Raw genomic sequence first — 55,097 nt, 5'->3', positions numbered from 1 at the left:
GTGAAAGCCCTGGCCGAAAGCCCGTGGGGCGTGTTCACCGTCTGCTCCACCGTGCCAATTGCGCTGTTCATGGGGATCTACATGCGATTCCTGCGTCCGGGCCGCGTGGGCGAAGTGTCGGTGATCGGTATCGTGCTGCTGGTGGCGTCTATTTACTTCGGCGGCGTGATTGCGCACGACCCGTACTGGGGCCCGGCGCTGACCTTCAAAGACACCACCATCACCTTCGTGCTGGTTGGCTATGCCTTTGTCTCTGCCCTGCTGCCGGTATGGCTGATTCTGGCGCCGCGTGACTACCTCGCGACCTTCCTGAAAATCGGCGTGATCGTCGGGCTGGCGATCGGCATCGTGATCATCAACCCTGAGCTGAAAATGCCTGCGGTGACCCAGTACATTGACGGTACCGGTCCACTGTGGAAAGGCGCCCTGTTCCCGTTCCTGTTTATTACTATCGCCTGTGGCGCGGTCTCTGGCTTCCATGCCCTGATTGCCTCCGGCACCACGCCGAAGCTGCTGGCGAACGAAAACGACGCCCGCCTGATCGGTTACGGCGCGATGCTGATGGAGTCCTTCGTGGCGGTCATGGCCCTGGTGGCGGCGTCCATCATCGAGCCAGGTCTCTACTTCGCGATGAACACCCCGCCTGCGGGCCTGGGCATTACCATGCCAAACCTGCATGAGATGGGCGGTGACAACGCGGCGCTGATCATGGCGCAGCTGAAAGACGTGAGCGCCCACGCGGCGGCAACCGTCAGCTCCTGGGGCTTCGTGATCTCGCCTGAGCAGATCATGCAGACCGCGAAAGACATCGGTGAACCTTCGGTGCTGAACCGTGCCGGTGGCGCGCCAACCCTGGCAGTGGGTATCGCCCACGTGTTCCACAAAGTGCTGCCGTGGGCGGACATGGGCTTCTGGTACCACTTCGGTATTCTGTTCGAAGCGCTGTTCATCCTGACCGCGCTGGATGCAGGTACCCGTGCAGGCCGCTTTATGCTGCAGGACCTGCTGGGTAACTTCGTGCCGTTCCTGAAGAAAACCGACTCGCTGGTGGCCGGCATTCTGGGTACTGCGGGCTGCGTCGGCCTGTGGGGCTACCTGCTGTATCAGGGCGTTGTCGACCCGCTGGGCGGCGTGAAGAGCCTGTGGCCGCTGTTCGGGATCTCTAACCAGATGCTGGCGGCCGTTGCCCTGGTGCTCGGCACCGTGGTGCTGGTGAAGATGAAGCGCACCAAATACATCTGGGTGACCGTGGTGCCTGCCCTGTGGTTGCTGCTCTGCACCACCTGGGCGCTGGGTCTGAAACTGTTCAGCACCAACCCGCAGCTGGAAGGCTTCTTCTTTATGGCTAACCAGTACAAAGAGAAGATTGCGGCAGGCGATGAGCTGACTGCCCAACAGATTGCCAACATGAACCATATCGTGGTGAACAACTACACCAACGCAGGTCTGAGCATTCTGTTCCTAGTGGTGGTCTACAGCATCATCTTCTACGGTATCAAAACCTGGATGAAAGTGCGTAACGCCGACGGTCGTACGGATAAAGAGACCCCGTATGTACCGGTACCGGAAGGCGGCGTGAAGACCTCTTCACACCATTAATCCACTCTCCTCTCCCTTTGGGAGAGGATTGGAATATTCACAGGCCCGGCAAGCGTAGCGCCGCCGGGCTTTTTCTATCTGGATGGCACAATGTTTGGTAACTTAGGCGAAGCTAAAAAATACCTCGGTCAGGCGGCGAAAATGCTGATTGGCATCCCGGACTATGACAACTACGTTGAACATATGAAGACCAACCATCCGGATAAGCCGTACATGACCTACAACGAATTCTTCCGCGAGCGTCAGGAAGCGCGCTACGGCGGAGGAGGAGAAGGCGGCGTACGCTGCTGCTAAAGGAGAGACCATGACACCGATTGCCGTTACCCTACTCACCGGCTTTCTCGGCGCGGGCAAAACCACCCTGCTGCGCCACATCCTGAATGAACAACACGGCTTTAAAATCGCGGTCATCGAAAACGAGTTCGGGGAAGTCTCGGTTGACGACCAGCTGATTGGCGATCGCGCCACCCAGATCAAAACCCTGACCAACGGCTGCATCTGCTGCACCCGCTCGAATGAGCTGGAAGATGCCCTGCTCGACCTGCTCGACAGCCGCGATCGCGGCGAGATCGACTTCGACCGCCTGGTGATTGAGTGCACCGGCATGGCCGACCCCGGCCCGATTATTCAGACCTTCTTCTCCCACGAGATCCTCTGCCAGCGCTACCTGCTGGACGGCGTGATCGCCCTGGTGGACGCGGTCCATGCCGACGACCAGATGAACCAGTTCACCATCGCCCAGTCGCAGGTGGGCTACGCCGACCGCATCCTGCTGACCAAAACCGACGTGGCGGGCGAGAGCGAAAAGCTGCGCGAGCGCCTGACGCGCATTAACGCCCGCGCGCCCATCTTTACCGTTACCCATGGCGATATCGATCTCGCCCAGCTGTTCAATACCAACGGCTTTATGCTGGAAGAGAAGGTGACCTCGAAGCCGCGTTTCCACTTTATGGCCGACAAGCAGAATGATGTCTCCTCTATCGTGGTTGAACTGGATTACCCGGTGGATATCAGCGAAGTCTCCCGGGTGATGGAGAACCTGCTGCTCTCCTTTGCTGATAAACTGCTGCGCTACAAAGGCATGCTGTGGATCGACGGCGAGCCGAACCGCCTGCTGTTCCAGGGCGTCCAGCGCCTCTACAGCGCCGACTGGGACCGCCCGTGGGGCGAGGAAGCGCCGCACAGCGTGATGGTGTTTATCGGGATTGAACTGCCGGAAGAAGAGATCCGCGCGGGGTTTGCCGGATTGAAAAAATAACATCTGCACTCCCTTTTCTCCAAAAGGGAGTGGCTTCTTTGCGGCGCAGATAACGATGAATCAATGTAAATAAAGGTTATAAACTGTAAAGCTGAAAATGGATTACGTAATGATAATAATCACCATTATTTCGTTGCTCACTATTTTCTATGCTCTATTCAGCGTCTGTTTAGGGAATAAACTAAATCGATCTTAAACACCTTGAGATCAATGATTGACCCCGCAACAAAGTCACCATTTCGCAACAATAACACTGAAATAAATTCACACAATCAGCATAAAAATCCGACCCTGATCACATTTGCAGTCATAAACGTCGCTTGTTAAGGTGCCCTCAGATTAATTTGATGACGAGGCATAAAACATGAAAAAGCTTAATATCCTTCTCCTTTCCGCGCTGACTGCGGTATCAGGTTCTGCCCTGGCCATGGGCGGCAGCATTGAACAGGGTAAAAACTTCACCAACCTGAATGTGGAAATGGGTAAATCCTCATCCGGTCTGTATACCGAAGGCCACTGGCTCAAAAATACCGATGACGGCACCCAGACCGGTGGCGTTGGCGCAGGCTACAACTTTGAAGTCGGCCCGGTGATGCTTAATGCGGGTGCGAAAGCCATCTACGTTGGCCCGAAAAAAGGCGATAACGGCGTGGCATTCCCGGTCGGCGGCGGCGTGAACGTGGCGCTGACAGACAGCATTAACCTGTTCGGTGAAGGTTACGTTGCCCCGGACGGCCTGAACAACAGCGTTAAAAACTACGTTGAAGCAAACGGCGGCGTCAGCTGGACGCCGGTCAAACCGGTTACGCTGAAAGTGGGTTACCGCCACGTAAGCGTTGATGGCAAAGACAATCGTCCAAACCACACTCTGATTGACGGCGCCTACGTTGGCGGCGGCGTGAGCTTCTAACCCAACAAACTGCCGGGTGGCGCTGCGCTTACCCGGCCTACAAAACCGTAGGCCCGTGCAAGCGCAGCGCCGCCGGGCGAAACGGCACTCACTCTTACCGCTGTACCTGCAAAATCTCCTGCGACTCCTGATGCGCCGCCACCTCCTGCGGGGTTAACCACAGCGGTTTACGCCCGAAGGTTTCATACAGTTTTTGCTGATCGCGATAGTGCTTATCCGGCGTACCGTCCGGGGCGATAAAGCCGCTCTGTCCGGGTGCCATCACGTCCCATGCCAGAACCGGTGCTTCCTGCGAAGTCGGCGAGAAGACAATCATGTCGTTTTCCGTGCCGCGATTCTGATACTCCGCCTGATGGACGGCCTCTTCCGGAGCCGCCTGCGGAACGCCGAAGAAGTTACTGGCGCGGAAGGTCAACGCCATCGCCGGGGTTTTCCACTGCGTAATATCGTTGCCGTACTGTTGCGACAGCGTCTGCCAGGCTTCCTGCAGGGCAGCAAGGATCACCTCCTGCTGCGGCTTGCCGCCGAACAGATCCACCGCCTGTGGGATCGCAGATTTTTCCCCCTGCAACGCTTCATACAGCACTTTCGCCCCCACGCTGATATTCAGCGATCCGGTCGGCCCGTCCTGCGTGGTTTCGTAGCCGCTGGCGCTATACCATTTGTTGAACGGCTCCGGCACCGCCGCCGCGACGGTCTGTTTCAACATGCTGCTCAGCCAGACGTTTAAAATCGCCGAGCCCGGCTGTTGCAACGTTTTGCCATCCTCATTGAGAAGGTTCACCCCATCCCAGTCGCTTAACCGTTTTACCAGCTGCTGGCGCGGATCGTCACCCGGCAACTGTGCCGTGGCGTTTTGCAGAGCGGGTAAAAACAGCCGACGGGTCAGATCCTGACGGCTGGTTTGCCGGATCAGATCCCAGGCCTGCTCGTAAGTAAAGGTGGGTTGTTTATCGATAAGCTGGCTAATCTCGGTAACGCGATCCGCGCTCCCCCATAAGAAGGCAAACAGATCCGAGGCCGGATAGCCCTGCTGGGGTGAGTTGTTCCAGTTGGCGATATAGCCCGACTTAGGGTTATAGACCTTAGGATTAAGATCGAACGGCAGCAGCCCCTGCCAGTCCCACTTGCCGGTGCCTGGCACCGGCAGACGCGGATCGTGCCCTGGCTGACGCTGCGGATAAGCCCCGCCATGCACGTAGCCAATGTTGCCGTCGATATCGGCGTAATACCAGTTGATGGTCAGGGCCTGCTTCGCCGCCTGCTGCGTCCACTCCTGCCAGTTTTTCGCCTTCATCTGATGGGTCCAGGCCAGCAGGGAGGCCACCTCTTTGCCGTCCCAGGCACGCGCTTTGGCATACGCCGTTTGCGTGGCCGGGTCGATTTTTATCACGTTGCCATGTAGGGTGCGATAGACGGTAAAGGTCTCTGGCTGCCCGTCTTTAACGGCGATTTTCTCTTCGCGGCTGAGCATCTTGATCCACTCGCCGTTATGCAGGTACTGCCCTGGCTTTTGATCGGAAAGTTGTTCCGCAAAAATGTCGACATCATCGCCAAATCCGGCGGTAGATCCCCATGAAATGGTGCCATTATGGCCAAACACCAGCCCCGGATAGGCAAAGGGCGTGTTGCCCGTGACATCATAGCCCGCGCCGTGCAACCCAATACCGTAGGTATACGCCGGCGCATACCAGCCGAACTGCGGCCCATTGACCATGATCGCTTTGGCATCCTGGGTTTTGCCCTTACCCAGCACCCACATGTTGCTGGTGGTGGGATAGCCCGCCAGGCCGTTGGCTCCGCCGTGAACAAACTGCGCCATGATCGTCTCGCGGTTCTGCGCCGGGGTCAGCGCCAGCAGGCCACCATCATCACCTTTGGCCGGTCGATCCAGCATCGGCGGCGACATATCGTAACGCGGCAACAGGGCGGCGGTTTGCGTGGTGTTGAGATCGAACTTAACCGGATACTGACTCTCCTGCGGAGCGATGGTGGTCGGCGCCGCCGGATTCACCAGCCATTTCAGCTGGTTGAAAACCGCCATTCCCTTGTCGCCATACTTATCTTTTAACGCCGTCAGCAGAGCGAGGTTGTCGATCTCGCTGGTGGCATCAGAAAAACGGTTCGCCATGGTCCCGACAAAGACCATTGCCACATCAAAAGGCTCCCAGCGTTATGGCGTAAAGCCGAAGGTGGAGAATTGTTTTGGCAACAGTTTGCCGGGATCGCCGTTCACCCGGTCGATCCAGGCGTTCATCCCATCGGCATAGCCCTGCAGAATGGCTTTATCATCCGCACTGAGCGCAGCGATTTGCGCGCGGATCGAATCCGGCCAGTAGTTCTGGCGGATGTCCTTATCGAATTTAACAAAAGTACTGCCGAGGACTTCGGCAACCTGTCCCTGGGTGCTGCGACGCGCCATCTCCATCTGGAACAGGCGGTCCTGCGCCACCACGTAGCCGTAGCCATAGAACAGACGGTAGGTGTCATCGGCGTAGATGTGCGGCATGCCGTATTGATCGCGCACGATTTTGACTTCGGTTGCGGGATGTTCAGCTCGCGCTGTCAGGGTCCATGTACAGGCCAGGGAAGCCACAATACCGTTCACGATCATACGATTTCTGTTTATCATTGTATCCTCTTGCAGGTGTATGATTAGCGAATTCATACTAGCAACGGACCAATGGTTATCCAGAATGGCGGGATGGTTTCTCTGCGAACTGTGAGGGCGCTAGCTAATTTGCGACACACAAATAATTCTATGTCACATTTATGCGAATCACTTAACGAGCCTATGGACTGCGGGTTGGTTCCCTCTCCCCTTTGGGGAGAGGGTCAGGATGAGGGGAAAATACCTACCGGCGGATGACCACCAGCTTCTGGTTCACAAACTCTTTAATCCCCAGATCCGACAGCTCGCGACCGTAGCCGGAGCGCTTCACGCCGCCAAACGGCAGCTCGGCGGCGGTATCGGTGAGCCAGTTGATCCACACCATCCCGGTCTCGATTTTCGAGGCCATCTTTTTAGCGCGATCGATATCCTTACTGAACACCGCACCGCCCAGGCCGTAGTGCGAGTCGTTGGCCAGCTTCACCGCCTCGTCATCGTTTTTCACCACGTAGACCTGCGCTACCGGGCCGAAAAACTCTTCAAAATACGCCGGGTTATCGCGGGTAATGTTGGTCAGAATGGTCGGTTCAAAGAAGCTGCCTTCACGCTGGACCGGTTTGCCGCCGAAATGCAGCGTCGCGCCATTTTTCACCGCCTCGTCCACCTGTTTCGTCAGGGTCTCCAGCGCCTCTTTCGATGACAGCGGCCCCAGTCGGGTGCTCTCGTCGAGCGGATCGCCTATTTTGATGTTGCGGAATGCCTCGGTGTATTTCGTCAGGAACTGCTCGGCCACCTTCTCGTGCACGATAAAGCGCTTGGCGGCAGTACAGACCTGCCCGGCATTGGCAAGGCGGGCGTTGACGCCGATCTTCACCGCTTTCTCCAGATCCGCATCGTCCAGCACCACGAACACGTCATTACCGCCCAGTTCGAGGGTCGATTTCTTGATGTGCTTCGCCGCCTGGGCGGCCACCACGCTACCGGCCTTCTCGGACCCGGTCAGGGCCGCGCCCTGCACGCGATCGTCGGCGATAATATTCGCCACCTGATCGGAAGAGATAAACAGGTTAGTCCATGCTCCGTCCGGTGCACCGGCTTCGCGCACCAGATGGGCGAAGGCCTCCGCACAGTGCGGAACGATGCTGGCATGTTTGGCAATCACCGGGTTACCCGCCGCCAGGTTCGGGGCCAGCACGCGCATCAGCTGGTAGTAAGGGAAGTTCCACGGCTCCACGGCCATCACCACGCCGATCGGATGGTGCTCCACCCACGCCTCGCCCATCTCAGAGGGGTATTTCACCGGGGCGAGAAATTGTTTGGCATTATCCGCGTAGTAGCGGGCAATCTGCGCGCAGAGCTTCACCTCGCCGCGGCTCTGGGCAATGAGTTTACCCATCTCCTCGCTGGCAATTTTTGCCAGCTCTTCGCTACGGGAATCAATCAGATCCGCCAGCTTGTGCAGCACCGCCAGGCGCTTGTCGATGCTGCCTTTTGACCAGTCGGAATGGTAGAGCGCGTCGGCGGTACTCAGCGCCGCCTCGACATCAGCATCGGTATGAGAAGGATATTCTTTGATGAGTTTGTTGTTGGCAGGATTCACTGTCTTATAGGCCATTGTTGCCTCCTTTTTTACCGCGTTGGGTATTAAGGGTAGTCAAAATGGCTGAGTTCGCAGGTAAAGTTAGGTATATAGGTAACGCCACCGGGAGGGTGGCGTTAGAGATTAAAGCCTTAGAACACAGCCATCTATGCGACGCAGCGTTCGTTCCAGCTGTCTTTAAAGACAATATTTCCGTCAACATACTTCCACTGAATAGACTCGTAGCGAAGCTCAATATTTTCTAAATGAGTTCCTGTACCAGAGCCGGGATGAAGACTGGGTGTAATACCCGTGATTTTTACATTTTCCATATAGATATTAAAATATTCAACTTCTCTTCCCGAGTCCACTATTTGGTACATTTTAATTTCAGCGGATTTAAGGAGGTAGCCCCGACTAATAGCGCGATATAAAAGTGGTGTTACACGGTCAAACTCTTTTTGTATTAATATTGGCGTATGGATTCGTGTACCGGTTAATTTCCCCGTATTAGAATCTGTCGGGATAGTCATGTGATGTGACAATGATTTTATCTCGATGGATCCCACACGGCCCAACACGCAACAACCTCCCGCGACAGGAGATCCATTTTCATCTGTTAACCATAAATAAGCTGGATTAGACATATTATTTCCCTATTATCTATTTTTGTTTCTATCACGGTAGTTTTCTAAAAAACTAACAACTTTTGAACATATGTAGAATACTATCAACCATAAAACGGCATAAATGAACTTCATGGGCCACACGACAGGTAATATAAGGCAAACTATAAAACCACCTACAAACAGTACAGATTCGAAGAAACCCCAGGTGTGAACCATCATTAATATTAACGCATTTAAAACATGCTTATACATAAAAGAGAGAGGACTGTTATTCGGCATTTAATTTACTCTCAACGATTTCTATTATTTTATTAAAATAAGGCTGCCCAAGTTGGTTTGCTATATGAACGGCTTCCACAAAGGGTTTTACAGCAGGTTCAAAAAGAAAATATGTCAGATCATAATCATGCGGACGAAGTAGCTCATATATTTCAGGAGCCTTGATAGCAAGCTCTTCAGAAATGCTAATGGAACGCTCAGCCATCCCGCCAACAAGCAACACCATAGTGACTCTGCCGATCCAGTTGTTCGCTGTCTTTGCACCAATGAAGGATACACGTGTGAGGGCAGCCGCCCCTATTGTTGAAATGATTTTAGCGGTAATTAAGCGACCAGCAATGGATGAAACAACACCGCGATAAACATTATCTTGATGGCTTACAGTGAGGTATTTGTTGAATTTTTCAAATATTTTTTCAATTGCATTTGTGATGTGATCATAATTTAAAATATCGTTATGAATTGCCTCTGCTATGCGGATTCGCTGAGTTTGACGAGAAAAACGCGAATCCGTATCGAAATAGCCTATAGCAAGATACCCTAAATCAAGTGGAACGGTAAGCCCCCCATTTATTAACCCAGGAATGATCCCGGGTGATACGATTATATCATAAATCCTGTTAGCAACCTTTTTTACATCATCCGTAGCTATATTTCCCACAAAAATAGCGGTGTCGACCATGATATCCCTCTCCTGTTTCTTACTCCTTATACTTTATATCACCCCAGTGGTGATGTGGATATAGTTATTAAATTGCGAAAACACACATTCAGTAAAGTTATTACTGTTACGCTTTGTATAAATATCTTGAGTGAGATAGTATATATTGAGCTTTTATTGACAACGGTTATTAATTAAAAGGGTTTATTTCCTCCATTTTTTATAGGAAGAGTATTTTAGTGCGCCACCTACAGGATGGCGCCGGTTATTTTAAATCACTAAAATTTGCCGCGAACCGCGTCATTCCACTGTTCTTCGGTAGTTTCAGGGATATCACTATAATCGATTGCATTATCAGTCTTTTCTGCCAATGCCAGTAGTTCATTTGTATGCAATGTTCTGCATGATGGCATCTCATCGCGTCTGAACCTCATCACTTCTTGCGTCTTCATATGCATATTAATTAGCGTACTCCTATTGCAGTAAGATTTATCACCGGGATAACCAGATTTTCCTGAGCGTAGAACATCGTCAGATTACTGAAAGAATAAATACGCCCTGATAACTTAACATTGACGGTATTACCGTAGCCGCTAATTATCGCATTACCATCATCTGAAACGAGAAAAGGCTCGCTTTTCCTGAGATGCGCTATCGTCTGATTTTTATCATCCAGGTAATAGCGATAAATATCAGGTACGGTTGCCCCACCCCCATACTGCGTGACGTAAAGCGTCACGTTTTCTGTCACCTCTTTTTTTATCACTAAACGATCGTCGCTTCGGCTCTTCATAAAGTATTCATAAGAAAAATATCCTGCAACGATAATAAGTAACAGGATGGTGGTCAGCCGATGCAACCCTTTAATAGCCGTGCTGACGTGCATAGTTTATTCCCTTAATAATTATCCCTGATATTCCTGTGATGCCGTTGCGGTATTTTATGTACCACTATTCCTGTCACATAGCGACCTCTTCCCAAATTATCACAGGCGACACTCTTCTCCGCTCATGCTATAACCACTTAAACGCCTCCGGTAGCCACTATGACCCACACCCGTCACGTCAATCAGACCTTCCGCCGTCAGCCCGGCGTTGAACTGCGCAGCACCTGGCAAAGCACCCAGGCCTACAAGCTTCACAGCCATGGGCAGCTGTCCATTGGCGCTATCCTGGAGGGGCAAACCTGTTGCACCTGCAACGGCGAGCCGTTCACCCTTTATCCTGGCGATCTGATCGTCATCCCCGCGCACATGCCGCACAGCTGTAATCCGCTGGCAGGTCAGCCGCGCAGCTACCATATGCTGTATCTGGAGACCGACCTTCAGCCCGCCATGCAGGTGATCCGCAATGAGGCGCTGTTCCGCCAGTATCTGAGGGTCGTTGAGACGCTCTCGGCGACGGCCATCGACACGCTTCTCTCCCGGCTTGCCGCCGGGCCAACGCCGCCCGCCTCCCTTCGCCCCACCAGCCTTGCGCTTCAGCAGACGCTCCGCCATAGCCTGCACAAGCCGCCTTCTCTGGACGCCTTAGCCCGACGCTTCTCGCTGCGCAAAGAGACGCTTATCAGAACCTTTAAGCAGGACACTGGCCTGACGCCCGGCACTTTCCTGAACATTTCCCGGATAGAGTTCGCCAAAGCGCGCCTGCGCGCCGGGGATGACATTGCCGACGTCAGCTACCAGAGCGGCTTCGCCGATCAGAGCCACTTCCATAAAACCTTTGTCAGCTACACGGCCGCTACGCCACGCCAGTACGCCACCGGGCGATCAATATCCGACAATAATTAGCGCTTACGCCAGCGTAGCCTGACCTCAGTTTTGCTGATGAGGTCACTATGGAACTGCTTACCCCACTCTTTCCGCCCGCTTTTTTGGCCCTCGCGCTGGCGCATTTTGTTGCCCTGCTCAGCCCCGGACCGGATTTCTTTTTGCTGATGGGTTTCGCCGCCCGCCATCGCCTGCGCGGCAGCGCCGGGCTGTGCGTGGGGATCGCCGCGGGCAACGGACTCTATATTCTGCTGGTGATCCTTGGCTCAAGCGCGCTGCGCCAGTTCACGCTGCTTTTTAGCGCCATCGAACTCCTGGGCGCACTCTATCTGCTGTGGATCGGCTGGCATCTGGTGCAAAGCCGCGCCCGCACGCTGGCGCTGGATTACGCGGAGCCAGAATGTCCCTCCTGGCGCAGGCAACTCCTGCTCGGGCTGGGATCGGCGGTGTTAAATCCGAAAAACGCCCTCTTTTATCTGGCGCTGATGACCGCGCTGCTGGGTCCGAACGTTACTCTGCAGCAGCAGTCGATCAGCGGTATCTGGATGGTCACGGTCGTGCTGGTGTGGGATCTGGCGGTGGTGTCATTTATCGCCCTGCCCGGCTTACAGCGGCGGTTGAGCAACAATATCTGGAAAATCGAGCGCGTGGCGGGAGGGGTGCTGATGGTGTTTGGCGCAGGGATCCTGTGGCGATTGTTACCGCTTATCCTTGAATCCCTGTAAACACGCGGAACATGGCTTGTAGTGCCGGTAAACGCCTCTATTCAAAAAGCTCTGCGTGGGTGCCCAGGTCGGTAAACACGACCAGATGCTTTTTATCATCGATCCGATAAACCAACAGATAGTCACCGCCAATATGCAGCTCGCGGAAGCCTTGCATATCGCCTGTCAGGGGATGATCGCTGTACTCAGAAGGGATGGGATTACCGGAGAGCACCAGCGACATAATCTCCGCCGTGGCATGCATATCTCTCCGGCCTGCTTTGTTGTAGCGCTCCCAGGCTTTAACAAAGGTTTTAGTGTAATCAGAACGGTACGGAAGTGGCGCGCGTTTACTCTTTCCCATCGTTTAAGCTCTCCATGAGCTGGTCAACACCATCAAAGCGTCCGTTCTGGTGGGTGGAAATATCTTCGGCTTCGCGCATCGCATTGCGTAACCGTGCGGTGGGTTTGCGGGTCACCTCGAACGGGATCCCTTCGTTTTTGACAATCTGCTCGGCGAACAGGCGTATCGCCGTGCTCCAGGTTAAGCCACAGCTCTCAAGGACAGAACCCGCCTGAGCTTTGAGCTCGCTGTCGATACGCGATCGGATTACGGAATCCATAGTGCCTCCTTATGGTTTGTAGCTACATTGTAGCCACAAAAAGACTGTCTTGCACCTCCTTCAGGGCTATCTGGAAAAACGCCTGGTGGCGCTGCGCTTATCAGGCCTACAAAACCAGACCATCGCACTCCTCGTAGCCCCGGTAAGCGCAGCGCCACTGGGGAAAATACCTGCTCCCTTGCCCCTTCGCCTTTTCTCCCTCTATCCTTAACCCTATGGAAAAACTCGCTGAACTCAAACGCGCCAAGCTCCTGGCGCTGTCGCTGCTGCTGATTGCTGCCGCGACCTTTATCGCCACCCTCTTCCTGCCACAGACTTTCTGGGTGCGGGGGGTGAAAGCTATTGCCGAAGCGGCGATGGTCGGCGCCCTGGCCGACTGGTTTGCCGTGGTGGCCCTGTTCCGCCGGGTGCCGATCCCCTTTATCTCGCGTCATACGGCAATTATCCCTCGCAACAAGGACAGGATTGGTGACAATCTTGGCCAGTTCGTGCAGGAGAAATTCCTCGATACCCAGTCGCTGGTGGCGCTGATCCGCCAGCATGAACCGGCTCTGCTTATCGGTAACTGGTTCAGCAAGCCGGATAACGCCCAGCGCGTCGGGCAGCATATCATGCAGGTGATGAGCGGTTTCCTTGAGCTGACCGACGACGGGCGCATCCAGCGGATGCTTAAGCGGGCGGTGCATAAGGCGCTGGATAAGGTCGATTTCAGCGAAACCAGCGCCGCGATGCTGGAGAGCATGACCAAAAACAGCCGCCATCAGGTACTGCTGGATGCGGTGATTAACCGCCTGATTACGCTCCTGCAACGCGACAGCACCCGCGACTTTATCGCCGCGCAAATCGTTCACTGGCTGAAGACCGAGCACCCGCGCAAGGCGATGATCCTGCCCACCGAGTGGCTGGGGGATCAGAGCGCCGAGCTGGTCTCCAATGCGGTGAATGCCATCCTGGATGACGTCAGCCACGACCGCACCCATCAGATCCGTCAGGCCTTCGATCGCGCGGTGCTTAAGCTGGTGGATAATCTGAAAAACGATCCTGAAACCGCGGCCAAAGCTGAGAACATCAAAGAATATCTGAAGAACGACGAGGCCTTTAACCGCTATCTTGGGGAGATGTGGGCCGACCTGCGCCAGTGGCTGAAAGCCGACATGCAGAGCGACGACTCCCGCGTGAAGCAGCGCCTCGCCAACGCTGGCCTGTGGTTCGGTGAAACCCTGGTGGCGGACACCAACCTGCGCGCCTCCCTGAACGAGCATCTGGAGCAGGCCGCCCATCGCGTGGCGCCGGATTTTGCCCGCTTCCTCACCCGCCATATCAGCGACACGGTCAAAGGCTGGGATGCCAAAGATATGTCCCGGCAGATTGAGCTCAACATCGGCAAGGATCTGCAGTTTATCCGGGTCAACGGCACCCTGGTGGGCGGCACCATCGGGCTGATCCTGTTCCTGCTGTCGCAACTGCCCGAAGTGCTGCCCCTGCTCACCCGGTAAGGGCTACGGATTACGGATCACGTAGCGCGTCGGGGCAAAGCAGTTAAGGATCAGATGCATCAGGAACACCAGGGTCAGGGTTGCCACCAGCGCCACCGTCACCGAGACGATACGGTAGAGATCGCTGAACACCAGGTCGCCGTCAGGGTGCATGTTCTGGCCGAACATAATCCCGATAGTGGTGATGCTGGCAAAACCGACCCCGGCCCCGACCTTCTCCATCACGTGCAGGCGGGCGCCAAACGCCAGCCCGAGGCCGATCAGCGGCATCATCAGCAGCATGTGGCTGCTGTGATCGTACAGCACCAGCTGCACCACCAGAATGTACAGGCAGCCGAGCACCACCCCGACCACGCGCCACAGGGAGCTCATCACCGCCCCGCGGTAGTGCATCGGGAAGAGGATCAGGACCCCGGCCATCAGCGCCGACAGCGAATCGCTGAGATCGCTTATCTGGAACACTACAAAAATCAGCGTCGCCACGGTGCCGGAGAGCAGCGACTCATGGCGCACCCGGGCGGCATCTTTCTCCAGACGCGGCGGCGGCGTACGCGGTTCGACATCCGGCAGCAGATAGTGCATCAGCGCGCTCAGGCACACCGCCATCACGCTGGCTTCGAGATTGGAGAACAGCAGCGTGTGCCAGTTAGTGGTGGGGTAGCTCATAAAGTTGAGCATGGTGCTCTGGCACACCACCCCCATCGAGCCAAACAGAAACAGCGGCCCCTGGCTCATAAAACGAAAACGCATCACGTAGAGGCCAAACACCACCAGGGTCATGACGACCGGCCACTGCGCCAGATAGCCAATAATAAACACCATTTCGAGGCAGTTCAGCGCGGAACTGAACACAAACTGTTTTGCGACGTGGCGGTTAAACACCGGCACCAGCGACAGGAGCATAATCGGGTAGATCACGAAGAAGACCCCGTAGCTGGTGTTGTAAAAGCTCGACACGCTCAGGGCAATCATCCCGGCAAACACGATCCGCAGCGTCTGACGAAAGTCGTTGGCGGTGTAGACGATGTTGCCGTGCGGGGTAAAGACCCGCGCCAGGGTATTAATAGACATAATGATCAGTAGACATAGTGCAGCAGGCTGACGAGGTGGATCTGCATCCCGGAGAAGAAGCGGGCAAACGGACCTTCGCTGTTATAGAGCTGCACGGTGGCGCGCGCCCCGGTCGGCAGGTGCTTCGGCAGGGCTTCGTCCAGCGCCACGTGGATGCGCATGCGCTGGGCATCACGCACCCAGCGGTTGGAGGTCTCGGGCTCCGACAGTTGGCCATTGACCGCCTCCTGTCCCGCTAAAATACCGGCGTCGCTGCTGGTGACGTGAGCGCGGAATACGCGGCCCGGGAAGGCGTCAAATACCACCGCGGCATCGGTGTCCTGGTGGGTATGGCGCAGGCTCTTTTCGCGGAAATCGGCGACGATATCGCTCTGGTTGTTCACCAGCGCCAGCGCCGCCGAGCCGGAGGCGGCATAAAAGCCGGGGCTCAGCTGGACGTTGCTGACCGTGCCGTCAGCTTCGGCGTAGATCTTCGTCCAGCCGAGGTTGAGTTCGGCCTCGTCCAGCGCGTTGCGGTATTTTTGCAGGGTCACGTTACGGCTTTCGTCACGCTCGCCGCGCTCAATGCGCAGCTGATGAATGCTGGCGTCCAGATTGGCAACGGCCTGCTCGCTGCTCTGCCACGTAGTGCGGACTTTATCCAGATCCGCCTGGGAGACGTTCTGCAGGGTGCTGAGTTTCTGATAGCGATCAAAGGTCACTTTATCGTTGCGGGCGGTGAGCTGGGCGGTTTTCAGGCTGGCCTGGGCCGCCACGATTTGCGCATCCAGCTGCTGGTTGGCGAGACGCGCCTGCTGCAGAGCAATCTCGGCGGCCTCGACCTTATTGCGGAACGGGGTCGGGTCGAGCTCAAACAGCAGATCGCCCTTCTTCACCTGGCTGTTGTTGTGCACGTGCACCGCCGCCACATAGCCGGAGACGCGCGCCGATACCGGCGTCACCACGCGCATCACGGTGGCGTCCGGCGTCAGCGGGATCCAGATATCCGCGACAATAAAATAGACAAACATCAGCAGGAAAGAGGCAATACTCACCCTTACCCAGCGGGCAAACTTTTGTTCAGGGGTCATGATTATTCGGTCTTGTTATCTTCTTCGCGGATTGTCCGCAAATTGCAGGCGATTTGATTGAGTGTGGCGCTAAAAATGTCGAGATGCTCCGGGGCGATATTCTGCGATACCCGCGTCTGGAACGTTTCGATTACCTGGGTCAGCGTTTTCAGCACCGCGTTCCCCTCGGGCGTGAGCGTCAGCAGCCGGATGCGCTTGTCATAAGGCGATGTGGTGCGCAGCAGGTAGCCCTGCTTTTCCAGCTGTGAAAGGGTGCGCATCAGCGGCGGCAGTTCAATACCCTGCACTTCCGCCAGTTCGCTCACCGAGACGTTATCCCCCAGCTGCTTCAGCTGCATCATCACCGTCCAGCTCGACTGGGTTAACCCGGTCTCAAGAATGGCGTCGTCAATCACCGCGCGCCACTGACGCACAATCATTGCCATCCGCATGCCCATTGGCCTGCGGCAGAACAGATCTTCTTCACGCATGGGGAAACCTCGCTTCACACGCTGAGAAGATAATAGTTATCAGGGTAAGTATCAAGAAACGAGAATCTAAACAGCAGGATTTGCGAAAGCGGGCCCTGCCTGCGCACGATCGATCTTATCTGGAGGAAACATGCCTCTTGCGGAGATACGCTTCAACAGATAACCACTCGGTCAGGCGCTTATAAAGCAGAAGAATGGCCATCGGTAGCAGGGCGTTGATCCCCTGGCTGGTATCAGGGCCGGCAGGCGACATTTTTCCGGCGCTGTTAAACGGCACGTTGGCCAGTCTTAACAGACTAAAATAGTCCATGCGTAACAGATGCGGGAGGCTCTCCTGAGTAAACTTGCACAGGCATTCATGATAAATACGCCACTGTTTCTCTTCGCTATCGGCAGTTTCGATCAGGATCAACAACGCTTTTTCCAGACTTTTTTGTGCAGTAATCATTCTTTCCATACAGGTCCCTTACACCATCAAACACGTTCATCAAATTTCTTATACAACCCGGTCAGACTGGTCACGGCAAACTTACGATAAATATTGCGTCGATGATGGCTGACGGTTTTTCCGGTCACATCCAGGTAGCGCGTAATCTCTTTATTCTTTTTTCCCGACACAATATAAGGCAGCAGCATCGTCTCCATTTTGGTTAAAGGTTGTTGTTTTTCAAGATGATGCCAGCGAACATTTTTAAAAATAGTCACCGGCTGATCTTCCAGCGCAAAGTGTGCAAGGCAGGCGCGTAGCTGGCGTACAGCACTTTTACAGTCGATGGTGTAATCAGCGATGGTGTTAATTAAAATATTATCAATCGTGCTTTCGTAGCAGACATCGCGGGTGATAAAAATAAAATAGCTCTGCTGATAACGATTTTTGACCTCCAGCAGGGCATTCAGAACGTTAATGTCGGATTGACCATAATCCACCACAATGGCTTTTGTCCGGACCAGATCGTCTTTTGTCGCGTCGTTAATATCATCCAGATAAAGCACCCGTTGAAACGACGGTGAGTCGTTCATAAGCTGATCGGCCAGCATGGCAAAGCCCTGCTGAAAATATCTACAGGATGTTAATACTATAATCATCGTCTATATCCCTGGCATCACTGTGGATTAATTCATAATCATCGAGAATGTAATAATTTTCAATTAACACTTTTCCCGATGATTATAGGAATAGTCTTAAGCGCTTCGCGGCAATTCGTGCCTTCCCTTACAAAAAAGCCTATTTCTGGGGAATGTTATGCTGGAATTACAGAGGGCTATCTTCCTGTTAAGACTTTTCCAATAAAAAAGAGAGCCGCATACCCGGGTATGCAGCTCTTTTTTATAGAGGAAAGAATATTAATTGATCACGCTATGCGAAGGATTCTGAGTTCCATTATTCGCGTCAGAAAATAAGAGAAACTGTGACGCCGAAATGTACTGTTCAACCGCATTCCAGGCCACCACGTCGGTATACAGCTCCGTAATCTGAGTCAACAGACACTGATGCCCGTTCACGCCTGGCGCATAAGCGATTGTATTACCGCTACTTGTTTCGATAAGCACAGCCAGAAGGGCTTTAACATCCTTAAGCGCCTTGCGCAGCGTAAGGGGGACATCGTTATGGCCGAGACGTGAAATATAATTTTCTGACAGACAGGCAAGGCTGCCGGGTGTACAGGCCGTATTCGATAATGAAATAATACTCTGGAACAATACGCTTTCGGCGTAACTTTTTATTTTAGACACAATATATTCCCTTCCCTGTTAATAAATTACATCTTATAAGCATTCGAATGGTGAGCTGATAACAGCATCGGCTAATTTTTCATGCTGCGCTATTTTTGGCAAGCGCAAAAATTATAAACTTTGACATGAGACAATTCTCAAGCTTTGCGTATTTAGATAAGAAATGATTTTTATTTTATATATAGTTCAGATGAATAAATAACCGTAGAAATGGTTGATGTTTTCTTACCTGGGCTGCGGGTCGTGCGGTCGGTGTTTTTGCAGGCCCGGCAAGCTTGCGCCGCCGGGCGTTTCCTCAGCGGCTAAAATGCCGATCGATGGCACGCTGGCCGGACGGGGTTACGCTCACTTCGCGAAACCCCGCTACCCGCTGGATCCAGCCTTTGGTGTCCATATGAACCAGCAGCGCCGCGCCCGCCTCACCGCCCAGATGGAAGCGGCGCTCGCTCCAGTCCAGACAGGCGCAGCAGGCTTTACGCCGGGATCTGGCGTTTAAGGCGATCCCCAGGGACAGAAACGCCTCGCGCCCGACAGGGGTAAGAGCCGATCCATCCGCCGTCAGCCAGCCTGCCGCCTGCATAAAATCATATATCTGCACCGCCACCGTGCCCGCCAGATGGTCGTAGCAGGTGCGGGCGTGACGCATCGATTCCGGTGCCGTCGTCTCCGGCGGCGTGATCCGCCCCCAGGACAGCCCCATCATCTGCTCCACCAGCGCCGCAACGTCATGCCCCGCCAGCCGGTAGTAGCGATGCCGCCCCTGAGAAAGACAGGTTATCAGCCTCCCCTCCAGTAGACGGGTGAGATGCCCGCTGGCGGTAGAAGGCGCCACATCCGCCACGGCGCTGAGTTCGGTGGCGGTCCACGCCCGTCCGTCCATCAGGGCGCAGAGCATTTTTACCCGTGACGGGTCGGCCATCGCCGCGGCGACCGCAGCCACGGCCAGCTCCAGCGTGGCGCTGTTATCAGGAGGTAAACTGGTCTTTAGCATTGGCAACCCACGGCCCGGTGATCTCTGCGGCCAGCTTATCATTATCCGTCAGCAGAATAAGGTGGTTCGCATGATCGCTGTACTGGGTCAGGATGGACACCCCCTGCGCTGCCAGCGCGGCGGCAATCTCTCCCAGCTCGCCGGGACGCTCCTGTTTCAGCTTTCGGATCAGCGGCTTTCGCACCGCCTGCACGTTAAAACCGCCGTCGAGCAGCACGCGCCGGGCTTTTTCGCCCTCCTCCACCAGAAAATGCGCCTCCACGCCAAAGACGCCCCCGCCCTCGAGCCCTACGCCGTTGCGCCCCAGCAGCTGACCAAAGCGCGCCAGTTCGCCCGGCACAGTGTTGAAAATCACATGAACGTCATACATCGGCATGTCCTCCGGTCTCTGAGGCGTATTCCCGCACCACCTGCGCCACGCGAATCCGGTAACAGGCAAAGATCGACGCCCGCCCTTCGGCCTGCGCGGCCTGGTGAAAGACGTTTTGCTTCCACTTCAGGATCGCTTCCTCATCCCGCCACCAGGAGAGGGAGAGGATTTTTCCGTCGTTGGTCAGGCTCTGGAAACGTTCGATATCGATAAAGCCGTCGATATCCGCCAGCAGCGGTTTTAGCCCGGCGGCCAGCTGCAGGTAACGCGCCTGATGCGCGGGTTGCGCTCTGGCTTCAAACAGGACTGCAATCATGAGGATCTCTCCGTTGTGGGGTTAAGGAGAGGATGCAGGAAAGAAAAACGTGATGCTTCGGTGAGGAGCGAAATGTTATCGCCCGGATTGAAAAAAATCCTGTTCAGTTTTATAGTTCTTGTACGGAATCTATCCGTACATAAAGATAACCCCGGAGTAAAAATGCCAGCACTGAAAAAACAGCGCATCGACCTCAGGTTAACTGACGAAGACAAAGATCTGATCGAAGAAGCTGCGGCGATGACTAACCAGACAATCACCCAGTTTATGGTTAACAGTGCCTCGGAACGGGCTGCCGAAGTCATTGAGCAGCATCGCCGCCTGATCCTTAATGAAGATTCGTGGAAACGCGTTATGGATGCACTCGACAACCCGCCAGAGCCCAATGAGAGGCTGAAACGCGCAGCAAGACGTCTGCAAAACATGGAGTAAGACGTGGCTAATCTGACGATAAGGATGTTTTCGCAAACGACTCACTGTGATTTAACAGGCTTCAACTGCGGGGAAGATACCCTCAACCGTTTTCTGTGTGAGCATCTTGCACGCCAGCACGTTGGGCGCTTGTTACGCGCTTATCTTCTCGTCACCGATGACCCTACGCCTAAAGTGCTGGGCTACTATACGTTGTCCGGCAGTTGCTTTGAGAAAGAGACCCTGCCATCAAAAACGCAGCAGCGCAAAGTGCCCTATGTCAATGTACCCAGCGTCACGTTAGGGCGCCTCGCAATACACCAGGATCTGCAGGGTCAGGGCTGGGGGATGACGCTGGTGACACATGCCATGAAAGTGGTCTGGCTGGCGTCGCAGGCTGTGGGCATTCACGGCATGTTTGTGGATGCGCTCAACGATAAGGCGAAAGATTTTTATCTGACGCTCGGCTTTATTCCTTTAACGGGTAGCAACGCCGATGCTCTTTTTTATCCCACAAAATCCATTGAAAAGCTGTTTGCCGAATAAACCGCGAATTGCCGGGTGGCGCTGCGCTTACCCGGCCAACAAAGGCACTAACTGTAGGCCCGGCAAGCCTGCGCCGCCGGGCGATGTTTTAGCCGAGGATCGACTTCGGTTCCATAAACGCGCTGATCCCCCATGTACCCATCTCGCGCCCCACGCCGGAGTGTTTGAACCCACCAAAGGGCGCTTGAGGCTCATGGGCGAGGGTATTCACCAGCACGCGACCGGACTGGATCTGCGCCGCCACACGGCGGGCACGAGCCACATCGCCGCCCAGCACCAGCGCGCTCAGGCCGTAGTCGGTGTCGTTGGCAATGGCGATGGCTTCGGCCTCGTCGCGATAAGCAATCACACACAGCACCGGACCAAAAATCTCTTCGCGGGCGATGGTCATCTGGTTGTGGACATCGGTAAACAGCGTCGGGCGGACAAACCAGCCGTCCCGGGTGCCTTCCGGTCGCCCTTCTCCGCCCGCCAGCAGGCGCGCCCCCTCTGCTAGCCCTCGCTGGATATACCCCTGCACCCGCTGCCACTGTTTCTCGCTCACCATCGGGCCGACCCCGGTGGCGCTGTCGCGCGGATCGCCGGACTTCACCGCTGCGATGGCCTGAGCCAGCGCCTGCTCGAATTCCGCTTTCCGCGACTGCGGCACCAGAATGCGCGTACCGGCCACACACGCCTGCCCGCTGTTCATCAGACCGGCCTGCACCGCCAGCGGAACGGCCTGTTTGATATCGGCATCGTCGAGGATCAGGGTCGGGGATTTGCCGCCCAGCTCCAGGGTGACGCGGGTAAAGTTCTCCGCCGCGTTACGCAGGATCGCTTTGCCGGTCTGCGTTGAACCGGTAAACGAGATTTTCGCAACAAGAGGGTGACGGCTGATTGTCTCCCCCACCGTGTCGCCGCGCCCGGTGACGATGTTAAACACCCCCGGCGGCAGGTCGGCGGCGTGCAACGCCTCGGTCACGATCTGCGTCTGCAGGGCGCTCATCTCGCTGGCCTTGATCACCGCCGTGCAGCCTGCGGCCAGCGCTGCCGCCAGTTTGCCGCAGATAAAGCCCGCATCGCTGTTCCACGGGGTGATGAGCCCGGCGACGCCGAGCGGCGTCATCTCTACCCGGGCCGCCCCAGCCGTCATCACGAATTCAAACGCCTCCAGCGCCGCGATGGCCTGGCCGATCGCCTCCGCCGGATAGCTCGCCATCCACGCCGAGCGCGACGCGGGGGCACCATACTCCTCAATCACCGCCTCCAGCAGATCGTCGTGCCGGGCCGCCACGGCAGCCTGCATCCGCTGTAGCGCGGCAATGCGTTCCTGTTTGCGGGTTTGCGACCACGCCGGAAAAGCGGCTTTTGCGGCGGCAATAGCGCGTTCGGCATCCACTGCATCGGCCAGACGCACCTGGCCCATCACCCGGGCCGTCGCCGGGTTAAAGAGATCAAAACGTTCGGTGCCGTGTGGGGTAACAAATTCGCCGTTGATATAAATCTGTTCGATGTGATGCATATAAACCTCCTCAGGCTGGATGCACCCAGTCTGGCACGCCTTCTCCGTTACGATAATCCACGCTATGCTGCAAAGGTTGTTTCGATTTTCAGGATAATCTATGCACCGTTCAGGACTGACCGAGCTGGAAGTGGTGATGGCCGTGGTGCGTCGCGGCAGCTTTCGCGCCGCCGCCCAGGAGCTGGGAATGTCGGCCACCGCCGTGAGCAACGCCGTTGCCGGGCTGGAATCCCGCCTGCAAACGCGCCTGTTTAACCGCACCACCCGCAGCGTGGGGCTCACCGACGCCGGGCAGCGCTATGTGGCACGCATCGGCCCGGCGTTGCAGGAAATTCGACAGGCAGACGAAGAGATCCACAGCGAGACCGACGAGCCTGCCGGCACCCTGCGCCTGAACGTTCCCAATAACGTCGGCACGCTGTTCCTGGATGCACTGCTGATCGACTACATGATCCGCTACCCGAAAATGCGCGTCGAGACGGTGAGTGAAGCGCGGATGATCGATATCGTGGCGGAAGGTTACGACGCCGGGGTGCGCCTTGCGGAGTCGGTGCCGCAGGACATGATCTCCGTGCCGCTCACCCCCGACATTCGTCAGCTCGTCACCGCCACGCCGGACTATTTTGCCCGCTACGGCACCCCGCAAACCCCGGACGATCTGCTGCATCACCAGGGGATCGGCATGCGGATGGCCCACGGGGGGATCTATCGCTGGGAGCTGGCGCGACGCGGGGAGCAGATCGCCCTGGCGGTGCCGCCGCGTTTTGCCACCTCGGATCTCTTTGCCTCGATCCGGGCGGTGAAAGCGGGGTTGGGGGTCGGATTTTTGCCGGAACTCTATATTCAGCAGGAGCTGCAAAGCGGGGAGCTGGTGAGCGTGCTGGACGAGTGGTCGCAGCCCTTTGCCGGGCTGCGCCTCTACTACCCCGGCCATCGCCACGTCCCGCCGGGGCTGCGGGCGCTGGTGGCGATGATCCGTGAGCGCGGTCTTACTCAAGGTTAGCTTTGTTCAGGCCGTAGGCGCCATCCAGCGCGCCGGGTTCCATACGGGAAGTGATCCCCAGACGGTTCCAGGCGTTGATCGCCACGATCGCAAAGTTCAGCTCGGAGATCTCAATCTCCGAATAGTGTTCCGCCACGCTGCGGTACAGCACGTCGCTGACGCCGTGCGGGCCGATCTGGGTCAGGGCTTCGGTGAAGGCCAGGGCCGCTTTTTCACGGGCGCTGAACAGGGGTGACTCGCGCCATGCGGTCAGATGGTACAGGCGCAGCTCGCGCTCGCCGGCAATTTTGGCCTCTTTCGAATGCATATCCAGACAGAAGGTGCAGCCGTTGAGCTGGGAGACGCGGATGTCGATCAGGTGCTTCAGCGCCGGGTCGATGGAGGTCTGGCTCACCGCCATGCTCAGGTCGGACAGCGCTTTAGCGAGGGCAGGTGTGGCTTTATGGTGGTTAACGCGAGTGCTCATTGTCTTTCTCCGGGTGTGCGGCATAGGAAATGCGATGGGGCAAATTTACGCCGTTCATGACATAGTAAAAAGATACAAAAAGCGCGAAACGAGGTAGGACATGAAGCCGGGCTATCATGAAATTTATACCCGCTATCGGGACAACATCACCCGCGGCGTCCTCAAGCCCGGCGACAAGGTGCCCGCCATCCGCGTGCTGGCGGAAGAGCTGAAGGTGGCACGCAAAACGGTTGAAACCGCCTACGCCATTCTGACCGGCGAGGGCTATCTGGTGAGCCAGGGCGCGCGCGGCACGCGGGTGAACCCGGATCTCACGCTTCCCGTCACGCCCCCGCCGCCCGACGATCCGCTTACCGGCCAGCTGCCGGAATCGCTGGTCAGCCAGCGGGAACGGGCGGGCTTTTTGCGCCCCGGCATCCCGGCGCTGGACAGCTTCCCGTATAAGAAATGGCTGCTGCTGGCGGGCCATGCGGTGCGCGCCATGCGTCAGGAGGAGATGCTCAACCCGCCGGTGATGGGCTGGTCTCCCCTGCGCCAGGCGATCGCCAGCTACCTCAACATTTCGCGCGGCTTGTCCTGCACGCCAGAGCAGGTGCTGATCACCAGCGGCTACAGCGGCAGCCTGCGGCTGATCCTCGATACCCTCGCCAGCCGTAACGATAAGGTGGTATTTGAAGATCCGGGCTATTTTATGGGCCAGCAGCTGCTCCGGCGGATCGTGCCGCGCCTGCACACCGTGCCGGTGGATCGTTCAGGCATGGACACCGGGTATCTGCTGCGCCACCACCCCGACGCCCGGTTCGTTATCGTCACCCCGTCGCACCAGAGCCCGCTGGCGGTCACGCTGTCGCTGCCCCGTAGACAGCAGCTGCTCGACTGGGCCGGGCAGAACGATGCCTGGATCATTGAAGATGACTACGACGGCGAGTTTCACTACACCCGCAAGGTACTGCCGTCACTGAAAAGCCTCGATCGTCAGGATCGGGTGATCTACATGGGCACCTTCAGCAAAACCGTGATGCCGTCCCTGCGCCTCGGCTACGTGGTGATGCCCGCCAGCACGGTATCGGCCTTCAACGATTGCGCCGATCTGCTTGCCAGCGGCCAGCCGGTGCTGACGCAAAAGATCCTCACCGCCTTCCTCAACGAGGGCCACTTCTTCCGCCATCTGAAAAAGATGCGCGCCCTCTATCAGCAGCGCCGCGACTGGATGATTGCCGCCCTGCACGAGGTCTACGGGGATCGATTCTTCACCGAGCAGAACGACGGCGGGATGCATATCGTGGCGTTTCTAACCAAAGGCAGCTGCGACCAGGCGATCGCCCACTGCTGGCAACAGCAGCAGTTGCAGGTGAATGCCCTGTCGGCGTGGTACAGCGGGTCGGATAAACGTTACGGGCTGGTGATGGGGTATAACAACGTGCGCAGCTATGAAGAGGCCGTTGCGCTACTCACGCGGCCAAAAAGCCAAACCTGCGATCTTCTGAAATAACAACTCCCTGATTTTGCACCACAAAAAGCCGTTTCCGGATAATCATTCAGGTATGAATTACCGCCACTGCCTTTATAATCAACGCGCAAAATAACACTTCTAAGGACAAGAAAAATGAAATCACTACTGGGATTCGACTATCTGTTAACGCCGCGCGTGCTGGTCTTTTTCTACTGGATCGCCATGCTGTTTATCCTCATCGGCGGGCTCTACTCCATGTTTACCGAGCATCTGTTCGCCGGATTTTTCGGCATGGTGTTCAGCCTGATCGGCACCCGCGTGATGTTCGAGCTGATCATGGTAGCGTTTAAAAATAACGAATATCTGCGCCGTATCGCAGAGAACACCGGGAAATCCACCGTAGAGTGAGGCCTTTATGCCGGGTGGCGGCTTCGCCTTACCCGGCCTACGGTTCGTGCCCTTCCAGGCCCGGTAAGCGCAGCGCCACCGGCCAATACCCTACATATCAAATCGCGACAGCCCCACATCCTTTAGCTGCTCATCGCTCATCTGGCTCAGAATGCGGCGCGTGCGGTTAACGCGATACCACTTTTTCACTGCCCGCCCGATCCAGATAAACACCGCAAACGGCCGTTTGGCCCGGTTTTCGTAAAATTCCATGATGCGCTCCTCATCGTGTCTGTGGAGTTATCATCACGGAAATCGGGGCCTGCAATACAGATTCAAAAACAACTTTTGTTTAACATACAGATCCGCTAAAACAGTATCTGAATGCCGTTTTTCACGGCAATCTGTACTGGTTTTTAGATCTGTATGGTGACAACCAAGGATACAGCATGACGCGCTACCAACATCTGGCCAATCTCCTGGCGCAACGCATTGAACACGGGCTGTATCGCAGCGGGGAGCGTTTACCCTCAGTGCGCGCGCTGAGCCAGGAGCACGGCGTCAGCATCAGCACCATCCAGCAGGCCTATCAGATCCTCGAAAATTTACAGCTGATCACCCCCCAGCCGCGCTCCGGCTACTTCGTCTCCTCGCGCAAAGCGCAGCCGCCCGTCCCGGCGATGACCCGCCCGGTGCAGCGTCCGGTAGAGGTGACCCAGTGGGATGAGGTGATGATGCTCCTTGATGCCCGCGCCGATAAGGAGATGATCTCCTTTGGCGGCGGCTCGCCGGATCTGAACCAGCCGAGCCTGAAGCCGCTGTGGCGCGAGATGAGCCGCATTGCCCAGCACCATCCCGGGGAGATGCTAAGTTACGACGTGCTGGAGGGGCGGCAGGAGCTGCGCGAGCAGATCGCCCGCCTGCTGCTGGACGGTGGCTCGACGGTGGCGGCGAACGAAATTGTGATCACCAACGGCTGCCACGGGGCGCTGTCGCTGGCGCTGCTTTCAGTGTGCCAGCCGGGGGATATCGTGGCGGTAGAGTCGCCGTCGTTCCACGGCACCATGCAGATGCTGCGCGGGTTTAACATCAAGGCGATCGAGATCCCCACCGATCCGCAAACCGGGATCAGCATTGAAGCCCTGGAGCTGGCGCTCGAGCAGTGGCCGATCAAAGCGGTGATCCTGGTGCCCAACTGCAATAACCCGCTCGGGTTTATCATGCCGGAGGCGCGCAAACGCCAGGTGCTGGCCCTTGCCCAGCGCCACGATATCGTCATCGTGGAGGATGATATTTACGGCGAGCTGGCGGCGGAGTACCCGCGCCCGCGCACCATCCACTCCTTTGATATCGACGGTCGCGTGCTGCTGTGCAGCTCCTTTACCAAAACCGTGGCCCCCGGGCTGCGCGTCGGCTGGATTGTGCCGGGGCGGTATTACGACCGGGTGATGCACATGAAATATGCCGCGGGCGGGTTTAACGTGCCCGGCACGCAGATGGCGGTGGCGGCGTTTATCCGCGACGGACACTACCATCGCCACGTGCGGCGTATGCGCCAGATTTATCAGCAGAATATGGAGCGTTACACCTGCTGGGTGCGGCAGTATTTCCCGGCGGAGATCTGCGTCACGCGCCCGCAGGGCAGTTTCCTGCTGTGGGTGGAGCTGCCGGAGAAGGTGGATATGGTGTGCGTCAGCAAGCAGCTGAGTCGCCTGAAGATCCAGGCCGCGGCGGGGTCGCTGTTTTCGGCGTCAGGGAAGTATCGTAACTGCCTGCGGATCAACGTGGCGTTACCGCCGAATGAGAAGAACCGTGAGGCGTTGAAGAAGATGGGCGAGGCGATTCATATTGCGATGGAGGAATAGTGCGGTCTCTTCCCCTCACCCTGACCCTCTCCCCAAAGGGGAGAGGGGATAGTCCCGTAGGCCCGGTAAGCGTAGCGCCACCGGGCAATGCTAACGACTCAGAACTTCCACGAAACGCTGCCAACAATGCTGCGTTCGGCACCAAAGTAGCAGTATGAGAGTGAGTTACAGGCCGCCACGTAGCTTTCGTCCGTCAGGTTGTTGACGTTCAGCTGGGCGCTCACTCCGGTCAGCCCCACCTTCGACAGGTCATAGCCTACCGCCAGATCCACCAGCGTGTAGGACGGCAGCGTGTGGGTGTTCATGCGATCGCTGGTCACGCCGTTGACGTAACGCACGCCGGAGCCCACCGTCAGGCCGTCGAGCGGCCCGGTTTTGACGTCATAGCTGAGCCAGCCGCTGGCCATATTGCGCGGCGCATAGACCGCACGCTTGCCCTCTTCCTCCGGGCTGCTCTTCTTGTAGCGGATGTCGGTATAGGTATAGGCCGCCTGCAGGCGCAGGCTGTCGGTCAGCTGCCCCACCGCTTCCAGCTCCACCCCTTCAGATTCGATCTCACCGATAGAGCGGTACGGATCGGTCGGCTCCTCTTTGGTGGCGATGTTTTTCTGGTTAATGCGGAACACCGAGGCGCTGAACTGGCTGTTCATCCCTTCCGGCTCAAACTTCACCCCTGCTTCCCACTGCTTGCCTTCCATCGGATCCAGCAGATCGCCGTTGGCATCGGCAAAGCTGGTCGGCGTAAAGGCGGTGGAGTAGCTGACGTACGGCGCGATGCCGTTATCAAACAGATACAACAGCGCCGCGCGGCTGCTGAAGTTGTTCTTGTCCAGATCGCTGCGGGTATCGTTGAGCTTGTCGATATTCGAGACACTCACCTGGTCGTAGCGCCCGCCCAGGGTCAGACGCCAGTTGTCCAGCGAGAGCTGATCCTGCAGGTAGTAGCCGGTCTGCCGCAGCTTGTGCTTCTCCTGGCTGTACATGGTGATGTAGTCCGGCTTCGCGCCGTACACCGGGTGGAAAGCGTCGATCGGCGGGAAGCCGCCGTAGTAGCCGGTGGTATTGTTGCTGCGATCCTGATAATCGAGGCCGATCAGCACCCGGTGGTTCACCGTCCAGGTATCGAAGCTGCCGTCGATCTGGTTATCAAGGGTGATGGCATCCATCTTCTCGTCGGAGCCGGAGTAGCCGCGGTTAAGCTCGGTTTCGTTCAGCCAGCCGGCGGCATAGACCTGATTCAGCTCCACTTTGGTATGCAGATAGCGCAGCTTCTGGCGCACCGACCAGCCGCTGTCGAACATGTGCTCGATGTTGTAGCCGACCATCTCCTCGCGGCGATCGTACTTGTCGTAATCGTCCTCACCTTCGAAGAAGGTGTTGGAGATCGTCTTGCCATCGTGCGGGACCACGGTGCCGTCGTACGGCAGGCCGGAGTGGCTCCCGCCCTCGGGATCGCGGTGCAGATAGGCCATCAGATCCAGGCGGGTGTTGTCGGTGATGCGCCAGGTCAGGCTCGGCATCAGGGCGTAACGCTCTTCCTTCAGCGGATCGAACTGGGAGTCGGCATAGCGGGTCATACCGCTCAGACGGGCCGCCACGCGGTCGTTGTCGTCAAGCGCGCCGGTAACGTCAAACATCGCCCCGCGCTGATCGTTATTCCCCGCGAACAGCTTGATCTCGCCGCCCGGATCGAACGAGGGTTTACGCGAGGTGAGCGCCACGATCCCGCCCGGTGAGGAACGGCCATACAGCACCGAGGCCGGGCCGCGCACCACTTCGATATTTTCCAGGAACCAGGGGTCAACCACCAGCGAGCTGTGGGAGTTGGTGTCGCCCATCATCTTCAGGCCGTCGAGATAGACGTTATCCAGGCTGCCGTCGGAGAAGCCGCGCAGCACGATATAGTCGAAGCGGTTCGAGGCGCCAATCTGGTTGCTGTAGACGCCCGGGGTGTAGCTCACCGCCTGGCGAACGCTGGTGGCGCCCTGCTCTTCAAACTGCTCGCGGGTGACGATCGACACCGCCTGCGGGGTTTCGATATCCGGGGTCGCCAGCTTGGTGGCACCGCTCTGCATCTGTGAGGTAACAACAACGGTTTCGGTTTTCGGCGTCTCCTGCGCCATCAGGGGGAGCGCGACGCTCCCGGTAACCCATCCCACCAGCAGTGCCAGCCGCGTTTTAGCGAACATGAAAAATCTCCAAAGGCATTTCTAATTGTTAATAAGAATTATTACCTTTTTCATTTCGAAGATAGCTATGCGCGCCGCCAGAGTACGTATGCGCAATGCCAAACCGCACAAATGGCGTTGGCGATCGGGGAAAAGCGGATTAACGGTCGCTGCGCACAGCGCCGGGGCAGACACCGTAGCGACGACGAAATGCGGTGGCGAAGTTGGTGGCGTGCTGATAGCCCGACATCCATGCCGCCTGCTGCACGCTGTGGCCTTCCAGCAGATAGCGGCGCGCCAGTCCGAGACGGCAGTCGCGCAGGTAGTCGAACACCGTGCAGCCGTAGGCCTGGCGGAACTTGCTGCGCAGGCTGCTGGGGCTCATCGCCGCCCGGGCCGCCAGCTGGGCGAGGGTGTAGTCCTGCTCCGGAGCCTGTGCCAGCAGGTGGCGGATCTGCTCCAGCCGGGCGTGCTCCCCGCCGGACGCGCCCGCCAGTGCCGTGCCCTGCTGCTCACGCAGATGCAGGCCATGGCCCAGCAGCTGATACATCACCCCTTCCAGCAACAGCTGGCGCGACAGGCTGCTTCGCTCGCGCTGTCGGGCATGCTGAATACCGGCCAGCACAAAATCCGGCACCTGCCAGACAAAAGTGGGCGCGTTGAGCTTCTCCCACTTATCCAGCAGGGAGGCGAGCAGGCTTTCGCGGCGGGCATCGTCGGGGTAAACGCCAAAGGAGAGGGTTTTCAGGGCGATATCGGCGTCATGACGGGCAGACATCGCCTGCTGCTCGCTCAGCCTGGCGCTGAACGCCATCCCGGGCCGTACTGCGTAAACTTCGCCGCTGAGGGTCAGGGTCACACAGCCTTCCAGCACCACCAGCACGTACAAAGGGCTGCTGTGACGGGAGGTGGTTTCATAGGGTTGCAGCACGCGCACGTCGGAATGGGTTAACGAAATGCCGGACGGGAGGGTCATCTCTTCGACATCACCGTGCAGCACGGGGCTGGTGTTGGCACAGGTATCGGTCAGCAGGGGAAAGCGGTAGTCAATGCCGTAGCGCTCGCCAAATACCTTAAAGTCTGCCACGGAAAAGGTTTTTTTCGTTGCAGCGGTCGGATTATGGAGCCTTGTGTTGGACATGCCTGCGCCTGGAGGAAGCTATTAAAAATAAAACAGTATCACTCCTTTAGCGCGGCGGCAATGCAGGTAAAATTGCCGCCTTAGCATCAATATTAAGCTCCGGCGAAACGCCAGAGCCAAATATTAATAAAGTGGATCGTCAGAGAATTACGCCTCTTGCCAGGTGGCAAACGTCTCTTCATGATTTTTATTCAGCACCACTTTATTGCCGTCAATTTTATCGACCCATTCCAGCGGGATATAATGGTGTTTGCCGCCAGATTCGGAATCGTTTTTTGCCAGCTTAATACGCTCGCCGTCAAGATGGTCAACCGTGCCGACATGGTGACCGCAGCTTGCAACAACCGGAGCATGTTCCTTGATTTCACTCTTGTTTACCATGGTTAATTCTCCTCATCATGTGTTTGCGCGTTGTGATACGAAACTAACTGTAGACCATAAATCCGTTATTTACCGCTTCATTAGCATTTCGAAACATTATTCCCGCTGCATGTTTATGCCCTGAGTGAAATATATAAGAATGGACTGAGAAATATTCCAGACCCGGTGTTATGCCGCATAATTACCCTGACGCACTCAACACGGAGGCATATATGGTAGAAGCCAATCGTACCGAAATATCCCTGGCTCTTGGTGAAGCGGTTTTAGATGTTGTACAAAAAGGCCAAGAGGTGTCGAGAGAGAATCTGGCACGGGCCATGAAAAGTAAAGCCGAGCGAGAACCTAATGACGAGCGCCTTCTTGATTACTGGAAAGCCTGTCACATCCTCGCGGCGTAAAGATGACGGCGTGGGGCTTCGGCCCCGCGCCGCACAACTATCAGCGGGAGGCGGTAGTCAATGCCATAGCGCGTGCAGAAGCCGATAAAACAGTCGATATCGAAGAAACGTTTTGTGTATATTTTCGACGTTAGGGCGCTGTTCATAAATCAATCCGTGCAGAGCATAAACGCCTCAGTTTTAACCTTCCCCGAACATATCAATAGCTATCTGTTTTATAGAATTAATAAGATCATGCGAAACCGAAATAGTTGAGAATGAAAAAAAAACCTGATGTGATGTCACCTTCGAAAACGCTATAAAAATCAGTAGATTTATCTTCTTTATGATATCTATTAGACTATCAAAAAAACCCTTCCTTCCACTATTTCCTTACAGTTATTACTATGGCCATTCTGAGTAAAAATATAGTCACGGTAAAAGAGGCTCTGGAAAAATCTCTTTCTATCCCTGATTACCAGCGCCCCTATAAGTGGCGTGAGTTTCACGTAAATCAACTCCTTGAAGATATCATTCAGCACCGACATCAATCACGGTACCGGCTAGGAACCATTGTGTCGTATAAAAACAGGCACAACAGTCCAGCAGAAGAGATCGTTGATGGTCAGCAACGGTTACTGACTTTGAGCCTCCTGTGCGCACTGCTTGATGAAAAACAAGAGTATTGTTCACCTTCACTACTGCGCCACGCCTTCAATAACAGCATTACACAGCATAATGTCGAAAAAAATGTCGAGCTTATTCGTCGTCGTCTGAGCCAGGTATCCACCGAAGATCAAAAGAGTATTTATCATTATCTCCTTCACAGTTGCGAACTGATCTGCGTGACATTAGATAATCTCAGCGAAGCATTTCAGTTCTTCGATTCGCAAAATGCTCGTGGCAAACCGCTTGAAGCCTACGATCTGCTTAAGGCCTTTCATTTACGAGAGATGGATGAAAACACCCCAGAAGAACGGCAGCGTTGCGTCAAAACCTGGGAAAACGATGTCAAACCTAAAAAGGATCGCTTTGCTCGTCCAAACCTCGATCAGTTAATGAGTAAAACCCTTTACCCCCTACGATGCTGGGCAAATGGTGAGCCTGGCCACGCTCTGACAAAAAGTCAGATCCATATTTTTAAAGGGGTTTCTGCCAACAAGAATAGCTGGCGCTACGCGACAAACCTGGTCACATTAGACAAGCTGATGGATGACTTTAACCGGGATCCCCAACGCCAGATAAATGGGGAGAAAATGCTGTTTCCCTTCCAGATCGATCAGTACCTGATTAATGGGAAACGCTTTTTTGAATATATAGATCATTACGGTTCGCTGTATGAATCGCTGTTTCACCCTCAATCCTCCCCTGTTAATGCCCTGCTGAACATTCTGACCCGGTATGAAGGTGCCACCCGCATCGGCGATCGCTATGTGCGTAACCTGTTCAACTGTGCGTTGTTCTACTATCACGACAGGTTTGGCGATGAAGAACTCGAAAAAGTCGCTGAAGTTTGTTTTGCATGGAGCTACCGGCTTCGCCTCCAGCATCACCGTATAACGGTGGAAACGATCGAGAATGCAGCTCTTAGTTCACAGGGGTTGCTACGCAGGATAAAGCTGGCACATCAGCCAAGCGATGTTCTCAATTACCTCGTTCCCATCATCTATATCGATGATATTAAAGGAACGAAAGTTGATCTTCTTACCAGTACATTAAAAGAGAAAGGCTATGTTAGATAACTCATCTGCGCAAAAGGACGTGGCGGCGCTGACGGTTGGCCAACTCTTCCGAAATGGTCATTATACGATACCGATTTATCAACGTAATTACGCATGGGGCCAGGAAGAGATTGAGCAATTAATTCAGGATATATGGGATGTTGCCCAGATAAACCGGGGAGATAACCAGTATTTTATTGGTAGTCTGGTCGTTGCGGAAAAAGGTGCTGGCCGTTTTGAAACGATCGATGGGCAGCAACGATATACCACGCTCAGCATTTTGCTTGCGGTGATGAAAAATGCGTTTTATTTACGCTTACCCGACATTGTGAAACTTAATCTTCATTTTGACTGCCGGGACGAATCAGATGCGACGTTGAAGAGCTTGTTTGAAATGGGTGACATTCCCGCCGATGAAAAGAATGTGGAACCCATGATCGCTCAAGCCTGGCGCATTATGGTGAGTTTCATTGCCAAAAAAGATATCGATCGGCAGGCCTTCCTTCGCTTTCTCCTGGAAAACGTCGTCGTTTTACGTGTAACTGTTCCTGCTGATACCGATTTGAATCATTATTTTGAGATTATGAATAACCGTGGGGAGCAGTTAGAAAAACACGAAATCCTCAAAGCCCGGTTGATGGACAAATTGGGGGAAAGTGCCAGCAATAGTGAACGCGCCGTGTTTTCTATCCTCTGGGATGCCTGCGCCAATATGCAACGTTATGTGCAATTAGGTATGCATCACTCGCTGCGGGATCAGTGGTTTGGCCACAACTGGGATAGGATCCCGCAAGATTTTGACACCCTCCAGTCCCCACGCCTGGAGCGCGATAAAAACGACGAAAACCGTACCCTGCACGATATTATCTTCCACCCAAGGGGCAATCTCCCGGAGCCTGCCAGTAAACACGAATCTGATGAAGAACATCCTGGCACCTTTGGTTCGGTCATTACTTTCCCCAATTTTCTGTTGCAGGTGCTCCGTCTTACGTGGCCCGACACTCCTCTGGACGATAAGCGCCTGCTGGATACGTTCATCGCAAACAACCCTGATCCCCGGCAATTTATAATGCAGTTATTAAGATGCCGGATGCTATTTGATAACTATATTATTAAGCGCAAGCATGATAATGCCTGGAGCCTGCAAGCTCTGACGCGCTATCAAAAAAGCTTCAGTTATAAAAGCGCCTTCCCCTCGCCGGAAAAAGCGTCAGTACGTGAGCAAAATATTCCCCTTAATGACAATCTGATCATGTTGTTATCCATGTTCCACGTTTCGTTTCCGGCGCAAATCTACAAACACTGGTTAAACGGCGCATTATTTTGGCTGAATAAATACGCAGCTCCCGACCAGCTCAATGTGAATGGTCGGGACTATCTCAATTATCTGGAAAATTTAGCAAATCATTTCTTGCTCGAGCGATTAATGGGCACTGCAAACGAGCATACCTATCGCTTCGACGTGTTGGAAAATGCGCCTACCTGCTTCCCCGCGACCCTCGACGAAGCCCCGCTGCACAGAGGCACCGCAGTACAAAACTATATCTTTAACCGCCTTGATTATCTGCTGTGGTTAAACCTTAAAAATAAACGATCTTTTTCTGGCGTGAATATGGCATATATCCAGAAGAGGCTTGAGGGCTTCGCGTTTACCTTCAGAACCTCAGTGGAACATTACTGGCCACAGCATCCTCAGGGCAATGCGCTGCCGCTTGAAAAATCTAAAGATTTAAGCGAAGGCGTCGATAATTTTGGCAATCTTTGTCTTATCAGCCACAGCAATAATTCAAAGTTAAGCAACTATTCTCCTTTAGCAAAAAAAGAGCACTACGAGGAGAGTACAAGCGTCGAAAGCCTGAAGCAGGTGTTCATGATGAGTTACGACCATTGGGGTCCCCTGGCAGTGAAAAATATCCTTCATCATAAAAATATGATGATAAATGTTCTGCTCTACCGGCACCGGCACTAACAACGCGAAGAAAAAAGGAGCTGCATACAGTGACATTACTTAAATTACAAACCAGCAAAGGGGCACTGCCCACCATCGAAATTGATATGGACATGCTGGATAAATCGGGCATATCACTTAACGATTTCGTCGGCCCTGTGCTTTCTGCACTGGCTCGCTGTTCACCCCACCCGCGCTGCACGATTTACCAGTACATGACCGCCAGCGTAAATTTTATGCGCCATTGTTGGTCTGTTTTTTTGATTGTGGACGGTAAAGAAGAGATTCTGAACGCGTTTGGCGATGCCGTTCGCTATAAAAAAGAGAGTGAATCTCGTTTTAGTGATGAGATTCCCTCGTCATATGGCACTCCGCTTTATCATCTCCAGGACGGTGTCGCATGGGTGATGGAGAACGGCGACTGGAAGCTATTAGAAGCTGAAGACGACCTTACTGAGCCCGAAGGAGAGGATGACTTTGAAGAAGAGGATGACTTTGAAGAAGAGGATCCAGAAGATGTGGATACAGTCAACGCCACTCCACCCGGAAAGAAAGGTCGCCTGCGAGCAGCCCGCGGCGATGCGCGTGTGGGAAGTATCAGAAATACGATTGAATCACTCTTCGATTTACCGGAAGGCTCCGTCGCTCTGGTCGGCCCGGACGGGCGTGCGCTACGCGCAGATGCATTTATACGCACTCTGAGAACCCGATGGGGTTATGACGATTAATTGCAGTAACTAGCCTGCGTCGGCCAGATTTCCGACGCAGGCTTTCTATAATCATTCGTCAAAGAACCAGTAGCCCTGGTTAATCAGCCCGGTCAGTTCTTCCACAAACGCCGGGTTTTGCAGGGCAGCGCCCAGCTCCGCCTGACCCAGCTCGGTGTAGCGACACAGCGCATCCGCCGCCGCCGCGTCCACCGTCTCCAGCTGCTCGCTGTTGATAAAGAAACTGCCGCCGATATTCAATACCCGCAGCCCGCTCAGGCGAGTCAGGGTTTCGCCGCCCAGCAGCGCGTCGAGCACCTCTTCCGGGGCATACTCCGGCTCGGCAGGGGCGATATCCAGCTCGTGGCGCGGGGTGGAGATAAAGCTGCCAAACCACTGCTTAAAGGTGTCCGGCTGGCCGATCATCTCGATCATCATCTTACGCAGCCGCTCGAGCTCGTACTCTTCCACCCGGCCCGGGTGTTCGCGACAGGTCAGATCCGGATCGCTGTAGTGCTCCCCACCCAGATCGTTTTCCAGGGCGTAATCGGCAAAGCTGCTGATCAGATCCCGGCCGTTCGGGCCACGGAAGCCTACCGAGTAGTTAAGCGCCGTCTCGTGGGTAAAGCCGTCGTGCGGGAATCCAGGCGGAATGTAGAGGATGTCGCCCGGGGCCAGATCTTCATCGATGATCGGCTCGAACGGATCGACATGCAGCAGCGCCGGATGCGGGCAGAACTGGCGCATCGGCAGTTTGTCCCCCACGCGCCAGCGGCGGCTCCCCATCCCCTGGATGATAAACACATCGTACTGGTCGATATGCGGGCCCACGCCGCCGCCCGGTACGGAGAAGGAGATCATCAGGTCGTCCAGACGCCAGTCCGGCAGCACACGGAACGGACGTACCAGCTCGGCAGCCGGTGCGTGCCAGTGGTTGACCGCCTGCGCCAGCAGCGACCAGCCGGTTTCGCCTAAGCCATCGAAGTGCTCGAACGGACCGTTGCTGGCATGCCATTTCCCCTCTTTATGGCTGACCAGGCGACTGTCCACTTCCGGCTCCATCGCCAGCCCTGCCAGCTCGTCGGGGCTGATAGGATCGATAAAATTGGGCAGGGCGTTCTTTAAAACGACAGGTTTCTTTTGCCAGTATTTTTCTAAAAATTCCGGCCAGTTCAGGTTGAGTTGATACGCCATGGTTAGCACCAGTGAAAAGATAAACGGGTGTGATTATAGGAAGAGGCGGGAGCGCGCTGCCTTGTCGTGGGTCAAGCGGGGATGAAATCTGCGGCATTCAGCCTTTCGCATGACACCGCCTGACAGTTTCACGCTTTATCGTGAGCGCGCGTTACAGAGCGACTTATATCGTTAATCACAAAGAGTGCACTGTTATGAGGCCTGCCATGAGCCCGTTCATCGAACTTCCCGTTTCTGCCCATGTGAAGACCCTGATGGAGGTCTGCACGCGCAAAGAGAGCCCGTCCGTGTTTGCGCCTGTGGCCCACGCGCTGCCTGCGGGGAGCCGCATCAGCGTGCAGGCGGCGGTGGTGGGCGATGCGGTACAGGGCAATCCGCACTGGTACCGGATTGATGACGACACCTTTATCTGGTCAGGGGCCTGTAGCCGAATCGACCCCTGCCCCGAGTTTCCGTCCTGCACCAGGGTCAGCTGGACGGCAGTGGTGTTTGAGGTGCGTTAGGCGCTGATCACCCGCACATCCTGTGCCGTAAAGGCCGCGATCGCCTCGTTATCCAGGCTCGCCTCTACCACCAGCACGTCGATATCGCTGCTTTTCGCCACCACAAAGCGCGCCACGCCGGGGATTTTATCGGTGGTGAGCGCCACAATGGTCTGGCTGCTCTGGCCGATCACCGCTTTTTTGAACTCGCAGTCGGCGAAGTCGAACCCGGTCAGCCCCATCCCCGGATCCATCGCGCAGCCGCCGATAAACGCCTGATCGAAAATAATCCCCTGGATCTGGCTCGCCGCCGTGGCCCCCACCGCGCCGCCGGAGCTGCGCTGGATCTGTCCGCCGGTGATGATCACCTCGCACAGAGGATGACGCAGCAGCTCGGCGGCGATGGCCGGGGAGTTGGTCACCACGGTGATCGCCAGATCCGGCGGCAGGGCCTTCGCCAGCGCGAGGTTGGTGGTGCCGGTATCAATAAAAATACAGCTGCCTGCTTTGATCAGGGTTGCCGCTTTCTGCGCGATCGTGATTTTTTTTGCGTGATTTTTTTGCTCGCGGCTGTAGAAGTTTCCGGCATCCGCCAGCTGCAATACTGCCCCACCGTAGACCTTCTTACAGAACCCCTCTTTGCTAAGCTCATGTAAATCCCGGCGAATGGTATGTTCCGACACCTGCATCCGGGTCGCCAGTTCGGCGCACACTACCCTGCCATTTTCCTGCAGGATCTGGCGGATCAGATCTTGTCGTTGTTCCGGGAAAGCTGCATAATCGAGCATAAATTATCTTCTCTGGATTTGAATCGAGCAACAATGCGCATAATGTTGCATGACAGCGCGCTCTGTCAATCCACCAGGCCCGAAACCGGAGCGTCACGATGAAATACTATGATAGTTACCGCCAGCAGGTACCCGCCACCAAACCCCATGACGGCTTCCTGTTTGAACCTGTGACCTCACATGCGCGCGCCGGGGAGAAGGTGCAGCACAAAACGCCCGCCTCCCCGTCACTGAAACCTTATAAGGATGTGAAATGACCCAGCAGACCACCGGAGCCGTTCAGCGGCTTGCCACCCGGATCGTCTTTTTTATTGCCGGCTACGTCACCGCCACCTGGGCGGTGCTGGTGCCCTATGCCAAAGCCAATACCGGCGTTAACGAGGCCACGCTCGGCTCGCTGCTGCTGTGCCTGGGGATGGGGGCACTGATCGCGATGCCGCTTACCGGGATGCTGACCAGCCGCTACGGCTGCCGTCGGGTGATTGTCACCGCGATGGCGCTCGTGCTGCTCACCACGCCCCTGCTGGCGATTATTCCGGATCCGCGCCTGCTGGCCGCCGCCCTGCTGTTGTTCGGCGTCGGCGTCGGCGTGACGGACTGCGCCATGAACATTCAGGCGATCATTGTCGAACGCGATTCGCCCACGCCGGTGATGTCCGGCTTCCACGGCATGTACAGCGTCGGCGGCATCGCGGGGGCGGGGGCGATGACCCTGCTCCTGACCCTCGGGGCTAGCGCCTTTGTCGCCTGCCTGATTATCATCCTGAGCGTTATCCTGATGCTGGCCTTCAGCCTGAAAGGGCTGCTGCCGTGGGCTAACCCCGCCTCCGGCCCGGCGTTTGCTGTTCCGCGCGGCGTGGTGCTGCTGATTGGCGCCATCTGCTTTGCGGTATTCCTCGCCGAAGGGACGGTGCTGGACTGGAGCGCGGTATTCCTGACCGAAGTGCGCGGCGTGCCGGAGTCGCTGGGCGGGCTGGGCTTCACCAGCTTTGCGGTGGCGATGACGATTTTCCGCTTAACCGGCGATAAGCTGATCGCCCGCACCGGCGCCCTGCGCGCCGTGGTGGGCGGCGCGATCGTGGCCGCTATTGGCTTTGCGCTGGTGATCTTTATGCCGCTGTGGCAGCTGTCGCTGCTGGGCTATGTGCTGGTGGGGGCCGGCTGCGCCAATATCGTACCGGTGATGTTCTCCGCCGTTGGCCGTCAGACCCGCATGCCGCAGGCGGTCGCCGTCCCGGCCATCACCACCCTGGGCTATCTCGGCGTGCTCGCCGGACCCGCGATTATCGGCTATGTGGCGCACGCCACCTCTCTAACCCAGGCGTTTATGGTCATTATGCTGCTGATGCTGGTCGTCGCGGCGCTGTCCGTAACCGTCACCGCTAACCAACCCGCCCGCAGCGAGGGATAATATGAACATTGCACACGTCGCACTCTGGACCCACAACCTCGACGCCCAGGTTCACTTCTGGGAGACGGTGTTTGGCGCACGCCGCAACGAACGCTACCTGAGTAAAAACCGCCCCGGTTTTGCGTCGCACTTTATGACCCTCAGCGACGGCCCGACTATCGAGCTGATGACCGTCCCGGCGCTGGCCGGGTCACCACCGCACGCGGAGTTTGTCGGTTGGGCGCATATCGCCCTGAACGTCGGTAGCAAAGCGGATGTGGATCGGATGGCGGAGCAGGCACGGCTAACTCACACGCTGTTAAGCCCCCCGCGAATGACCGGCGACGGCTATTATGAGGCGGTGATTGCGGATCCGGACGGGAACCGTATTGAGCTGGTGGGGGAGTGATCACCTACTGAATACTATCTGAAGTAAAAGCTCCGCAATGCGGAGCTTTTCGTTTATTTCGTTTGTTGTGTTTTTCGTTTGTTTCGATTACAGTTCTCTATGGTGTACTTTTACTCACCCTAAACCTGAAACTCGACACTAACTGGAACACTAAAATGACAAACTCACTTCTGAACAGCCTTACGTTACCGGCTCCAAAGGAGATTGAGGCAGCTGTACGCGGACAAAGGGAGCTTGCTACGTTCCTGTCCACAAAGCAGGAAACGCAGAAAATTACGATTCAGGATGCACAGGATGTGACCCATCAAATAGAGCTTCCAACCTCTTCACTGACGCTTCTGATGAGTATCCTCGGTGAACTGGCTGCGGGCAATGCCGTCCAGGTTGTGCCCGTGCATGCTGAATTAACGACGCAGGAAGCTGCCAACATCCTGAACGTTTCGCGCCCACATATGGTGAAACTTCTGGAGGAAGGAAAGCTACCTTTCCATAAAACTGGCCGTCATCGCCGCATTCTTTTTGCAGACTTGATGAAGTACAAAGATCAGCGTGATGCAGAAAGCATACAAGCCCTTCGCGAGCTGGCGGAACAAAGTCAGGAGCTTGGATTTTACTGATGACACACTCACCCTACCCCGTCGTTCTTGATGCCTGCGTGCTATACCCATCAATGCTGCGGGATCTTCTCATGCACATTGGGAAGACTGGCTTATATCAGCCCAAATGGACTACTCAGATACACGATGAATGGCAGCGTAATCTGCTTATTAATCGCCCTGATATCACCGCAGACCAGCTGAAGCGCACCGAAATGCTAATGAATAAAGCCTTCGGCGACGCCTGCGTATCAGGGTATGAGAGTATTATTGATGGCCTTAGCCTGCCGGATCAGGATGACAGGCATGTGCTCGCCGCGGCGATTCGTTCGGATTCCGAAGTGATTGTAACCTACAATCTTGTCGATTTTCCCGGCGGAAACCTGGCTGAATTTGATGTTGAAGCGCTCCACCCGGATGAGTTCTTATCAGACCTTTTTGACCTGAACCATGCGCTGGTTCTCGAGGCGGTGAGAATGCAGCGATCGCACCTGCGTCATCCTCCCCTCAACCCAGACCAATTTTTGCAAGGCCTGCTGCAACTGGGCTTGCCGAAAACAGTGACTGAGCTGGAAAAATACAGAGTAATGATTTAGCCTTTTTTCGGCAGGCGCCTGAACCCGCTGCGTTTATCACTCTCCCCTTCTCAATTGACGACAATTTGACCATTTCTGGCCTACGCTTACCCAATGTGAAAAGCGGTTTTGAATACTCACCCCTCGCTTTCATACAGTTATCATATTGTTAAATGATAATGATAATTAATGTGTTAGAGTAGTTGCGTTCGAAAGCTGCCACCATAACCGCTTGAACATCAGGAAGGTGGTTTTCACGCTGAGCGAAAATCCTCTCATCTCTGTCAGGCTGAATCATTGGGGCTATTAATGGAACACATTGTTTACGTCGTTGATGATGATCACGCTGTCAGGCGGTCCGTGGTTGGGCTGCTGGAGTCCGCCGGGCTGAACGCCCTCGACTTCTCTTCGGCAGAATCTTTTCTGCAACACACCTTTGAAGATGTGCCCTCCTGCGTGATCCTCGATATGCAGATGCCCACCATCAGCGGCTTTGAGGTGGCGGATACCCTGAAGGCCAGCGGGCGCGAGATCCCGATTATCTACCTCACCGGCCACGGCACCATCCCCATGTCAGTGAAGGCGATGAAGGGCGGCGCGTATGAGTTCCTCACCAAGCCGGTGGCGTCGAACGATCTGATCGACTCGATTGGCGCGGCGCTGAAGCTGGCAGAAGAGAACGCCTCGCACCTGCGCGAGCAGTACTCCCTCAGGCAGCGCCATCTCTCCCTCACCCCGCGCGAGCAGCAGGTGTTACAGCTGGCGATCAGCGGGATGCTGAACAAGCAGATCGCCGCCGAGCTGGGGGTGAGTGAGATCACCGTCAAAGTGCACCGCCGACGGGTGATGGACAAAATGCAGGCCCGCTCGCTGGCGGATCTGGTCAGGGCCGCCGGGCGCCTGACCTGAAGCCTGCCGTCAGAGCGGCTCCACGCTCGTCGCCAGCGGCAGAGTAAAGGCAAAGATACAGCCGTGCGGCTCGCGGTTGCGGGCCGTCAGCTTACCCCGGTGGCGCTCAATAATCGTGTAGCTGATGGTCAGCCCCACCCCCATCCCCTGGGCTTTGGTAGAGTAGAACGAGTCAAAGATGCGCTCGCTCATCCCCGGCCCGATGCCGGTGCCACTGTCGGCCATTTCAAAAGTAATGCCCCCGCGCTCCGGGTTCGACGTCGACAGCACCAGGCTGCCTGGGCGATCCTTGATCTCCGCCATCGCCTCTACCGCGTTCATCACCAGGTTCAGCAGCACCTGCTGGATCTGCACGCTGTCCCCCACGATAAAGCTGTCTGCCGCCGCCAGGTCATAGCTGACGCTGATGCGCCGCTGCTCCAGCTCGCTGCGCGACAGGGTGATGATGTGTCGCACCAGATGGTGCAGATCGATGCGGGCGAAGGTCGGATCCTGCCTGCGGGTGAGGGATTGCAGGCTGCGGATGATCTCCCCTGCCCGCTCCCCCTCGGAGACAATCTCCTCCAGCCCGATGCGGGCCTTGTCCAGCCGGGCCGGATCGCGATTGAGCCAGCGCAGGCTGGCCCCGGCGTTGGCGACAATCGACATCAGCGGCTGGTTGATCTCATGGGCGATGGACGAGGTGAGCTGCCCGACGGTGGTAGCGCGCGCCACGCGGGCCAGCTCGGTCTGGGCCACGCGCATCGCGTCTTCCGCCGTCCGCTGGGTGGTGATGTCGGTGATGATGCCGTAATACTCGTTCACTTCGCTGCCCACGCCTACCGGATCGCCAATCCCCAGAATGGTGCGGGTGGCACCGTCGGCGCGGATAATGCGGAACTCGGCGCGCATGGTCAGGCCGTCGCGCACGCTCTCGGTTACCAGGGTGCTGATGCGCGGATAGTCATCGGGATGCACAAAGGTCAGGAACTCGGCCATCGAGATCATCTTCTGCTTCTCCGGCAGGCCGAGGATGCGGGCGTACTCTTCCGACATAAACATCAGATCCTGCTCCAGCTCCCAGCGCCAGCTGCCGGTATGGCTGATCTGCTCTCCCAGCATCAGCGAGGTCTGGCTGGCCCGCAGCTCTTTCTCGACCCGACGACGCTGGAGATTCTCTTCCAGCAGCTCGGCATACAGCCGGGCGGTCTCCAGCGAGATGGCGGCATGCGCGCCCAGCAGGCTCACCACCCGGGAGTGTTCCACGGTAAAGACCTCCGGCATCAGGCGGTTCTCCAGATAGAGCACCCCCACCAGCCGCGCCTGCTTGAACATCGGCACGCACATCACCGCCGCCCCGGAGGTCACCAGATACGGGTCCTGGCTGAAGGGGTGGAACTCCTCCGGCTTGCCGGTGTGGATCTCCTGCCCGGTGCGGATCACCGCCGCCAGCACCGTCAGCGGCATGTCGGTGGCCATCGGCACCTCTTTGCGGATCTGCACCCGCACCCCGTCGGTGGTGGTGCTGGCGCTGGCCTCGATCTCCGGAATGTTGTTGTCATTCACCCGGATCAAAAAGCCGCGCTGGGCGCCGGCCCGCTCCAGCAGGATGGTCATCAGGGTTTCGATCAGCCGTTCGAGATTGATCTCCTCCGACAGGGCGCGCGAGGCCTTGATCACGCTCTGCAGATCGCGGATCTCCTCGTTGCGGGCAAAGGCCACCGTGTCCCAGGCGTTGGCCTGTCCGGGGGCCAGCAGGTAAGGGAAATCCAGCTCCAGCTGGCGCACCTTGGACCGCGCTCCGGCCCGGCCCCAGGCGGTCATCGCCCCGCGGAAATGGGCATCGGCGGCGGTGGTGTAGCCGCAGGCGTGGGCGAAGCGCCCGGCCAGCTCATGGGCCAGGGCGTTGAACGGGTTAAAACCGCCGTCGCGCGACAGGCGCACCGCCTTCTCGTACTGCTCGAGGGCGATGCTGTTCATGCCGTCCAGCCGCACGATCTCGGCGTAGATCAGCGCCTCTTTATCGGCAAAGGTGCCCGGGTTGATCCGCGCCCAGAGGGCGATTTTGTCATAGTGAAGGTGGATCTGACGGCGCAGGTCGGCGGAAAAGGTCTCCGGGGTCAGCTGCTGAGAGAGCGTCAGGGCGCTGTAAAGATGGTAATCCAGGAGATGAATATGGCCGGGGGCGGACCAGGCAAACCGCCCGGCCTGGGCGAGGTTATCTGCCGCCTGCGGGAATTCGCCGCAGGCGAAGTGGGCCATGCCGCGATAGAGCCAGAACCAGAACAGCATGGTGGAGGTCTGCTCCGTGGCCTGCTCCGGGGCGACCGGCAGCAGGGAGTGCGGCAGCACCTCGCTGGCGCTCCAGTGGCCGCTCACCGGGGTGCGCAGGTGCTCCACGTAGTGGCGCTGCATCAGCAGGATCGCCTCCACGTCCTGGTAATGGGTTTTGCGCACGAAGGCCAGCCCGCGCTCGATGCTGGTCAGTACCCCGTCGAGATGATCGCCCCGGGTGAGGAAGTTGATCACCTGATGACAGGCGGCAAAGCAGGCCACCGTCATGTCCCCGTGGGTCACGGCGGAGGTGAAGCAAGCCTTGGCGCACTCGATGGTGTAGCCCAGCGGCTGAGTCCAGACGCTGAGCTGATCCAGCGGCAGCAGGGTTTTGGCCTCAAAGGCGTCGTAGCCGTGGCGGTTGACCAGCTCCCGGGCCAGGGTGCCGTACTGGAAGCCGAGGCGATATTCGGCGTAACGGTGGCCGATCAGCACCCCGAACCACGCCATCGCCGGGGCCGACGCGCCGGTAATGCCGTGATCCAGGGTCAGGTGCATCATCCGGCACAGCAGGATGAAATGCAGGCGCGTGCTGGTAAAGCTGGCAAACAGGCTGGCACTGTTGAGCAGATTCATCACCGCTTCGGTGTCGCCGTCGGTCATCCGCGGCAGTCCGGCAAAATGGCCCTGCGGGTTATCGCCGACGCGGTTGCACAGGCTGTGCCAGGCCTCGTCGCACTCGGCGGCCTCCGGGTAGCGGCTGACGTGAATGCCAAACACCGCCAGCCAGCTCAGGGCCGCCTCCAGCGCCAGCCGGTTGTCGGACTGGCGCATATAAACTTCGGCCAGCAGGTTGGCCGCCAGCGCTTTTTCCGCCAGCCCGCCGGGGGAGCTGAGAATGCGGTCGCAGAGTCGGCGGGTGGCATCGAGATTGCCCAGCGCGAACTGGCACCCGGCCTCCTCGCTGTCCAGGGTGAAGTCGCTGGCGCTCTCCGGCAGCGCACCGGCGTTACCCAGCGCGCGGGCGGTCTGGATATAGCTCAGGGCCGAGAGGTAATCCCCCGAACGGCGGGCGCGGCGGGCCGCCAGCAGGCTCAGCTCGCGGAACATCTGGCGCTGGGGGGCAGGTTGAATGCAGTCCAGCGCCGCCGTGACGTGATGCACGGCGCGGAACAGGATCTCGTTGCCCGCCGCCTGACGGGCCGACTCCGCCAGCAGGCTGGCGGTGGTGAGGTGCAGACGGCTGCGCTCGGCATTATCCAGCAGGGCGAAGGCTGCCTCCTGAACCCGGTCATGGGTAAAGGCATAGCTGTCGGCGCTGAGCGTGATCAGCTGCGCCGTTACCGCCGGATGCAGGGCATAGCGGATCTCCGCCACCGACATCGCCACCACCCGGCAGACCATCTCCAGCTCGCCGCTGCCGCCGAGGCAGGCGATGCTGCCCAGCAGCCGCCGGGTGTCGTCCGGCATCTCCTCCAGCTGCTGCAACACCAGCGTGACCACGTTTTCGGTGTAGTGCCGGGTGCGGATGGCGTGCAGATCGTAGTGCCACTTATCCTGATATTTGTTGTGCGTCACCAGCCCGTCATCGACGATGCGGCGGAAAAATTCATGCACAAACAGCGGGTTGCCGCCGGTTTTTTCGTGGATCAGCCCGGCCAGATCGAGGGTGCTGGCCGAGCGGGTATGGAAGATGTTTCCCAGCCAGCGCGACACCGCTTTCACCGACAGCGGCTCCGGACGCAGCTCGGTGGTGTTGCGCGAGGCCAGGTGCAGATTCGCCAGCTGGTGATGCAGGGCGCTGTCCGGCAGCGAGCAGGCATCCCGGTGCGCCACCACCATCAGCAGCGGCACGGTGCTGGCGTGGATCAGCAGGTATTCCAGAATTTGCAGGCTGGCGGGGTCGATCCAGTGGATATCGTCCAGCAGCAGCAGCAGCGGGCAGCCCGCGCTGGCGAAGGCTTTCACCAGCGCCAGCACCATGTAGCTGAAGCGCGCCCGGGCGTCGATGGAGAAGGTATCGCTGGAGAAGCGCGGCTTGTTATCCAGCAGCAGCCGCAGCTCCGGCACCAGGCTGACGGCTAAGGCTTCGTAGCCCTCCAGCTCGCGGGACAGGCGAACCTTCCACTGGGCCACCTCCTCCGCCGGCAGCCCCAGCAGATGCAGCACCAGGTTACGAAACGCCGAGGTCAGCGCCGCATAAGGCAGCGTGGGGGAAAACTGATCCACCTTGCCCACCGCCAGCAGCACGCTGCGGTGTTGCAGGGCCTTCAGCCCCGAGGCGATCAGTGACGATTTGCCGATCCCCGACGGGCCGCTAATCGCCACGAATCCGGCGATGGCATCGCGATTGACCCGCTCAAAGGCGTGAAGCAGCTCCGCCGCCTGGGGATGGGCGGTATAAAGGGTGTCGGTAAGATGAAACGCCGGAGAGCGATCCTGTAAACCGGGGGTAAAGGCGGCGATCTCCCCGTCGTCGCTCAGGGTCGCCTGGCAACGACGCAGATCGGCAATCAGGCCATCCACGGTCTGATAGCGGTTCTCCGGTTTTTTCGCCAGCAGCTTGAGAACGATGGTCGACAGCATGGCGGGCACGCCGGGACACACCGCGCCAGGGGCGCGGGGCTCGGAGGCAATGTGATAGTGCGCCCACTTGCCCTGATCCTCGCCGCCCAGCTCAAACGGCAGGCTGCCGGTGAGCAGCTCGTAGAGCACCACCCCGAGGCTGTAGAGATCGCTGCGGTTATCCACCGAGCGATGGGTGCGGGTGGTGTGCTCCGGCGACATGTAGGCGGGAGTACCGCCCACCACCGCCAGCCGGGATTGCTGGATCTCTTCCGAGGTGCCGGACGACAGGCCAAAGCCCCCCAGCCGACAGCGGTTGTCCTCGTGAATAAAGATATTGCCGGGCTTGATATCCCCGTGCACCAGGTTGCGCAGATGCATCAGGCGCAGGGGCAGGCTGATGCGGATCGCCAGCTCAAGAAAGCTCTGGATGCAGGCCATCGGCGCGCCGACAATTCGCGTCAGCAGCACAAACGAAAAGGGGGCATAAACCAGTGCAAAGCGCCCGTGGTACTGCGTGCTGGCCACCGGGCGGATGGCCCAGTCGTCGCTCAGGTACTCCCGCAGGGCAAACTCGTTGCGCAGCAGGCGCGTTGCGCTGGCCTCTTCTTCATCGCTCACCCCGGTGGCGATGATAAACGACCCGCCGGAGCTGGGCAGGCGGGCATTGAGCCAGCAGAGGCTCCCCTCCTGCCCCAGCGGGGTAAAAATGACGTCTTCTTTAAGCACAAAAGCCCGCCCTTCCGCTAAATTTTCGGGGGCAGGCCAGCGAGCAGGCAGCGATGTATTGGTCATCCACGTTCCTTTTTTTCTTCGTTAATGGTTCTCGTGGGACTGGTTTGCAGGTGTTGTCAGGTGGCGAGCGCGCGTTGAATGTGCGCCAGCAGCACATCGACATTAATCGGCTTGCGCAAAAAAGCAACAGCGCCGTGATCAACAGCGTAGCGCTGGATGTTGTCATCCGCATGACCGGAGATAAAAATAAGCGGCGGCGGCGAGGGGGCGATAAGGCGCAGTTTGTCGAGCATCTCGAGTCCGTTCATCCCCCGCAGGCGGATGTCGGCAATCACCAGCGCGACCTCTGCCAGCGCGGTAGGGTGGCTGAGAAACACTTCCGCCGAGTCGAAGGCCTCTGTGGCATACCCCTCCGACTGCAGCAGGTTGCTTAAACCGCTGCGGACAGACCGTTCATCATCAATGATGGCTATGCGCTGCGGCATGCTCGTGTTCCTCAAACTAAAGGTGATTAACCCTCGCTACCGTCGCCGGGACGGGCCGGAGGTGCAGTGCCGCTGATTTTGGGGACGCATTCGTGACGAAACCACGCCATCGTCAGCTGACGGCTGAACAGGCGGCGGCCAATCGGGATCAGCTGTTCCCCCACCAGCATGCCAAACAGCCCCAACAGGGCGACAACCGGCGGCGCGGGCGAGTGTACATCAATTGCGGCATAAATCACCCCTGCCAGAATTCCACAGCTCAGTGAAACGACCCAGGCTTTCATGACGAGGCTCCTGTGGAGAGGGTGACGGGCGCCTTTTGCGCGGTGTCGTCAGCATGCAGAAAATGGCGGGTGGCCTGTTCGCCAGCCAGCATCCCCAGCAGGCCAATCAACGCCAGCGCAGGCGGGGCGGGAGAGCGGACTTTCAGCAGCGCGTACAGCAGGCCGATTAACACGCCTGCCGCGAGGGAAATTAACCCAGTACTCATGATGGACTCCAGAGAGGTCAGCAGCAGGCCGGATGAGGGCCCAGCCTGCCGCTGAAAACTTAGCGAACCGGGGCCGGAACGGGCGCCAGGGTTTCGTGCTCGCTCTTCTGGCGAGACGGGGCTTTGTGCACCATGGTGTAGGCGTAATCCACGCCCATGCCGTAGGCACCGGAGTGCTCACGCACGATATCCATTACCGCGTTGTAGGTCTCTTTGTGCGCCCAGTCGCGCTGCCACTCCAGCAACACCTGCTGCCAGGTTACCGGGATCACGCCGGCCTGGATCATGCGCTGCATGGCGAAGTCGTGGGCCTCTTTCGAGGTGCCGCCGGAGGCGTCTGCCACCATGTAGATTTCGTAGTCGCCTTCCAGCATTGCGCACAGGGCGAAGGTGTTGTTGCACACTTCGGTCCACAGGCCGGAAACCACCACTTTCTTCTTGCCGTTGGCCTTCAGGGCGTCACGCACTTTCTGGTCGTCCCAGGAGTTCATGGAGGTACGCTCAAGAATGTCCTGGCCCGGGAAGACGTCCAGCAGCTCCGGGAAGGTGTTGCCGGAGAAGCTCTGGGTTTCAACGGTGGTGATGATGGTCGGGATGTTGAACACTTTGGCCGCTTTCGCCAGCCCTACCACGTTGTTTTTCAGCACCTGACGATCGATAGACTGCACGCCAAACGCCATCTGCGGCTGCTGGTCGATGAAGATCATCTGACAGTTATCGGGGGTTAACACTTCGAGTTTTGAGTTAGACATAATGGTATCCAGTGAGGTGAACAGGTGAAATCCGTCGCGGAACACTGCGACGATGCGATTCCTGTATCCTGGATGACTCTTCGCCCTGGCGTAATTATCTCTTTGTATAATTAACCTTTCGTATAGTTATACGCAGGTATAGTTATACTTTGGTATAGCTATCCCATTGTATAACTGGTTTTTTCCGGTAACCGGTTCCAATAATCCTGACATTTCCCCCTCTCTCAGTCAGGAGCAGTTATGACTTCCTCTGCTAAAGCAGATTTGATTCTGGTGAATGGCCAGTTTCATACCGTCGATCGTGAAAATCCTCTCGCCGAAGCGGTCGCCGTGCGCGACGGCAAATTCCTTGCCGTAGGCACCGCTGCGGAAGTAATGCAGTACCACGACGACGCCACTAAAGTCGTGGATCTGAAAGGCCACACCGCTATCCCCGGCCTGAACGACTCGCACCTGCACCTGATCCGCGGCGGGCTGAACTACAATCTCGAACTGCGCTGGGAAGGCGTTCCCTCGCTGGCCGACGCCCTGCGGATGCTGAAAGAGCAGGCCCTGCGCACCCCGTCACCCCAGTGGGTACGCGTGGTGGGCGGCTGGAACGAGTTCCAGTTCGCCGAGCGCCGGATGCCGACCCTGGACGAGATCAATGCCGCCGCGCCGGATACCCCGGTGTTTATTCTGCACCTGTACGACCGCGCCCTGCTCAACCGCGCGGCGCTGAAGGTCGTCGGTTACACCAAAGACACGCCGAACCCGCCGGGCGGCGAGATCCAGCGCGACGCTAACGGCAACCCGACCGGGATGCTGATCGCCCGTCCGAACGCCATGATCCTCTACGCCACCCTCGCCAAAGGGCCAAAACTGCCCCTGGAGCAGCAGGTGAACTCCACCCGCCAGTTTATGCGCGAGCTGAACCGTCTGGGCTTAACCAGCGCCATTGATGCGGGCGGTGGTTTCCAGAACTACCCGGAAGACTACGAGGTGATCGCCGAGCTGCACGAGAAAAAGCAGATGACGATCCGCATCGCCTACAACCTCTTTACCCAGCGCCCTGGTCACGAGCTGGAGGACTTTGAGAAGTGGACCGACATGCTCAAGCCGGGCCAGGGCACCGACTTCTTCCGCCATAACGGCGCGGGCGAGATGCTGGTCTTCTCCGCCGCCGACTTCGAAGATTTCCTCGAGCCGCGCCCGGATCTGGCTCCCGGCATGGAGGACGAGCTGGAGCGCGTGGTGCGCCATCTGGTGGAGCATCGCTGGCCGTTCCGCCTCCACGCCACCTACGACGAGTCCATCAGCCGGATGCTGGACGTCTTCGAGAAGGTCAACCGCGAGATCCCGTTCGACGGCCTGCACTGGTTCTTTGACCACGCCGAGACCGTTACCCAGCGCAACATCGACCGCATCAAGGCCCTGGGCGGCGGCATCGCCGTGCAGCACCGTATGGCCTTCCAGGGCGAGTACTTCGCCGAGCGCTACGGGATGGAAGCGGTTCGCCACACTCCGCCGGTTACCCGCATGCTGGAGACCGGCGTGCCGGTAGGTCTGGGCACCGACGCCACCCGCGTGGCGAGCTACAACCCGTGGACCGCGCTCTACTGGCTGGTCTCGGGCCGCACCGTCGGCGGGATGCAGATGTACGATCACAGCGCCCGTCTGGATCGCGACACCGCCCTGATGCTCTGGACCCAGGGCAGCGCGTGGTTCTCCAACGAGCAGAGCCAGAAAGGTCAGATCAAAAAGGGCCAGCTCGCGGATCTCGCGGTGCTGAGCAAAGACTTCTTCCGCGTGCCGGAAGAGGAAATTAAAGGCATCGAGTCGGTGCTGACGGTAGTGGACGGCAACATCGTTTACGCCGCAGGCAGCTTCGGCCCGCTGGCGCCGCCTGCCATCCCGGTCCTGCCGGAGTGGTCGCCGGTGGTCAAGGTCCCGGGTCACTACCGCAGCGCACCACCGCAGGCCGCCCGCGTGGGGATGCAGCCTGCTCACCACTGTAGCGGTCCGTGTGGGGTGCACAACCACTCGCACGACTTTGCCCGCACGGCAGAGATGCCGGTGGCCGACGATAACGCCTTCTGGGGAGCGCTGGGCTGCAGCTGCTTCGCGTTTTAATCATGATGAATTCACAAACACAGACCCTGCCCCGGATTGACCTGGGGCTGTTCTTCCTGCGCATCACCGGCAGCCTGCTGCTGCTGTACGTGCACGGCCTGCCGAAGATCGTGCATTTCAGCGAAGAACTGACGCGGATCGAAGATCCCTTTGGCTTCGGGCCGTACTTCAGCCTGATCCCGGCGATCGCCGCCGAGGTGATCTGCCCGATCCTGATCCTCTTCGGCGTGGCGACCCGGCTGGCCTGCGTGCCGATCGTTGCCGTGCTGCTGGTGGCGATGCTGGTGGTGCATCCCGGCTGGTCGATTGCCGAAGGCCAGTTTGGCTGGCTGCTGCTGATCATCTTTACGACGCTGGCGATCACCGGCCCCGGCGCGTGGCGGGTCCGTTCGCGGGCCACGGAGAGATTCGCATGACCCAGATCACCGACGCGCACGTGGAGCATCCGCCTGCCCCTACGATGTCCACCTGGCAGCCGCTGCACCAGCGGGTGTTCCGCATGCTGTGGATCGCCACGGTGGTGTCCAACGTGGGCTCGTGGATGAGCGACGTGGGGGTCAACTGGAGCATGCTGACCCTCAGCGCCGATCCGCTGGATATCGCCCTGGTGCAGGCGGCAAGCAGCCTGCCGATGTTCCTCTTCGCCCTGCCCTCCGGGGTGATGGCGGATATCGTCGACCGGCGTAAGTACCTGCTCTTCTCCCAGCTGTGGATGTTTATTGCCGCTGCGGGGCTGGCGATCCTCTCCTTTACCGGGCAAGTCACGCCAACGGTGCTGCTGGCCGCGGCCTTTCTGCTGAGCGTCGGCAGCGCCATGAGCTCGCCGCCGTTCCAGGCGGTGGTGCCGGATCTGGTCAGCAAGGCGGAGCTGGGCCCGGCGGTGGCGCTGAACTCGCTGGGGGTCAACATCAGTCGCGCCATCGGCCCGGCGCTGGGGGGCTTTTTGCTCTCGCTGGCCGGGCCCTGGATGGTGTTCCTGCTCAACGCCCTGTCGGTGCTGGGCGTGGCCTGGGTGCTGTGGCGCTGGAAGCCTGCCGCCTCGGTGCAGCGCCTGCCGCCGGAGCACTTCTTCTCGGCGGTACGCGCCGGGGTGCGCTACGTTCACGCCGCCCCGGTGCTGCGTAACGTGTTGATCCGTACCGTGGCATTCTTCGTCTTCGCCAGTGCGGGCTGGGCATTGCTGCCGCTGGTGGCGCGTCGGGAGCTGGGCCTCGGCCCGGCGGGGTACGGCATTATGCTGGCCTGTATCGGGCTGGGGGCAATTGCCGGGGCGGTGCTGCTGCCGCGTCTGCGCCAGCGCCTGAACGCCGATCGGCTGATGGTGGCGGCGAGCCTGGTCTTCGCTATCACCATGCTGGCTCTGGCCTTTGTGCGCCACTTCTGGCTGCTGAACCTGTTTGAGTTCTTCACCGGCTTCGCGTGGATCGCAGTGCTCTCCACCCTCAACCTCGGGGCGCAACGCAGCGCCGCCCGCTGGGTAAAAGCCCGGGCTCTGGCGGTCTATCTGACGGTCTTCTTCGGCTCGATGACCGCGGGCAGCGCCATCTGGGGACAGATTGCTTCCCACGTTAACACCGCCACGTCACTCTGCGTGGCGACGATCGGGATGCTGCTGGCGAGCGCCACGGTGCTGCGCTGGAAGCTGGAGAAAGATCCCAATCTGAACCTCGATACCAGCGGCCTGATTGCCGACGACGCGCGGGAGAGCATCCCCAACGAGCGCGGCCCGGTGCTGGTCTCCTGCGAGTACCTGATCGATCCTGAAGCGACCAGCGATTTCCTGCAGGCGGTCCACGAGCTGCGCCGGGTGCGCCGCCGCGCGGGCGCCATCAGCTGGGCGGTGTATGAAGATATTGACCAGCCGGGTCTCTATATCGAGACCTTCCTGATGGGCTCCTGGGTGGAACACCTGCGCCTGCAGGAGCGCCACACCATGAATGACCACCTGCTGCAAAGCCGCGTGCTGGCTTTCCATCAGGGCGATGCACCCCCGGCGACCCGCTATCTGGTAGCGCCGGTTTAAAACCTAAAACAACACTTTGAGGAAGAGACTATGGCGACGATTAAAGCGAAAGATGGCACTCAGATTTATTACAAAGACTGGGGTGCAGGTAAACCGGTGCTGTTCAGCCACGGCTGGCCGCTGGATGCCGACATGTGGGACAGCCAGCTTAACTATCTGGCTGAGCGCGGTTTCCGCGCCATCGCCTTCGACCGCCGCGGCTTTGGCCGTTCGGATCAGCCGTGGAATGGCTATGACTACGACACCTTTGCCTCCGACATCAACGACCTGATCACCGCGCTCGATCTGCGCGACGTGACCCTGGTGGGCTTCTCGATGGGCGGCGGCGACGTGAGCCGTTATATCGGCACTTACGGCACCGATCGCGTAGCCGGTCTGGCGCTGCTGGGTGCGGTGACGCCGATCTTTGGCAAATCCGACTCTTACCCGCAGGGCGTGGATCAGTCGGTGTTCGCCGGCATTCGTGACGGGCTGCTGAAAGATCGCGCCCAGTTCATCAGCGATTTCGCCACCCCGTTCTACGGCATCAACGCCGGGCAGAAAGTCTCTGAAGGCGCGCTGACCCAGACCCTGAACATCGCCCTGCTGGCCTCGCTGAAAGGGACTATTGACTGCGTGACCGCCTTTGCCGAAACCGACTTCCGTGCGGATATGGCGAAAGTCGACGTGCCGACGCTGGTGATCCACGGCAGCAACGACCAGATCGTACCGTTCGAAACCACCGGTAAAGTGGCGGCAGAGCTGATTAGCAAGGCGGAACTGAAGGTGTATGACAACGCGCCGCACGGCTTTGCGCTGACCCATCAGGACCAGCTGAATGAAGATCTGCTGACGTTTGTGAAGTCGCTGTAAGTTCAGCGCTTAATGCCGGGTGGCGCTACGCTTACCCGGCCTACTTTCCCTGTTAATCCTCATCCGACGTAAAAACCATTCCCGCGTAAGGTTTCTCCCGACACGCCGCCAGCCGCGCGGCCAGATCCCCCACGTGCAGTTCCAGCTTGTGCCCGTCCGGGTCGAGAAAGTAAAACGACTCCCCTTCGCTTTTGTTCTCCTTCCAGACGATAACACCTGCGTCCTGGAGCTTTTGCGTGAACGCTGCGAAGTGCTCTTGTGCGATGGAGA

General features: G+C 57.5%; 56 protein-coding genes and 2 pseudogenes (2 of these 58 running past the window's edge). 28 read left to right on the top strand and 30 right to left on the bottom strand.

The annotated features are described in order from the left end of the window. The 4 genes from GNG27_RS03040 to GNG27_RS03025 all read left to right on the top strand — a co-directional run. Positions 1-1,599 carry the 3' portion of a carbon starvation CstA family protein gene (locus GNG27_RS03040; protein WP_142488104.1) on the top strand. The gene continues 552 nt to the left of window position 1, outside the view, so 1,599 of the gene's 2,151 nt are visible here — the last part of the coding sequence; its start codon lies beyond the left edge, outside the window; its stop codon occupies positions 1,597-1,599. A 90-nt stretch (positions 1,600-1,689) separates the two neighbouring features. After that, positions 1,690-1,893, top strand: a complete 204-nt coding sequence (locus GNG27_RS03035; RefSeq protein WP_032616354.1) for a YbdD/YjiX family protein — start codon at positions 1,690-1,692, stop codon at positions 1,891-1,893. A gap of 10 nt (positions 1,894-1,903) precedes the next feature. Continuing rightward, on the top strand, positions 1,904-2,857 hold the full coding sequence (gene yjiA, locus GNG27_RS03030; RefSeq protein ID WP_142488103.1) for a GTPase: 954 nt from the start codon (positions 1,904-1,906) through the stop codon (positions 2,855-2,857). Positions 2,858-3,221: 364 nt separating this feature from the next. Further along, positions 3,222-3,767 carry a YfaZ family outer membrane protein gene (locus tag GNG27_RS03025; protein WP_142488102.1) on the top strand — a complete coding sequence of 182 codons (546 nt, stop codon included), beginning with the start codon at positions 3,222-3,224 and terminating at the stop codon, positions 3,765-3,767. Between the two features lie 94 nt (positions 3,768-3,861). Here GNG27_RS03025 and GNG27_RS03020 read toward each other — a convergent pair. The 5 genes and pseudogenes from GNG27_RS03020 to GNG27_RS03000 all read right to left on the bottom strand — a co-directional run bounded on the left by GNG27_RS03020 (position 3,862) and on the right by GNG27_RS03000 (position 10,412). After that, positions 3,862-6,399, bottom strand: a pseudogene (locus tag GNG27_RS03020) (penicillin G acylase). A 223-nt stretch (positions 6,400-6,622) separates the two neighbouring features. Next, positions 6,623-7,993 (bottom strand): NAD-dependent succinate-semialdehyde dehydrogenase, encoded by a 1,371-nt coding sequence (locus GNG27_RS03015; protein WP_156262840.1) that lies wholly within the window; start codon positions 7,991-7,993, stop codon positions 6,623-6,625. A 131-nt stretch (positions 7,994-8,124) separates the two neighbouring features. Further along, the gene (locus GNG27_RS03010; RefSeq protein WP_156262839.1) at positions 8,125-8,604 is read right to left on the bottom strand and encodes a type VI secretion system tube protein TssD; all 480 of its coding nucleotides are present in this window, start codon (positions 8,602-8,604) and stop codon (positions 8,125-8,127) included. Between the two features lie 250 nt (positions 8,605-8,854). Next, the gene (locus GNG27_RS03005) at positions 8,855-9,547 is read right to left on the bottom strand and encodes a hypothetical protein (protein WP_156262838.1); all 693 of its coding nucleotides are present in this window, start codon (positions 9,545-9,547) and stop codon (positions 8,855-8,857) included. Positions 9,548-9,989: 442 nt separating this feature from the next. Continuing rightward, on the bottom strand, positions 9,990-10,412 hold the full coding sequence (locus tag GNG27_RS03000; RefSeq protein WP_156262837.1) for a hypothetical protein: 423 nt from the start codon (positions 10,410-10,412) through the stop codon (positions 9,990-9,992). A gap of 159 nt (positions 10,413-10,571) precedes the next feature. Between GNG27_RS03000 and GNG27_RS02995 the strand changes: the two genes are divergently transcribed. Continuing rightward, positions 10,572-11,315, top strand: a complete 744-nt coding sequence (locus GNG27_RS02995) for an AraC family transcriptional regulator (protein WP_156262836.1) — start codon at positions 10,572-10,574, stop codon at positions 11,313-11,315. Between the two features lie 47 nt (positions 11,316-11,362). After that, the gene (locus tag GNG27_RS02990; protein WP_156262835.1) at positions 11,363-12,019 is read left to right on the top strand and encodes a LysE family translocator; all 657 of its coding nucleotides are present in this window, start codon (positions 11,363-11,365) and stop codon (positions 12,017-12,019) included. A 37-nt stretch (positions 12,020-12,056) separates the two neighbouring features. On the opposite strand, the gene GNG27_RS02985 is transcribed toward GNG27_RS02990, so the two are convergent. Continuing rightward, a complete protein-coding gene (locus GNG27_RS02985) occupies positions 12,057-12,362 on the bottom strand; it encodes a type II toxin-antitoxin system YafQ family toxin (RefSeq protein WP_156262834.1) in 306 nt (101 codons plus the stop codon). Continuing rightward, positions 12,349-12,621, bottom strand: coding sequence for a type II toxin-antitoxin system RelB/DinJ family antitoxin (locus GNG27_RS02980; protein WP_106995684.1), 273 nt, complete (start codon positions 12,619-12,621; stop codon positions 12,349-12,351). Before GNG27_RS02980 ends, GNG27_RS02985 begins: the two co-directional genes overlap by 14 nt. A 215-nt stretch (positions 12,622-12,836) precedes the next feature. Between GNG27_RS02980 and GNG27_RS02975 the strand changes: the two genes are divergently transcribed. Further along, positions 12,837-14,117, top strand: coding sequence for a DUF445 domain-containing protein (locus GNG27_RS02975; RefSeq protein WP_142488092.1), 1,281 nt, complete (start codon positions 12,837-12,839; stop codon positions 14,115-14,117). A 3-nt stretch (positions 14,118-14,120) separates the two neighbouring features. Here GNG27_RS02975 and GNG27_RS02970 read toward each other — a convergent pair whose 3' ends face one another. The 9 genes from GNG27_RS02970 to GNG27_RS02930 form a co-directional block, all read right to left on the bottom strand. Then, entirely contained in the window at positions 14,121-15,188 is a 1,068-nt protein-coding gene (locus GNG27_RS02970; RefSeq protein WP_156262833.1) for a DUF2955 domain-containing protein, read from the bottom strand. 5 nt (positions 15,189-15,193) lie between these two features. Next, positions 15,194-16,261 carry an HlyD family secretion protein gene (locus tag GNG27_RS02965; RefSeq protein ID WP_142488090.1) on the bottom strand — a complete coding sequence of 356 codons (1,068 nt, stop codon included), beginning with the start codon at positions 16,259-16,261 and terminating at the stop codon, positions 15,194-15,196. Further along, positions 16,261-16,728 (bottom strand): MarR family winged helix-turn-helix transcriptional regulator, encoded by a 468-nt coding sequence (locus GNG27_RS02960; RefSeq protein ID WP_156262832.1) that lies wholly within the window; start codon positions 16,726-16,728, stop codon positions 16,261-16,263. Before GNG27_RS02960 ends, GNG27_RS02965 begins: the two co-directional genes overlap by 1 nt. 115 nt (positions 16,729-16,843) lie before the next feature. Continuing rightward, entirely contained in the window at positions 16,844-17,185 is a 342-nt protein-coding gene (locus GNG27_RS02955; RefSeq protein WP_156262831.1) for a hypothetical protein, read from the bottom strand. Between the two features lie 17 nt (positions 17,186-17,202). After that, the gene (locus tag GNG27_RS02950) at positions 17,203-17,766 is read right to left on the bottom strand and encodes a helix-turn-helix transcriptional regulator (RefSeq protein WP_185902332.1); all 564 of its coding nucleotides are present in this window, start codon (positions 17,764-17,766) and stop codon (positions 17,203-17,205) included. A gap of 306 nt (positions 17,767-18,072) precedes the next feature. Then, the gene (locus GNG27_RS02945) at positions 18,073-18,462 is read right to left on the bottom strand and encodes a hypothetical protein (protein WP_156262830.1); all 390 of its coding nucleotides are present in this window, start codon (positions 18,460-18,462) and stop codon (positions 18,073-18,075) included. A gap of 295 nt (positions 18,463-18,757) precedes the next feature. After that, positions 18,758-19,453: a helix-turn-helix transcriptional regulator gene (locus GNG27_RS02940; RefSeq protein WP_156262829.1), complete on the bottom strand. Its 696-nt coding sequence runs from the start codon at positions 19,451-19,453 to the stop codon at positions 18,758-18,760. After that, positions 19,428-19,823 (bottom strand): amino acid-binding protein, encoded by a 396-nt coding sequence (locus GNG27_RS02935; RefSeq protein WP_142488084.1) that lies wholly within the window; start codon positions 19,821-19,823, stop codon positions 19,428-19,430. Before GNG27_RS02935 ends, GNG27_RS02940 begins: the two co-directional genes overlap by 26 nt. Then, positions 19,816-20,139 carry an antibiotic biosynthesis monooxygenase gene (locus GNG27_RS02930; protein ID WP_156262828.1) on the bottom strand — a complete coding sequence of 108 codons (324 nt, stop codon included), beginning with the start codon at positions 20,137-20,139 and terminating at the stop codon, positions 19,816-19,818. Before GNG27_RS02930 ends, GNG27_RS02935 begins: the two co-directional genes overlap by 8 nt. A gap of 162 nt (positions 20,140-20,301) precedes the next feature. Between GNG27_RS02930 and GNG27_RS02925 the strand changes: the two genes are divergently transcribed. Together GNG27_RS02925 and GNG27_RS02920 are read left to right on the top strand one after the other, a co-directional pair. Then, the gene (locus tag GNG27_RS02925) at positions 20,302-20,571 is read left to right on the top strand and encodes a DUF1778 domain-containing protein (protein WP_142488082.1); all 270 of its coding nucleotides are present in this window, start codon (positions 20,302-20,304) and stop codon (positions 20,569-20,571) included. A 24-nt stretch (positions 20,572-20,595) separates the two neighbouring features. After that, positions 20,596-21,096, top strand: coding sequence for an N-acetyltransferase (locus tag GNG27_RS02920; RefSeq protein WP_156265027.1), 501 nt, complete (start codon positions 20,596-20,598; stop codon positions 21,094-21,096). Between the two features lie 88 nt (positions 21,097-21,184). Here the strand turns inward: GNG27_RS02920 and GNG27_RS02915 are convergent, their stop codons facing one another. Further along, positions 21,185-22,600: an aldehyde dehydrogenase family protein gene (locus GNG27_RS02915; protein ID WP_156262827.1), complete on the bottom strand. Its 1,416-nt coding sequence runs from the start codon at positions 22,598-22,600 to the stop codon at positions 21,185-21,187. A gap of 100 nt (positions 22,601-22,700) precedes the next feature. On the opposite strand from GNG27_RS02915, the gene GNG27_RS02910 reads away from it, so the two are divergent. After that, complete coding sequence (locus GNG27_RS02910) at positions 22,701-23,603, top strand: LysR family transcriptional regulator (RefSeq protein WP_156262826.1); 903 nt, start codon at positions 22,701-22,703, stop codon at positions 23,601-23,603. Here the strand turns inward: GNG27_RS02910 and GNG27_RS02905 are convergent. Next, on the bottom strand, positions 23,590-24,069 hold the full coding sequence (locus GNG27_RS02905; protein WP_142488079.1) for a carboxymuconolactone decarboxylase family protein: 480 nt from the start codon (positions 24,067-24,069) through the stop codon (positions 23,590-23,592). The genes GNG27_RS02910 and GNG27_RS02905 overlap by 14 nt on opposite strands. Positions 24,070-24,169: 100 nt before the next feature. Here GNG27_RS02905 and GNG27_RS02900 point away from each other — a divergent pair, with 100 nt between their 5' ends. Further along, positions 24,170-25,561, top strand: a complete 1,392-nt coding sequence (locus tag GNG27_RS02900) for a PLP-dependent aminotransferase family protein (RefSeq protein WP_156262825.1) — start codon at positions 24,170-24,172, stop codon at positions 25,559-25,561. A 114-nt stretch (positions 25,562-25,675) separates the two neighbouring features. Continuing rightward, complete coding sequence (locus tag GNG27_RS02895) at positions 25,676-25,930, top strand: DUF4282 domain-containing protein (protein WP_156262824.1); 255 nt, start codon at positions 25,676-25,678, stop codon at positions 25,928-25,930. A gap of 90 nt (positions 25,931-26,020) precedes the next feature. Here the strand turns inward: GNG27_RS02895 and GNG27_RS02890 are convergent, their stop codons facing one another. Then, the gene (locus tag GNG27_RS02890; protein WP_142488076.1) at positions 26,021-26,182 is read right to left on the bottom strand and encodes a DUF1127 domain-containing protein; all 162 of its coding nucleotides are present in this window, start codon (positions 26,180-26,182) and stop codon (positions 26,021-26,023) included. 176 nt (positions 26,183-26,358) lie between these two features. Here GNG27_RS02890 and GNG27_RS02885 point away from each other — a divergent pair, with 176 nt between their 5' ends. Continuing rightward, the gene (locus tag GNG27_RS02885; protein ID WP_156262823.1) at positions 26,359-27,774 is read left to right on the top strand and encodes a PLP-dependent aminotransferase family protein; all 1,416 of its coding nucleotides are present in this window, start codon (positions 26,359-26,361) and stop codon (positions 27,772-27,774) included. A gap of 98 nt (positions 27,775-27,872) precedes the next feature. Here the strand turns inward: GNG27_RS02885 and foxA are convergent. From foxA to GNG27_RS02870, 3 genes and pseudogenes are all read right to left on the bottom strand, one after another. Beyond that, positions 27,873-29,982 (bottom strand): annotated as a pseudogene (gene foxA, locus GNG27_RS02880) (ferrioxamine B receptor FoxA). Between the two features lie 120 nt (positions 29,983-30,102). After that, positions 30,103-31,083, bottom strand: a complete 981-nt coding sequence (locus GNG27_RS02875; protein ID WP_156262821.1) for a helix-turn-helix domain-containing protein — start codon at positions 31,081-31,083, stop codon at positions 30,103-30,105. A 147-nt stretch (positions 31,084-31,230) separates the two neighbouring features. Further along, a complete protein-coding gene (locus GNG27_RS02870) occupies positions 31,231-31,464 on the bottom strand; it encodes a DUF2171 domain-containing protein (protein ID WP_156262820.1) in 234 nt (77 codons plus the stop codon). Positions 31,465-31,676: 212 nt separating this feature from the next. On the opposite strand from GNG27_RS02870, the gene GNG27_RS02865 reads away from it, so the two are divergent. The 4 genes from GNG27_RS02865 to GNG27_RS02850 all read left to right on the top strand — a co-directional run bounded on the left by GNG27_RS02865 (position 31,677) and on the right by GNG27_RS02850 (position 36,238). Further along, the gene (locus GNG27_RS02865; protein WP_142488072.1) at positions 31,677-31,862 is read left to right on the top strand and encodes a DUF2767 domain-containing protein; all 186 of its coding nucleotides are present in this window, start codon (positions 31,677-31,679) and stop codon (positions 31,860-31,862) included. A 386-nt stretch (positions 31,863-32,248) separates the two neighbouring features. Then, the gene (locus tag GNG27_RS02860) at positions 32,249-33,583 is read left to right on the top strand and encodes a DUF262 domain-containing protein (protein WP_156262819.1); all 1,335 of its coding nucleotides are present in this window, start codon (positions 32,249-32,251) and stop codon (positions 33,581-33,583) included. Continuing rightward, complete coding sequence (locus GNG27_RS02855) at positions 33,573-35,531, top strand: DUF262 domain-containing protein (RefSeq protein WP_156262818.1); 1,959 nt, start codon at positions 33,573-33,575, stop codon at positions 35,529-35,531. The genes GNG27_RS02860 and GNG27_RS02855 overlap by 11 nt, the downstream gene beginning before the upstream one ends. A 29-nt stretch (positions 35,532-35,560) precedes the next feature. Then, positions 35,561-36,238: a hypothetical protein gene (locus GNG27_RS02850; RefSeq protein ID WP_156262817.1), complete on the top strand. Its 678-nt coding sequence runs from the start codon at positions 35,561-35,563 to the stop codon at positions 36,236-36,238. Positions 36,239-36,289: 51 nt separating this feature from the next. On the opposite strand, the gene GNG27_RS02845 is transcribed toward GNG27_RS02850, so the two are convergent. Continuing rightward, positions 36,290-37,411 (bottom strand): cupin domain-containing protein, encoded by a 1,122-nt coding sequence (locus GNG27_RS02845; RefSeq protein ID WP_156262816.1) that lies wholly within the window; start codon positions 37,409-37,411, stop codon positions 36,290-36,292. Between the two features lie 206 nt (positions 37,412-37,617). Between GNG27_RS02845 and GNG27_RS02840 the strand changes: the two genes are divergently transcribed. Then, entirely contained in the window at positions 37,618-37,914 is a 297-nt protein-coding gene (locus GNG27_RS02840; protein ID WP_156262815.1) for an SH3 domain-containing protein, read from the top strand. Here GNG27_RS02840 and GNG27_RS02835 read toward each other — a convergent pair. After that, positions 37,911-38,681, bottom strand: a complete 771-nt coding sequence (locus GNG27_RS02835) for a DeoR/GlpR family DNA-binding transcription regulator (protein ID WP_156262814.1) — start codon at positions 38,679-38,681, stop codon at positions 37,911-37,913. The genes GNG27_RS02840 and GNG27_RS02835 overlap by 4 nt on opposite strands. Positions 38,682-38,779: 98 nt before the next feature. Between GNG27_RS02835 and GNG27_RS02830 the strand changes: the two genes are divergently transcribed. From GNG27_RS02830 to GNG27_RS02805, 6 genes are all read left to right on the top strand, one after another. Continuing rightward, positions 38,780-38,938, top strand: a complete 159-nt coding sequence (locus GNG27_RS02830) for a hypothetical protein (protein ID WP_156262813.1) — start codon at positions 38,780-38,782, stop codon at positions 38,936-38,938. Next, positions 38,935-40,092 carry an MFS transporter gene (locus GNG27_RS02825; RefSeq protein ID WP_156262812.1) on the top strand — a complete coding sequence of 386 codons (1,158 nt, stop codon included), beginning with the start codon at positions 38,935-38,937 and terminating at the stop codon, positions 40,090-40,092. Before GNG27_RS02830 ends, GNG27_RS02825 begins: the two co-directional genes overlap by 4 nt. A gap of 1 nt (position 40,093) precedes the next feature. Further along, complete coding sequence (locus GNG27_RS02820; RefSeq protein ID WP_156262811.1) at positions 40,094-40,480, top strand: VOC family protein; 387 nt, start codon at positions 40,094-40,096, stop codon at positions 40,478-40,480. Between the two features lie 155 nt (positions 40,481-40,635). Then, on the top strand, positions 40,636-41,097 hold the full coding sequence (locus GNG27_RS02815) for a helix-turn-helix domain-containing protein (RefSeq protein WP_106995644.1): 462 nt from the start codon (positions 40,636-40,638) through the stop codon (positions 41,095-41,097). After that, positions 41,097-41,672, top strand: a complete 576-nt coding sequence (locus GNG27_RS02810) for a PIN domain-containing protein (protein WP_142488063.1) — start codon at positions 41,097-41,099, stop codon at positions 41,670-41,672. The genes GNG27_RS02815 and GNG27_RS02810 overlap by 1 nt, the downstream gene beginning before the upstream one ends. A gap of 288 nt (positions 41,673-41,960) precedes the next feature. Continuing rightward, on the top strand, positions 41,961-42,560 hold the full coding sequence (locus GNG27_RS02805) for a response regulator transcription factor (protein ID WP_156262810.1): 600 nt from the start codon (positions 41,961-41,963) through the stop codon (positions 42,558-42,560). 9 nt (positions 42,561-42,569) lie between these two features. Here the strand turns inward: GNG27_RS02805 and GNG27_RS02800 are convergent, their stop codons facing one another. The 5 genes from GNG27_RS02800 to GNG27_RS02780 are packed head-to-tail and all read right to left on the bottom strand — an operon-like array spanning position 42,570 to position 49,840. After that, a complete protein-coding gene (locus GNG27_RS02800) occupies positions 42,570-48,173 on the bottom strand; it encodes an ATP-binding sensor histidine kinase (protein ID WP_156262809.1) in 5,604 nt (1,867 codons plus the stop codon). Between the two features lie 56 nt (positions 48,174-48,229). Continuing rightward, positions 48,230-48,598, bottom strand: a complete 369-nt coding sequence (locus tag GNG27_RS02795) for a response regulator transcription factor (protein WP_142488060.1) — start codon at positions 48,596-48,598, stop codon at positions 48,230-48,232. A gap of 26 nt (positions 48,599-48,624) precedes the next feature. Beyond that, complete coding sequence (locus tag GNG27_RS02790; RefSeq protein WP_142488059.1) at positions 48,625-48,882, bottom strand: DUF1427 family protein; 258 nt, start codon at positions 48,880-48,882, stop codon at positions 48,625-48,627. After that, positions 48,879-49,088: a DUF1427 family protein gene (locus GNG27_RS02785; protein WP_032616311.1), complete on the bottom strand. Its 210-nt coding sequence runs from the start codon at positions 49,086-49,088 to the stop codon at positions 48,879-48,881. The genes GNG27_RS02790 and GNG27_RS02785 overlap by 4 nt, the downstream gene beginning before the upstream one ends. A gap of 59 nt (positions 49,089-49,147) precedes the next feature. Then, positions 49,148-49,840: a hydrolase gene (locus tag GNG27_RS02780; protein WP_142488058.1), complete on the bottom strand. Its 693-nt coding sequence runs from the start codon at positions 49,838-49,840 to the stop codon at positions 49,148-49,150. A 240-nt stretch (positions 49,841-50,080) separates the two neighbouring features. Here GNG27_RS02780 and GNG27_RS02775 point away from each other — a divergent pair, with 240 nt between their 5' ends. Genes GNG27_RS02775 through GNG27_RS02760 form a run of 4 tightly spaced genes read left to right on the top strand, consistent with a single transcriptional unit; the run spans position 50,081 to position 54,827 of the window. Then, on the top strand, positions 50,081-51,952 hold the full coding sequence (locus tag GNG27_RS02775; protein WP_156262808.1) for an amidohydrolase: 1,872 nt from the start codon (positions 50,081-50,083) through the stop codon (positions 51,950-51,952). 5 nt (positions 51,953-51,957) lie between these two features. Then, complete coding sequence (locus GNG27_RS02770) at positions 51,958-52,368, top strand: DoxX family protein (RefSeq protein WP_370462891.1); 411 nt, start codon at positions 51,958-51,960, stop codon at positions 52,366-52,368. After that, on the top strand, positions 52,365-53,975 hold the full coding sequence (locus GNG27_RS02765) for an MFS transporter (protein WP_156262806.1): 1,611 nt from the start codon (positions 52,365-52,367) through the stop codon (positions 53,973-53,975). The genes GNG27_RS02770 and GNG27_RS02765 overlap by 4 nt, the downstream gene beginning before the upstream one ends. 30 nt (positions 53,976-54,005) lie before the next feature. Continuing rightward, complete coding sequence (locus GNG27_RS02760; protein WP_142488055.1) at positions 54,006-54,827, top strand: alpha/beta fold hydrolase; 822 nt, start codon at positions 54,006-54,008, stop codon at positions 54,825-54,827. Between the two features lie 52 nt (positions 54,828-54,879). Here the strand turns inward: GNG27_RS02760 and GNG27_RS02755 are convergent, their stop codons facing one another. After that, positions 54,880-55,097: the 3' portion of a FosA8 family fosfomycin resistance glutathione transferase gene (locus GNG27_RS02755; protein WP_156262805.1), read on the bottom strand. It continues 208 nt past the right edge of the window; the window shows 218 of its 426 coding nt (coding positions 209-426); its start codon lies beyond the right edge, outside the window — the gene reads right to left on this strand; its stop codon occupies positions 54,880-54,882.

This window comes from Leclercia sp. 119287 (assembly GCF_009734485.1).
Classification (GTDB): Bacteria; Pseudomonadota; Gammaproteobacteria; order Enterobacterales; family Enterobacteriaceae; genus Enterobacter; species Enterobacter adecarboxylatus_C.
The sequence above is the reverse complement of the archived record's forward strand: the minus strand, read 5'-3'. Positions and strand labels throughout refer to the sequence as shown.

What these genes read in the sequence shown, in the direction of transcription:
- GNG27_RS02870 (WP_156262820.1), bottom strand. Translation starts at nt 31,464, where the DNA reads ATGGTAAACAAGAGTGAAATCAAGGAACATGCTCCGGTTGTTGCAAGC.
- GNG27_RS02860 (WP_156262819.1), top strand. Translation starts at nt 32,249, where the DNA reads ATGGCCATTCTGAGTAAAAATATAGTCACGGTAAAAGAGGCTCTGGAA.
- GNG27_RS02820 (WP_156262811.1), top strand. Translation starts at nt 40,094, where the DNA reads ATGAACATTGCACACGTCGCACTCTGGACCCACAACCTCGACGCCCAG.
- GNG27_RS02800 (WP_156262809.1), bottom strand. Translation starts at nt 48,173, where the DNA reads ATGACCAATACATCGCTGCCTGCTCGCTGGCCTGCCCCCGAAAATTTA.
- GNG27_RS03000 (WP_156262837.1), bottom strand. Translation starts at nt 10,412, where the DNA reads ATGCACGTCAGCACGGCTATTAAAGGGTTGCATCGGCTGACCACCATC.
- GNG27_RS02760 (WP_142488055.1), top strand. Translation starts at nt 54,006, where the DNA reads ATGGCGACGATTAAAGCGAAAGATGGCACTCAGATTTATTACAAAGAC.
- GNG27_RS02855 (WP_156262818.1), top strand. Translation starts at nt 33,573, where the DNA reads ATGTTAGATAACTCATCTGCGCAAAAGGACGTGGCGGCGCTGACGGTT.
- GNG27_RS02955 (WP_156262831.1), bottom strand. Translation starts at nt 17,185, where the DNA reads ATGGAAAGAATGATTACTGCACAAAAAAGTCTGGAAAAAGCGTTGTTG.
- GNG27_RS02935 (WP_142488084.1), bottom strand. Translation starts at nt 19,823, where the DNA reads ATGTATGACGTTCATGTGATTTTCAACACTGTGCCGGGCGAACTGGCG.
- GNG27_RS02895 (WP_156262824.1), top strand. Translation starts at nt 25,676, where the DNA reads ATGAAATCACTACTGGGATTCGACTATCTGTTAACGCCGCGCGTGCTG.
- yjiA (WP_142488103.1), top strand. Translation starts at nt 1,904, where the DNA reads ATGACACCGATTGCCGTTACCCTACTCACCGGCTTTCTCGGCGCGGGC.
- GNG27_RS02775 (WP_156262808.1), top strand. Translation starts at nt 50,081, where the DNA reads ATGACTTCCTCTGCTAAAGCAGATTTGATTCTGGTGAATGGCCAGTTT.
- GNG27_RS02920 (WP_156265027.1), top strand. Translation starts at nt 20,596, where the DNA reads ATGTTTTCGCAAACGACTCACTGTGATTTAACAGGCTTCAACTGCGGG.
- GNG27_RS02925 (WP_142488082.1), top strand. Translation starts at nt 20,302, where the DNA reads ATGCCAGCACTGAAAAAACAGCGCATCGACCTCAGGTTAACTGACGAA.
- GNG27_RS02815 (WP_106995644.1), top strand. Translation starts at nt 40,636, where the DNA reads ATGACAAACTCACTTCTGAACAGCCTTACGTTACCGGCTCCAAAGGAG.
- GNG27_RS02835 (WP_156262814.1), bottom strand. Translation starts at nt 38,681, where the DNA reads ATGCTCGATTATGCAGCTTTCCCGGAACAACGACAAGATCTGATCCGC.
- GNG27_RS03005 (WP_156262838.1), bottom strand. Translation starts at nt 9,547, where the DNA reads ATGGTCGACACCGCTATTTTTGTGGGAAATATAGCTACGGATGATGTA.
- GNG27_RS02805 (WP_156262810.1), top strand. Translation starts at nt 41,961, where the DNA reads ATGGAACACATTGTTTACGTCGTTGATGATGATCACGCTGTCAGGCGG.
- GNG27_RS02845 (WP_156262816.1), bottom strand. Translation starts at nt 37,411, where the DNA reads ATGGCGTATCAACTCAACCTGAACTGGCCGGAATTTTTAGAAAAATAC.
- GNG27_RS02785 (WP_032616311.1), bottom strand. Translation starts at nt 49,088, where the DNA reads ATGAGTACTGGGTTAATTTCCCTCGCGGCAGGCGTGTTAATCGGCCTG.
- GNG27_RS02915 (WP_156262827.1), bottom strand. Translation starts at nt 22,600, where the DNA reads ATGCATCACATCGAACAGATTTATATCAACGGCGAATTTGTTACCCCA.
- GNG27_RS03025 (WP_142488102.1), top strand. Translation starts at nt 3,222, where the DNA reads ATGAAAAAGCTTAATATCCTTCTCCTTTCCGCGCTGACTGCGGTATCA.
- GNG27_RS02940 (WP_156262829.1), bottom strand. Translation starts at nt 19,453, where the DNA reads ATGCTAAAGACCAGTTTACCTCCTGATAACAGCGCCACGCTGGAGCTG.
- GNG27_RS02765 (WP_156262806.1), top strand. Translation starts at nt 52,365, where the DNA reads ATGACCCAGATCACCGACGCGCACGTGGAGCATCCGCCTGCCCCTACG.
- GNG27_RS02910 (WP_156262826.1), top strand. Translation starts at nt 22,701, where the DNA reads ATGCACCGTTCAGGACTGACCGAGCTGGAAGTGGTGATGGCCGTGGTG.
- GNG27_RS02875 (WP_156262821.1), bottom strand. Translation starts at nt 31,083, where the DNA reads ATGTCCAACACAAGGCTCCATAATCCGACCGCTGCAACGAAAAAAACC.
- GNG27_RS02825 (WP_156262812.1), top strand. Translation starts at nt 38,935, where the DNA reads ATGACCCAGCAGACCACCGGAGCCGTTCAGCGGCTTGCCACCCGGATC.
- GNG27_RS02985 (WP_156262834.1), bottom strand. Translation starts at nt 12,362, where the DNA reads ATGGGAAAGAGTAAACGCGCGCCACTTCCGTACCGTTCTGATTACACT.
- GNG27_RS02975 (WP_142488092.1), top strand. Translation starts at nt 12,837, where the DNA reads ATGGAAAAACTCGCTGAACTCAAACGCGCCAAGCTCCTGGCGCTGTCG.
- GNG27_RS02960 (WP_156262832.1), bottom strand. Translation starts at nt 16,728, where the DNA reads ATGCGTGAAGAAGATCTGTTCTGCCGCAGGCCAATGGGCATGCGGATG.
- GNG27_RS02950 (WP_185902332.1), bottom strand. Translation starts at nt 17,766, where the DNA reads ATGCTGGCCGATCAGCTTATGAACGACTCACCGTCGTTTCAACGGGTG.
- GNG27_RS02885 (WP_156262823.1), top strand. Translation starts at nt 26,359, where the DNA reads ATGACGCGCTACCAACATCTGGCCAATCTCCTGGCGCAACGCATTGAA.
- GNG27_RS02995 (WP_156262836.1), top strand. Translation starts at nt 10,572, where the DNA reads ATGACCCACACCCGTCACGTCAATCAGACCTTCCGCCGTCAGCCCGGC.
- GNG27_RS03015 (WP_156262840.1), bottom strand. Translation starts at nt 7,993, where the DNA reads ATGGCCTATAAGACAGTGAATCCTGCCAACAACAAACTCATCAAAGAA.
- GNG27_RS02930 (WP_156262828.1), bottom strand. Translation starts at nt 20,139, where the DNA reads ATGATTGCAGTCCTGTTTGAAGCCAGAGCGCAACCCGCGCATCAGGCG.
- GNG27_RS02990 (WP_156262835.1), top strand. Translation starts at nt 11,363, where the DNA reads ATGGAACTGCTTACCCCACTCTTTCCGCCCGCTTTTTTGGCCCTCGCG.
- GNG27_RS02810 (WP_142488063.1), top strand. Translation starts at nt 41,097, where the DNA reads ATGACACACTCACCCTACCCCGTCGTTCTTGATGCCTGCGTGCTATAC.
- GNG27_RS02790 (WP_142488059.1), bottom strand. Translation starts at nt 48,882, where the DNA reads ATGAAAGCCTGGGTCGTTTCACTGAGCTGTGGAATTCTGGCAGGGGTG.
- GNG27_RS02865 (WP_142488072.1), top strand. Translation starts at nt 31,677, where the DNA reads ATGGTAGAAGCCAATCGTACCGAAATATCCCTGGCTCTTGGTGAAGCG.
- GNG27_RS02905 (WP_142488079.1), bottom strand. Translation starts at nt 24,069, where the DNA reads ATGAGCACTCGCGTTAACCACCATAAAGCCACACCTGCCCTCGCTAAA.
- GNG27_RS03035 (WP_032616354.1), top strand. Translation starts at nt 1,690, where the DNA reads ATGTTTGGTAACTTAGGCGAAGCTAAAAAATACCTCGGTCAGGCGGCG.
- GNG27_RS02770 (WP_370462891.1), top strand. Translation starts at nt 51,958, where the DNA reads ATGAATTCACAAACACAGACCCTGCCCCGGATTGACCTGGGGCTGTTC.
- GNG27_RS02795 (WP_142488060.1), bottom strand. Translation starts at nt 48,598, where the DNA reads ATGCCGCAGCGCATAGCCATCATTGATGATGAACGGTCTGTCCGCAGC.
- GNG27_RS02890 (WP_142488076.1), bottom strand. Translation starts at nt 26,182, where the DNA reads ATGGAATTTTACGAAAACCGGGCCAAACGGCCGTTTGCGGTGTTTATC.
- GNG27_RS02980 (WP_106995684.1), bottom strand. Translation starts at nt 12,621, where the DNA reads ATGGATTCCGTAATCCGATCGCGTATCGACAGCGAGCTCAAAGCTCAG.
- GNG27_RS02900 (WP_156262825.1), top strand. Translation starts at nt 24,170, where the DNA reads ATGAAGCCGGGCTATCATGAAATTTATACCCGCTATCGGGACAACATC.
- GNG27_RS02780 (WP_142488058.1), bottom strand. Translation starts at nt 49,840, where the DNA reads ATGTCTAACTCAAAACTCGAAGTGTTAACCCCCGATAACTGTCAGATG.
- GNG27_RS03010 (WP_156262839.1), bottom strand. Translation starts at nt 8,604, where the DNA reads ATGTCTAATCCAGCTTATTTATGGTTAACAGATGAAAATGGATCTCCT.
- GNG27_RS02970 (WP_156262833.1), bottom strand. Translation starts at nt 15,188, where the DNA reads ATGTCTATTAATACCCTGGCGCGGGTCTTTACCCCGCACGGCAACATC.
- GNG27_RS02830 (WP_156262813.1), top strand. Translation starts at nt 38,780, where the DNA reads ATGAAATACTATGATAGTTACCGCCAGCAGGTACCCGCCACCAAACCC.
- GNG27_RS02840 (WP_156262815.1), top strand. Translation starts at nt 37,618, where the DNA reads ATGAGCCCGTTCATCGAACTTCCCGTTTCTGCCCATGTGAAGACCCTG.